50 protein-coding genes (2 of these 50 only partly in view) are annotated in these 57,671 nt (G+C 37.7%); 29 read left to right on the top strand and 21 right to left on the bottom strand.

Annotation, left to right across the window (positions count from 1 at the left end; genetic code table 11):
* The 4 genes from H1R81_RS05245 to H1R81_RS05230 form a co-directional block, all read left to right on the top strand.
* A protein-coding gene (locus tag H1R81_RS05245) for a MerR family transcriptional regulator (protein WP_181839611.1) crosses the window boundary here: on the top strand, positions 1–226 show its end. 548 nt of this gene lie to the left of the window's left edge; 226 of the gene's 774 nt are visible here — the last part of the coding sequence; its start codon lies off the left edge, out of view; its stop codon occupies positions 224–226.
* A 273-nt stretch (positions 227–499) separates the two neighbouring features.
* Complete coding sequence (locus tag H1R81_RS05240) at positions 500–913, top strand: VOC family protein (protein ID WP_181839610.1); 414 nt, start codon at positions 500–502, stop codon at positions 911–913.
* An 85-nt stretch (positions 914–998) separates the two neighbouring features.
* The gene (locus tag H1R81_RS05235; protein WP_181839609.1) at positions 999–1,391 is read left to right on the top strand and encodes a DoxX family protein; all 393 of its coding nucleotides are present in this window, start codon (positions 999–1,001) and stop codon (positions 1,389–1,391) included.
* Positions 1,369–1,782: a transcriptional regulator gene (locus tag H1R81_RS05230; RefSeq protein ID WP_181839608.1), complete on the top strand. Its 414-nt coding sequence runs from the start codon at positions 1,369–1,371 to the stop codon at positions 1,780–1,782. Before H1R81_RS05235 ends, H1R81_RS05230 begins: the two co-directional genes overlap by 23 nt.
* A gap of 77 nt (positions 1,783–1,859) precedes the next feature.
* Here the strand turns inward: H1R81_RS05230 and alaS are convergent, their stop codons facing one another.
* The 4 genes from alaS to H1R81_RS05210 all read right to left on the bottom strand — a co-directional run bounded on the left by alaS (position 1,860) and on the right by H1R81_RS05210 (position 8,264).
* Positions 1,860–4,505, bottom strand: coding sequence for an alanine--tRNA ligase (gene alaS / locus H1R81_RS05225; protein ID WP_181839607.1), 2,646 nt, complete (start codon positions 4,503–4,505; stop codon positions 1,860–1,862).
* 241 nt (positions 4,506–4,746) lie between these two features.
* A complete protein-coding gene (locus H1R81_RS05220) occupies positions 4,747–6,279 on the bottom strand; it encodes a 4-hydroxyphenylacetate 3-hydroxylase family protein (protein WP_181839606.1) in 1,533 nt (510 codons plus the stop codon).
* A gap of 5 nt (positions 6,280–6,284) precedes the next feature.
* Positions 6,285–7,184, bottom strand: coding sequence for an alpha/beta fold hydrolase (locus tag H1R81_RS05215; protein WP_181839605.1), 900 nt, complete (start codon positions 7,182–7,184; stop codon positions 6,285–6,287).
* Positions 7,185–7,475: 291 nt separating this feature from the next.
* Entirely contained in the window at positions 7,476–8,264 is a 789-nt protein-coding gene (locus H1R81_RS05210) for an enoyl-CoA hydratase/isomerase family protein (protein ID WP_229251049.1), read from the bottom strand.
* A 131-nt stretch (positions 8,265–8,395) separates the two neighbouring features.
* Here H1R81_RS05210 and H1R81_RS05205 point away from each other — a divergent pair, with 131 nt between their 5' ends.
* Together H1R81_RS05205 and H1R81_RS05200 are read left to right on the top strand one after the other, a co-directional pair.
* Positions 8,396–9,859 (top strand): leucine-rich repeat domain-containing protein, encoded by a 1,464-nt coding sequence (locus H1R81_RS05205; protein ID WP_181839604.1) that lies wholly within the window; start codon positions 8,396–8,398, stop codon positions 9,857–9,859.
* Complete coding sequence (locus tag H1R81_RS05200; protein ID WP_181839603.1) at positions 9,859–10,164, top strand: helix-turn-helix domain-containing protein; 306 nt, start codon at positions 9,859–9,861, stop codon at positions 10,162–10,164. Before H1R81_RS05205 ends, H1R81_RS05200 begins: the two co-directional genes overlap by 1 nt.
* Here H1R81_RS05200 and rlmB read toward each other — a convergent pair.
* Positions 10,161–11,015, bottom strand: a complete 855-nt coding sequence (rlmB, locus tag H1R81_RS05195; RefSeq protein WP_181839602.1) for a 23S rRNA (guanosine(2251)-2'-O)-methyltransferase RlmB — start codon at positions 11,013–11,015, stop codon at positions 10,161–10,163. The two genes, H1R81_RS05200 and rlmB, sit on opposite strands and share 4 nt — an antisense overlap.
* Entirely contained in the window at positions 10,988–12,262 is a 1,275-nt protein-coding gene (locus H1R81_RS05190; RefSeq protein WP_181839601.1) for a GWxTD domain-containing protein, read from the bottom strand. Before H1R81_RS05190 ends, rlmB begins: the two co-directional genes overlap by 28 nt.
* 54 nt (positions 12,263–12,316) lie before the next feature.
* Between H1R81_RS05190 and H1R81_RS05185 the strand changes: the two genes are divergently transcribed.
* The 4 genes from H1R81_RS05185 to H1R81_RS05170 all read left to right on the top strand — a co-directional run bounded on the left by H1R81_RS05185 (position 12,317) and on the right by H1R81_RS05170 (position 14,803).
* Positions 12,317–12,460 carry a hypothetical protein gene (locus H1R81_RS05185; protein WP_181839600.1) on the top strand — a complete coding sequence of 48 codons (144 nt, stop codon included), beginning with the start codon at positions 12,317–12,319 and terminating at the stop codon, positions 12,458–12,460.
* 133 nt (positions 12,461–12,593) lie between these two features.
* Positions 12,594–12,887: a LytTR family DNA-binding domain-containing protein gene (locus tag H1R81_RS05180; protein ID WP_181839599.1), complete on the top strand. Its 294-nt coding sequence runs from the start codon at positions 12,594–12,596 to the stop codon at positions 12,885–12,887.
* Between the two features lie 105 nt (positions 12,888–12,992).
* On the top strand, positions 12,993–13,409 hold the full coding sequence (locus H1R81_RS05175; protein WP_181839598.1) for a GNAT family N-acetyltransferase: 417 nt from the start codon (positions 12,993–12,995) through the stop codon (positions 13,407–13,409).
* Between the two features lie 107 nt (positions 13,410–13,516).
* A complete protein-coding gene (locus H1R81_RS05170) occupies positions 13,517–14,803 on the top strand; it encodes a Gfo/Idh/MocA family protein (RefSeq protein ID WP_181839597.1) in 1,287 nt (428 codons plus the stop codon).
* 46 nt (positions 14,804–14,849) lie between these two features.
* Here the strand turns inward: H1R81_RS05170 and H1R81_RS05165 are convergent, their stop codons facing one another.
* On the bottom strand, positions 14,850–16,427 hold the full coding sequence (locus H1R81_RS05165) for a DUF5723 family protein (protein WP_181839596.1): 1,578 nt from the start codon (positions 16,425–16,427) through the stop codon (positions 14,850–14,852).
* A 167-nt stretch (positions 16,428–16,594) separates the two neighbouring features.
* Here H1R81_RS05165 and H1R81_RS05160 point away from each other — a divergent pair, with 167 nt between their 5' ends.
* The 3 genes from H1R81_RS05160 (at position 16,595) to H1R81_RS05150 (ending at position 22,604) form a co-directional block, all read left to right on the top strand.
* Complete coding sequence (locus H1R81_RS05160; RefSeq protein WP_181839595.1) at positions 16,595–18,025, top strand: circularly permuted type 2 ATP-grasp protein; 1,431 nt, start codon at positions 16,595–16,597, stop codon at positions 18,023–18,025.
* Positions 18,026–18,164: 139 nt separating this feature from the next.
* Positions 18,165–18,719: a DUF6580 family putative transport protein gene (locus H1R81_RS05155; protein ID WP_181839594.1), complete on the top strand. Its 555-nt coding sequence runs from the start codon at positions 18,165–18,167 to the stop codon at positions 18,717–18,719.
* A 141-nt stretch (positions 18,720–18,860) separates the two neighbouring features.
* Positions 18,861–22,604 carry a transglutaminase domain-containing protein gene (locus H1R81_RS05150; RefSeq protein ID WP_181839593.1) on the top strand — a complete coding sequence of 1,248 codons (3,744 nt, stop codon included), beginning with the start codon at positions 18,861–18,863 and terminating at the stop codon, positions 22,602–22,604.
* A 70-nt stretch (positions 22,605–22,674) separates the two neighbouring features.
* On the opposite strand, the gene H1R81_RS27295 is transcribed toward H1R81_RS05150, so the two are convergent.
* Together H1R81_RS27295 and metH are read right to left on the bottom strand one after the other, a co-directional pair.
* Entirely contained in the window at positions 22,675–23,520 is an 846-nt protein-coding gene (locus H1R81_RS27295) for an SEC-C metal-binding domain-containing protein (RefSeq protein WP_220275170.1), read from the bottom strand.
* Between the two features lie 99 nt (positions 23,521–23,619).
* The gene (gene metH, locus H1R81_RS05140) at positions 23,620–27,462 is read right to left on the bottom strand and encodes a methionine synthase (RefSeq protein WP_181839592.1); all 3,843 of its coding nucleotides are present in this window, start codon (positions 27,460–27,462) and stop codon (positions 23,620–23,622) included.
* A gap of 203 nt (positions 27,463–27,665) precedes the next feature.
* Here metH and H1R81_RS05135 point away from each other — a divergent pair, with 203 nt between their 5' ends.
* Complete coding sequence (locus H1R81_RS05135) at positions 27,666–28,127, top strand: Lrp/AsnC family transcriptional regulator (RefSeq protein WP_181839591.1); 462 nt, start codon at positions 27,666–27,668, stop codon at positions 28,125–28,127.
* Positions 28,128–28,207: 80 nt separating this feature from the next.
* Here the strand turns inward: H1R81_RS05135 and H1R81_RS05130 are convergent, their stop codons facing one another.
* From H1R81_RS05130 to H1R81_RS05105, 6 genes are all read right to left on the bottom strand, one after another.
* Positions 28,208–29,635 (bottom strand): amidohydrolase, encoded by a 1,428-nt coding sequence (locus H1R81_RS05130; protein ID WP_181839590.1) that lies wholly within the window; start codon positions 29,633–29,635, stop codon positions 28,208–28,210.
* A gap of 130 nt (positions 29,636–29,765) precedes the next feature.
* Positions 29,766–30,686, bottom strand: coding sequence for an alpha/beta fold hydrolase (locus H1R81_RS05125; RefSeq protein ID WP_181839589.1), 921 nt, complete (start codon positions 30,684–30,686; stop codon positions 29,766–29,768).
* Positions 30,687–30,768: 82 nt separating this feature from the next.
* A complete protein-coding gene (gene dprA, locus H1R81_RS05120) occupies positions 30,769–31,878 on the bottom strand; it encodes a DNA-processing protein DprA (RefSeq protein WP_181839588.1) in 1,110 nt (369 codons plus the stop codon).
* 54 nt (positions 31,879–31,932) lie between these two features.
* On the bottom strand, positions 31,933–33,036 hold the full coding sequence (locus tag H1R81_RS05115) for an endonuclease/exonuclease/phosphatase family protein (protein WP_181839587.1): 1,104 nt from the start codon (positions 33,034–33,036) through the stop codon (positions 31,933–31,935).
* Positions 33,037–33,626: 590 nt separating this feature from the next.
* The gene (locus H1R81_RS05110; protein ID WP_181839586.1) at positions 33,627–33,827 is read right to left on the bottom strand and encodes a helix-turn-helix transcriptional regulator; all 201 of its coding nucleotides are present in this window, start codon (positions 33,825–33,827) and stop codon (positions 33,627–33,629) included.
* A 4-nt stretch (positions 33,828–33,831) separates the two neighbouring features.
* Positions 33,832–34,344, bottom strand: coding sequence for a hypothetical protein (locus H1R81_RS05105; RefSeq protein ID WP_181839585.1), 513 nt, complete (start codon positions 34,342–34,344; stop codon positions 33,832–33,834).
* A 174-nt stretch (positions 34,345–34,518) separates the two neighbouring features.
* Between H1R81_RS05105 and H1R81_RS05100 the strand changes: the two genes are divergently transcribed.
* Positions 34,519–34,890: a group III truncated hemoglobin gene (locus H1R81_RS05100; RefSeq protein WP_181839584.1), complete on the top strand. Its 372-nt coding sequence runs from the start codon at positions 34,519–34,521 to the stop codon at positions 34,888–34,890.
* On the opposite strand, the gene H1R81_RS05095 is transcribed toward H1R81_RS05100, so the two are convergent.
* Both H1R81_RS05095 and dacB read right to left on the bottom strand, forming a co-directional pair.
* Positions 34,887–35,684 carry an alpha/beta fold hydrolase gene (locus tag H1R81_RS05095; RefSeq protein WP_181839583.1) on the bottom strand — a complete coding sequence of 266 codons (798 nt, stop codon included), beginning with the start codon at positions 35,682–35,684 and terminating at the stop codon, positions 34,887–34,889. The two genes, H1R81_RS05100 and H1R81_RS05095, sit on opposite strands and share 4 nt — an antisense overlap.
* Positions 35,685–36,001: 317 nt before the next feature.
* Positions 36,002–37,444, bottom strand: a complete 1,443-nt coding sequence (dacB, locus tag H1R81_RS05090; protein WP_181839582.1) for a D-alanyl-D-alanine carboxypeptidase/D-alanyl-D-alanine-endopeptidase — start codon at positions 37,442–37,444, stop codon at positions 36,002–36,004.
* 153 nt (positions 37,445–37,597) lie between these two features.
* On the opposite strand from dacB, the gene H1R81_RS05085 reads away from it, so the two are divergent.
* From H1R81_RS05085 to H1R81_RS05025, 13 genes are all read left to right on the top strand, one after another.
* Entirely contained in the window at positions 37,598–39,019 is a 1,422-nt protein-coding gene (locus H1R81_RS05085) for an MBL fold metallo-hydrolase RNA specificity domain-containing protein (protein WP_181839581.1), read from the top strand.
* 25 nt (positions 39,020–39,044) lie between these two features.
* Positions 39,045–40,001, top strand: a complete 957-nt coding sequence (locus H1R81_RS05080; protein ID WP_181839580.1) for an acetyl-CoA carboxylase carboxyltransferase subunit alpha — start codon at positions 39,045–39,047, stop codon at positions 39,999–40,001.
* A gap of 178 nt (positions 40,002–40,179) precedes the next feature.
* Positions 40,180–40,650 carry a hypothetical protein gene (locus H1R81_RS05075; RefSeq protein WP_181839579.1) on the top strand — a complete coding sequence of 157 codons (471 nt, stop codon included), beginning with the start codon at positions 40,180–40,182 and terminating at the stop codon, positions 40,648–40,650.
* Positions 40,651–40,845: 195 nt separating this feature from the next.
* Positions 40,846–41,466 carry an HAD family phosphatase gene (locus H1R81_RS05070; protein ID WP_181839578.1) on the top strand — a complete coding sequence of 207 codons (621 nt, stop codon included), beginning with the start codon at positions 40,846–40,848 and terminating at the stop codon, positions 41,464–41,466.
* Positions 41,467–41,499: 33 nt separating this feature from the next.
* Entirely contained in the window at positions 41,500–42,636 is a 1,137-nt protein-coding gene (locus tag H1R81_RS05065; protein WP_181839577.1) for a site-2 protease family protein, read from the top strand.
* Entirely contained in the window at positions 42,629–43,195 is a 567-nt protein-coding gene (locus tag H1R81_RS05060; protein ID WP_181839576.1) for a 1-acyl-sn-glycerol-3-phosphate acyltransferase, read from the top strand. The genes H1R81_RS05065 and H1R81_RS05060 overlap by 8 nt, the downstream gene beginning before the upstream one ends.
* A gap of 33 nt (positions 43,196–43,228) precedes the next feature.
* Positions 43,229–44,398: a PLP-dependent aspartate aminotransferase family protein gene (locus H1R81_RS05055; protein ID WP_181839575.1), complete on the top strand. Its 1,170-nt coding sequence runs from the start codon at positions 43,229–43,231 to the stop codon at positions 44,396–44,398.
* An 8-nt stretch (positions 44,399–44,406) separates the two neighbouring features.
* Entirely contained in the window at positions 44,407–44,778 is a 372-nt protein-coding gene (locus H1R81_RS05050) for a hypothetical protein (protein WP_181839574.1), read from the top strand.
* A 35-nt stretch (positions 44,779–44,813) separates the two neighbouring features.
* Positions 44,814–45,110: a cell division protein ZapA gene (gene zapA, locus H1R81_RS05045; protein ID WP_181839573.1), complete on the top strand. Its 297-nt coding sequence runs from the start codon at positions 44,814–44,816 to the stop codon at positions 45,108–45,110.
* Positions 45,111–45,265: 155 nt separating this feature from the next.
* Positions 45,266–46,831 (top strand): ribonuclease Y, encoded by a 1,566-nt coding sequence (gene rny / locus H1R81_RS05040; protein ID WP_181839572.1) that lies wholly within the window; start codon positions 45,266–45,268, stop codon positions 46,829–46,831.
* A 178-nt stretch (positions 46,832–47,009) separates the two neighbouring features.
* On the top strand, positions 47,010–47,774 hold the full coding sequence (gene map, locus H1R81_RS05035; protein WP_181839571.1) for a type I methionyl aminopeptidase: 765 nt from the start codon (positions 47,010–47,012) through the stop codon (positions 47,772–47,774).
* 84 nt (positions 47,775–47,858) lie between these two features.
* Positions 47,859–48,896, top strand: coding sequence for an aldo/keto reductase (locus H1R81_RS05030; protein WP_181839570.1), 1,038 nt, complete (start codon positions 47,859–47,861; stop codon positions 48,894–48,896).
* Between the two features lie 80 nt (positions 48,897–48,976).
* The gene (locus H1R81_RS05025) at positions 48,977–49,369 is read left to right on the top strand and encodes a DUF1398 domain-containing protein (RefSeq protein WP_181839569.1); all 393 of its coding nucleotides are present in this window, start codon (positions 48,977–48,979) and stop codon (positions 49,367–49,369) included.
* 66 nt (positions 49,370–49,435) lie between these two features.
* Here the strand turns inward: H1R81_RS05025 and infB are convergent, their stop codons facing one another.
* From infB to rimP, 3 genes are all read right to left on the bottom strand, one after another.
* Positions 49,436–52,708, bottom strand: coding sequence for a translation initiation factor IF-2 (gene infB, locus H1R81_RS05020; protein WP_181839568.1), 3,273 nt, complete (start codon positions 52,706–52,708; stop codon positions 49,436–49,438).
* A 116-nt stretch (positions 52,709–52,824) separates the two neighbouring features.
* Complete coding sequence (gene nusA / locus H1R81_RS05015) at positions 52,825–54,069, bottom strand: transcription termination factor NusA (protein ID WP_181839567.1); 1,245 nt, start codon at positions 54,067–54,069, stop codon at positions 52,825–52,827.
* A 91-nt stretch (positions 54,070–54,160) separates the two neighbouring features.
* Positions 54,161–54,637 carry a ribosome maturation factor RimP gene (rimP, locus tag H1R81_RS05010; protein WP_181839566.1) on the bottom strand — a complete coding sequence of 159 codons (477 nt, stop codon included), beginning with the start codon at positions 54,635–54,637 and terminating at the stop codon, positions 54,161–54,163.
* 333 nt (positions 54,638–54,970) lie between these two features.
* Between rimP and H1R81_RS05005 the strand changes: the two genes are divergently transcribed.
* A complete protein-coding gene (locus H1R81_RS05005) occupies positions 54,971–56,290 on the top strand; it encodes a hypothetical protein (protein ID WP_181839565.1) in 1,320 nt (439 codons plus the stop codon).
* Positions 56,291–56,337: 47 nt separating this feature from the next.
* Here the strand turns inward: H1R81_RS05005 and H1R81_RS05000 are convergent, their stop codons facing one another.
* Positions 56,338–57,671: the 3' portion of an LruC domain-containing protein gene (locus H1R81_RS05000; protein WP_181839564.1), read on the bottom strand. 739 nt of this gene lie beyond the right edge of the window; 1,334 of the gene's 2,073 nt are visible here — the last part of the coding sequence; its start codon lies off the right edge, out of view; its stop codon occupies positions 56,338–56,340.

Raw genomic sequence — 57,671 nt, 5'->3', positions numbered from 1 at the left:
AACAAGTAAGCAAACACAGAAATTGATTGCTAAGCATTACGAAATTATCAGAATTTTCTGGGGTACATCAGATTTAAGCGATAAGCAAGCGGAGGCTTATAAAGGTTTAGGACAACTATATGTAAACGATGAACGGTTTACCATCCTTGATGGCCAGCCACAACCGGAATATGCCTTATTCCTGAGCAAAGCAATGACTTATTTTGCTGATAATCATCTGAAATAGTCTTAATTAAAGGAGAATACTTTTTTATTGGTATTCTCCTTATTATCTAAAATTTCTTTATTTAAAGGCTGATTTCAGCCGTTTTATTCTCCTGAATTCTTCAATTTTAAGTGCCTTAAGTAAAGCCAAATAACTTGTCGTAAATAGCCCTTTTATTGGCGTGTTTACCCTCCGTTTATCTCGTTTCTTCGCCGTAAATTTGTATTGTAATCAACGAGCAAATAGGACTCAATGATTACACAGTTTTTTATACACATATAAACAATCAACACAATGGCAACTAAAATTTTTGTAAACCTACCAGTAAAAGACCTTCAAAAATCAATTGATTTTTTTACAAAACTGGGTTATTCTTTCAATCCACAATTTACTGACGAAAATGCTACCTGTATGATTATTGAAGAAGGCAGCATTTATGCCATGCTTCTGACTCATACACACTTTAAATCATTTGTTGATAAAGATATTACCGACACAAGCAAATCAAATGAGGTAATACTATCACTTGAAATGCCAAGCAAAGAAGCAGTTAATGAAATGGTTAAAAAGGCGATTGATGCAGGTGGAACTAAATACAGAGACCTGACCGATATGGGCTGGATGTATCAGGATAGTTATGCTGATTTAGACGGGCATAAATGGGAGGTTTTCTGGATGGATCCTAACGGTTTTCCACAAGATGCTTAAAGATATTATAAACACAATCTTAGAATCATAATAACCATTACAATAGTTTATAAACACATACTTTTAATTTCTAAATACTATTATCATGAAAAAGAACAAAATCATTTTTTGGGTAGCTACTACCATAATTTTTATATGGGAAGGTGTAATGCCGGCCTTAACCTCACAAACTGAACTCGCAAAAGAGGGCATCAGCCACCTGGGTTATCCTGCCTATTTTGGAGTGATGTTGACAGTTTATAAAGTCTTGGGTTCGTTAGCTATTATACTACCAATGGTTCCGGCAAAAATCAAAGAATGGGCATATGCAGGGCTTAGCTTTACTTTGCTTTCAGCATTCATCAGCCATTGGGCGATAGACGGCTTTAATGCGCAGACCCCGTTTCCGCTTTTTATTTTAGCCATCCTGATAGTTTCATATGTGTATTACAATAAACTTAAAGAGCCTGTAACACATGGAAAAGTATCATTTGCCTGACGATATTTCAGCTATGTATATAACCGCCAGTTCGTTTCCTGATGGAGTGCTGGCGGCACATCAAAAAATGCATAGTCTTGTACCAAGAGAAGATTCACCTGAAAGAAAATACTTCGGTATTTCTTTCCCGATTGATGGCACAATTGTTTATAAGGCCGCGGCCGAAGAATTAATCAAAGGCGAAGCGGCGCAATTAGGTTTGAAGACTTACCTGATAAAAAAAGGTGAGTATATCAGCATTGATATTCATGAGTTTATGAAGAATATTTCAGCTATCGGAGATGCGTTTAATGAACTTCTGGAAAATCCACGTATAGACCCAAACGGTGCTTGTGTAGAGTGGTATATGAATGATAGTGATCTAAAATGCCTGGTTCGGTTAGCTGATTGAAACAGACCCAAGATTAAATACCACACACCCATACAAAATGATGAAACAAAAAAGGCGAACAGATGTTCGCCTTCATTTTATACTAAACTTTTTCCTTTTTCTATTGCTTTATCTAACCCACTTAAATCGCTTCCACCAGCGGTTGCAAAGTATGGCTGCCCACCTCCGCCGCCTTTCATTTCTCTGGCTAATTCTTTTACGATATTACCCGCGTGGAGATTTTTATCTTTCATAACCCCTTCATCAATGATTACGGCCAATTGTGGTTTGCCTCCTATTTCTGCACCCAACACACCATAGAAATTGCTCACCTGATTTCTTAACTCAAAAGCCAGTTGTTTTAAGGCATCTGCAGATGGTACAGTAACTTTTGCAGTTAATACATTGATACCATTGGTAGCTTCCACCTTATCAAGCAATTGCTTTTTTAAGTCCTGTAGTTTCTCATTTTCCAATACCTCTACTTTTTTCTGTAAAGCCGCTTTATCTGCAAGCAGGTTTTCGATAGCTTTTACCAGATCTGCAGGGTTTTTCAGTAATGAAGCTATTTCATCTTTTACTCTTAAATCTTCCTTGATTTTCTCAATGGCTTTTTCACCTGTTAAGGCTTCTACCCTGCGTACACCTGCTGCTACCGAACCTTCTGAAACAAACTTGAATATACCTATCTGACCAGTTGATGGCACGTGCGTACCACCACATAATTCAACCGAGAATTGTGGGTCAAAAATAACCACCCGAACGAAGTCTCCATATTTTTCGCCAAATGTTGCAGTTGCACCTAAAGCAATGGCATCGTTAATAGGCATATTTACTTTAGTTTCCAATGCGATATTCTGACGGATCTTCTCATTCACAATAGCTTCAATTTTTGCCAGTTCTTCATCAGTTACTTTCGCAAAGTGAGAGAAGTCAAAACGCGTTACGCTATCATCCTGATAAGAGCCTTTTTGCACGATATGATCGCCCAATACCTGACGCATAGCTGCCAGCATTAAGTGTGTAGCGGTGTGATTAGCCATGATTTTACCATGACGTGCCGCATCTACGTGTGCTACTACTGTTTTGGCATCATTCAGTAATTCTTCTAAATTTTTATCTCTTGAAATATGGATAAACAAATCGTTTTCTTTTTTGGTATCGGCAATATTAATGGCATGATTTCCAATTACGATTGTTCCGGTATCACCAACCTGACCACCCATTTCAGCATAGAAAGGTGTACGGTCTAATACGATATGATATTCTTCTCCTGCTTTGGTTTTCACCTTACGGTATTTTTCAATCTGCGCCTCTACTGAGAGCTGTTCATAACCAACAAACTCAAAGTCCTGACCTTCATTCAATTCCACCCAGTCAGTGGCCTCTTTAGCAGAATCTTTCTTTGAAAGGTCTTTTTGTACTTGCAAGGCTTTATTATATCCTTCTACATCAACAGTAAGCCCATTTTCCTTAGCGATAAGAGCTGTTAAATCTTGTGGAAAACCATATGTATCGCTCAACTCAAATACTTGTTCACCAGCTATCACTTTTCCATTGGTACTACTCATGATCACATCAAGGCGTTTCAAACCTGTTTCCAGGGTACGCAAGAATGTTTTTTCTTCTTCTTCAATTACTTTACCTACAAACTCTTGTTGTGATTTCAGTTCAGGAAAAACATCAGCAAACTGTTCAGCCAATACTGGCACCAGTTTATTCATGAATGGCTCTTTAAACCCTAAATATGAATAACCATATCTTACGGCACGACGAAGAATACGGCGGATAACGTATCCGGCCTTATTGTTAGATGGCAATTGTCCATCAGCAATGGTAAAGGCTACTGCACGAATATGGTCGGCAATTACACGCATAGCTACATCTACATATGAATCAGATGAAAGTGTACCATTCTCGCCATATTTCTTGCCAGACATTTCTTCCAACACGGTAATTGTATTCTGGAAAATATCAGTGTCGTAGTTCGACTGTTTGCCTTGAATAGCCATACATAGGCGCTCAAAGCCCATACCTGTATCTACGTGTTTGGCAGGCAATAAAACCAATGATTTATCGGCTTTACGCTCAAACTGCATAAATACATTATTCCAGATTTCAATTACTTGCGGATGGTCATTATTGACTAACTCTTTGCCGCTCTTATGGTCTACTTCTTCCTGGCTACGTAAATCTATATGGATTTCTGAACATGGACCACATGGGCCTGTATCGCCCATTTCCCAGAAATTATCTTTTTTATTACCTAAAATAATACGGTTTTCATCCCCTATCAATTCTTTCCAAATGTCGAATGCTTCCTGATCAAATGGCACATTATCTTCTTTGCTACCCTCAAAAACTGATACGTAGATTCTATCTTTAGGCAATTTATATACTTCTGTCAATAATTCCCACGACCATGCCAAAGCCTCTTTTTTGAAATAATCACCAAAAGACCAGTTGCCCAACATCTCGAACATGGTATGGTGATAGGTATCAAACCCTACATCTTCAAGATCATTATGTTTACCACTAACCCGAAGACATTTCTGAGTATCCGCAATACGCTTGGCGGGAGGTGTACCATTGCCTAAGAAAAAATCCTTAAACTGCGCCATACCCGAGTTGTTGAACATAAGGGTTGGGTCATTTTTTGCCACCAATGGAGCCGAAGGTACTATCAAGTGTCCTTTACTGCGGAAAAAGTCTAAAAAAGCCTTACGAATTTCGTGCGAAGTCATATAAGTAATGAATTAGTGAATTAGTGAATTAGTGAATTAGTGATTAAAGGACGGTCGTCAATTTTCAAAAATTCATTAATCCATTTCTGAGGCGGTCGTTTACACCTACAACCTCTTTTTCGATAAATATTTTGCTTTATTTATTGAGGGTGCAAATTTAGTCTAAATTATAGATTATTTGAAGTGTTCTTTTAATAAAAAGAGGTTTGAAAATTTAAATGAAGATGTTTGCGGCTAATGACTAAACATTGGTGTCAAATACACGACCGAAATATTCACTGATTTCTGTTAACAGAATATTCTTTTGTCGCTTTTTAATACCTGCCAATTCTTTGGCTAACTGTTTTTTAAAATCTAATTGCATTTGTCGTGCTATCTGTATTCGTTGCGCTTGTGGGCTACCCGCACCATGCATACTTTCGGTAAGATACCCAACAGCATTTCTGCCTAAAGTCATATTTTCAATCAAACGCAAGATTCTCATTCGATGCTCTGTTGAAACATCAGCTCTTCCTTTCAGGTATTTCTCTAAAAGATGGCCTACTGCTTCGCTTCTGAAGTCCTGTTCTGATGGCAGCGTAACCATCAAACCACCTGCTAAATCCTGTGCCAGACGACTGATTTCATAAGGTAATTTTGTTACATGGTGCTTACATACATTAGCCAACATATCATCTGCCAGATAAACTCCTGACGATGTAGGTTTTGATTGATAGGATGCGGCTATTCCGGTAGCGTAAATAGTCTCGTTCAGATGAGTCATTTCTACCAGTTTATCTTTAATATGACTAACTTTATCAACTCCATTATATTCGGCAATAGTAGCGGCCGCACCAATCAGCACATCTCCTACTCCACTTTTACAAACATAACTCCGGCGATGATAGCAGGTAAAACGCTCAACTAACATCGAAGCAAACTCATACTCGCCATCCATAAAAATTAACTCGTTAGGTACGAACACATTTTCAAAAATCACCAAAGCCTCTTGTCCTCCATACTGTGCATTGCCTTCATCAATGTTTCCTGCTTCCATACTTCTTGTGTCGCAGGATTGTCGCCCATAAATATAGGTAATACCTTCTGCTTCAACCGGAATAGCCCCTACAATGGCATAGTCTTTATCATTTTCTGTCAACCGCATAGTTGGCATAACCAAAAGCCAATGAGAGTTCAGACACCCCGTCTGATGCGCCTTTGCGCCAGTTATATAAACACCTTCTGCCGTTCGTTTAGTAATATGCACAAATAAATCCGGATCCACCTGCTGATGCGGAGCAAGGCTTCTGTCTCCTTTTACATCGGTCATTGCCCCACCAATCACGAAATTGTGATTTTGGGTATAAGCAATAAATTCTTTAAAACGAGCATGATAAGCGGTATTATATTTTGTATCAATTTCAAAAGTGGTTGAATACAGCGCATTAAAAGCATCCATGCCTACACATCTTTGAAAACAAGTGCCAGTCAATTGCCCTAACCGCCGTTGCATTTTATTCTGTAAAACCACATCTTCTCTCGATTGTGCTATATGCAAGAAACGATTTACGCGGTTGCCCGTAAAAGGAGAAATAGCGGTAGCCAATTCCGGTTCTCTTAAAGCCAGCTCAAAAGTTTCTGCCACAGCATTAATAGAAGGGCGAATCATTGGGTGATCAACAATATTTTCCACTAACTCTCCAAAAAGATATACCTTCAAGGCTCGTCTACTAAGACTCTCAATATATTCTTCGGCAGAACTAATGCCTTTTATTTCAATATCATTGATTTCCATAACTTTTAAAAAGAATTGGTTTTTAAATGCCCGATAATTTCAGGCATAACTATTTCTAAAACAGGCTTGGGCAATTGGTGTCCCATACCATTAACCCACTGCATTTTTGCTTTAGGTATTTTAGGCGCATAAATCTTTGCATGAACGGGCGGAATCAAAGGGTCTTCTGTGCCATGAATGACCAAAGTCGGAGCTTTGATTTTAGGCAACTCATGTAAGCGTGAACCTGAAGCTGCAATACTGCAAAATTGCTGGAATCTGGCTCTCGGATTCTGCCCCTTTCTTTGTTCTATTCCTTCTGTAAATATGGTTCGTAAATGTTTATGATTGAACGGAAAAGTCTTACCATTTAATCTTCTATAAGTAGCCACATAACTTTCAATGGTTATAGCAGGAAAAGCCAGTTTACTTTTGATTGTAAAATTTCTCAGAAAAAAAGGAATCAGCCTTACAAACGGCTTACCTTTAAAAAAAGGTACTGCCTGTGGATTAAGCATAAAACCAGAAGACATAATTGAAACCAGGCAAAGCACTCTTTCTGCATGAGAAATGGCAATACGCTGTGCAATCATTCCTCCCATCGAAACGCCAATAACGTGCGCCTGAGCAATTGACAAATAATCTAATAATCCTATACTATCTTTTGCCATATCCTCTAAAGTATAGGGTCTTCTTCTATGCCACGTATCATTCAACCAGGTTGATAAGCCAATATCCCGGTTATCGAATCTGATAACATAGTAACCTGCTTCTACTAAAGGCTCTATAAAATCATTGGTAAACATAATACTCTGGGCATCAAGTCCCATAATCAATAGAATTGCCTGATTATGCTTCTGCCCGAAAGTCTCAAAGTAAATTTCAATATTATTACAGGGGGCTTTGCCTGTTAAAGTTGGTTTCATGGTTTTTGTAACAGCGAAACGAGTATTGAGATATTTCTTTTTGAAATGTTATTCGCATAGACTTGTGTTGTTACTTTTTTTATCTGAAAAAAATAACCAAAAAAGCAGGCATCATTTAAACTCGGACAATTATAAATCCGATAAACCTCTTCTTTATTTCATTATTATTCCACCGATTTTTAATTGTAGACGAGCCGTCTGCCTCCAAAGGGGATGATGTTTTAAGTTTACAATTTTTGGTTGTTATATCTGATTTTATCTGAATAGACCCCTCTTTTCAAAATCAATCATCTACTTATTCTTCTCAAAATTCTTTAAAAATTCGGATCTATCAGTAATTTCCGTAAGGAATGATTGTTCAATGGCTAATCCTTCTTCTAATGTTTTTGAAAAACCTTCGTTATACAGGTGTTTCATGGCGGCTATTGTCTGCGCTGAGTTTTGCAAAATCTCATTGGCCAATTCAAAAGCAGTTTCTTCCAGTTTCTCTAAGGGTACTGCCCTGTTTACCAAGCCTATTTGTTCTGCCTCCTTGCCTGTAATGGGTTTAGCTGTAAAAGATAATTCTTTGGCTTTGAGAATACCTACCAGTTTTGGTAATCGCTGAGTCATTCCCCATTTAGGCAGGATTCCCCATTTGGTATGAGTATCTCCTATTCTGGCATCTTCTGCCGCTAAAATCAAATCAAAAAACATCATTAATTCAGTTGCGCCTGTATAGCAATGCCCGTGTACCAACACAATTCCTGGTTGAGGCATAGTGCGTAAAATATGGGCAATATCATTACCATCCCGCAAAATATCAGAAGCTCTGAACTGACCACCTTGTATGCCTTCATTCAAAGCTTTTAAATCAACCCCAGCAGAAAAGGCTCTGCCCGCTCCTTTTACTATTAATACTTTTATATCTGTTCGATTAGATATTTCTGTTAACGTTTGTTTTAATTCCGTTATCATTAAAGGTGTGAGTGCATTTAACGAGGCAGGCCTGTTAAGTGTAATAATAGCGATTGAACCTTTCTCTTCAATAATTATATCCTGATACTCCATACTATCTGATTTATAAACAAATGTAAGCAATTTTATTATGCATGCTTAAGGCTCTGAATGAAAATAAATTAGCTGAAAAATACCATTAAAAAAAATCCTTCCTACAAATAAAATATACAACTAAAAAATTAGTTATGTTTTTAAACTTAAAAGCTAAAACTATGAAATACCTATTTTGTCTGTTCTTATTTATTTCCATTTGCTCTTATGGGCAACAAAAAGTGTATCGGGCTAAAGATTTCGAAAAGGAGGTATTTCCGCCAAAAATTATTAAAGAAGGTAAAAGTACTATACATGAGTCTACAAATCCATATAGACCTTTAAGTGATGCTCTTTTAGATATTGAGAAGAATAAAACTGTTATATTGGAAGTAGAGACAAAAAAAATCTATACTGATTTTTACAGCTTCGCTAATAAACGCAATGTAAAGTTTTACCAACTCAATGAAGCTAAATCTTTTCCTGTTGAATTATTGGTTCAACCTGATGGAACAATTGATTACTTTGTTTATGGGTATCAGGGGCAAATTGTGATTAATAATAATAGACCCCCTATATTTAATGACTCTCTCAATGCAGAAAACAAACAAAAATTTCATGCTATTGTTGAAGAGTTTTGCAAGATTTATCGCTTGCCTAACACCTTAAGCAAAGAGAAATTTAGCATAACTTTTTTAATGACTTTGGGTAATCAACCTAAAAAGCCAAGTAAAATGTTTATTTATAATCTGGAAATGGCTGAGGCATGCGACAAACCGGATACGGTAAAAACATTGATGCTGAATGGCTTACACTTAGAGACTTTTCCAATGATTGTATTTAAGTTTAAAAATCTTGAAAAACTGGATTTATCGAATAATTATATTGAGAAAATACCGAAGTCTGTATCTAAAATAAAGAATCTGAAGTTTTTAAGCCTGAGCAGTAATCCGATCAATAATAACAAGGTAAAATTCGCCAGAAATAACCAACTGAAAGACCTAAATCTGCAATATACAGGAATACCTATGCTGCCAAGGGGCTTGTCGAAAAACCGTAAGTTAGAAGTATTATTTTTAGGAAACAATCGTTTTAAAGGCTTCAGAAAGCGTGATTTTAAAAAGATGGATAATCTGAAAGCCTTGAATTTGTATAATGCGAATCTTTCAGAACTACCTCTTAATGTAACGAAACTACCGGGCTTAGAAGAATTAGACCTTTATTACAATAATTTAAAGCAATTGCCGAATGAGATTTGTAATATGCCAAAACTGAAAACTCTGGCTGTGTCCAATAATGAGCTATGGAATCTTCCTGCAAACATCGCAAAAATCAAAACTTTAGAAACGCTTTATGCTCATCATAACCGATTGAATGACCTGCCCACTTTGCCTGATTTAAAGCTATTGCATATTAGTTATAATATATTCAGGACAATTCCTGACATGGTATTTGAATTAAATAACCTTGTTGAAATAGATATGAGCAAAAATCAGATTATGGAAGTTCCTATTCAACTGAGAAAGTTTGAAAAACTACAAAGAGTTTTTTTTGAAGGCAATGATTTTAACTTAATTGCGGAGAAGAAAGAGGAATTAGCTAAATTGGTGACAGATTTAGAGAAAAAAGACATTTTAGTACGTTGATGAAGCTTTTTTATACGACAAATGAAGTTGCCGAAATTTTAGGTGTTACCGCCTCAAAAATCCGGTTTTATGAAAAAAAATTCAGACTCAGGTTTGAACGTAACGGTCGTGACCGTAAAATCACCAAAAAAGATATTGATAGACTTCGGGAGATTATAGAAGTAAAAAATGCTGGTACGCTTACTTTGAAGGGTACAGAAAGGAAGATTAATAAAAAGACCGACCTCAATAAAAGTAAAAACGCGCTGAAAACCAGATTACTGACAATCAGAGCGTTTTTACAAGAGGCCTTGAAGGAGATTTAAATTCTTTGCCTTACGGCTTCATATAATATTACGCCAGTAGCAACCGAAACATTTAAAGAGCCAATTTTACCAAGCATCGGGATTTTAGTCGAATGATCAGCTTGTTCTAAAAGATTTTCAGAGATACCATCTTCTTCTGAACCCATAAGGATAGCCGTCGGAACGGTGAAATCTATACTGTATAATGCATCAGTAGCTTTTTCAGTACAAGCAACAATCTGAATGCCCGATTGCTGCAATTCTTCTAATACCTGTGAGAGGCTATTTTCACGGCAGACGGGCATGAAATTTAACGCCCCTGAAGAAGTTTTCATCGCATCAGCATTAATCTGGGCTGCACCTCTTGAAGCAACAATGATGGCATGAACACCCGAACACTCCGCTGTTCGGGCTATGGCTCCGAAATTACGAACATCTGTAATTCTATCTAAAACCAATAGCAGAGGTACTTCTCCTTTCTCGAAAATATCAGCTACCACATTTGAAGTTTTGGCGTAATTAACAGCAGATACAAAAGCGATAACCCCCTGGTGGTTTTTCATCGTGATCCGGTTCAGCTTTTCGAGAGGTACTCGTTGAACAGGCAAATCACGCTCTTTGGCAAGTTTCTCTACTTCGGCATGACCGAACTCACGTTGAATTAATATTTTTTCAATTTCTTTGGTGCCTTTCAGGGTTTCTAATACCGATTGCACACCAAAAACTATATCTGGTTTAGATGTTTTTTCAAAATTAGGTTTTGCAAAAAACTTTTGCTTTTTCTTGAAATCCGGGCGAGGACCGTCTCCACGGGGGCCTTCTTTGCGGTCACCTGACTCGGAATTTACTCCATAACGTTTCCTGTTCTCCATGCTTCTACGAACGGATACCAATATGCCTGATATTCGGGATACCGAACCAGTTCATAATAGTTATCTGTAAACTGATTTGGTTTTTTATTAAATGTAAAAATAATTTCTGAAAAATTCTGGCTTTGTGCATACATCCACACTTCCCTATCCCTGCTTCTCTGCACTTTGTTTGGCGGCCCTAATATTATATAGACCATACCCTTATCTGTCTTCCAGCCTTCTTTAAAACATGTAAACAATCTGTTGGCCTCTTCAATTCTTCTATAATAAGTCTTAATGATTTTCTTGGCCAAAGCCTGATTTCCACCTGTAACTGCTAAAAAATATCTATCAAGTGCCTGTTTGGCATCCGGGTTTTCGTTTACGGTTCGAGTTTCCTGGCTTGTACTCATATAAATAAGAGGCTTTACCAACTTCTCGGGCATGGTAAACTTAGGGAAACGATTATCCACAATCATAAACCCAAACCCGTTTCTACTATTGAGAGTATCCTCCACTGCAAAATATAAGCCTTCATTTGATAATTGTATTGGCGTGCCAGATTGCACTTTCACTATCTCTTCCACATTCAACGATTTCACTGGTCTCAGTGACGTAGCCATAGGAGATTGCGCAGGGTCAAAATCGTTACTATAACGGATAAGGAATAAATCTTTGACGTGGTTATCAATGCTACGTATCTGGAAAGTATCCTTTTTATTAATATAATTTCTGAAAAGCGGGCGTGAAAAATCAGTAGTGTAAAGCCCGAACCTGTCGCTCAACCGAACTGCTGAAAAATCAATTACCAGATCATTATTTGATTTTTTACTGGTTGCCAGTTCAAATATTTCTGTCAGTAATAGAGCTTTACTAACATTTTTTGGTCTTTGCACATCAAATGTAACCTCCACTTTATCATCTCTTACCAGAAAGTTCTGTTCCGAGAAGTCCACTCTATTAAAAGCAAGCCTGTCTCTTACACCGTAATCTGACTGCAACAACCAACTTAAGCGAAAAGCCTCTTTCATTTGCTGCAAGGCCTTATCTCTGCTTAAGTTTTCAACATCCAATTCCATGAAAATCTTGGCAGTAGAAGAATCTTTTACAATGTATCGGCTCTTAATAGCCACTACTAATGGTTTTGCTGCTACTTCAGGATTGTTTACAGCAGTTTTTATCTCTCGAGGAGCTTTTGTATTCGTTTTTTTATTGGTAGCACACCCTGTGAGACCCAATATTAAAGCATATAAAAGTATTTTTCTCATTATACCCGATTCTTGTTCCAAATGTAGAAATTTCTTTGTTAATAATAATAATTAATGAAGAAAAACAAAATCAGAACGAGAGACAAAGAAATTTTATTGCGATTTGTGGAAAGTATTCTGAAAGAATTATATGCCATTCTGGTTGGCAAAGTGAATGCTTTTCATTATTCCCTTTTTCTCCTATTCCATTCAAGTTAATTTAGAAAAGAGAAAACTATAAAAATCATTAAGAAATCCACTTGTATTTTTTGAAAAACAAAAAATACCCTCAAAAGGGTATTGTCGCCTCATGGATGGGCTTCGTAATTTTAGCTTTGAAAATTGACAAGTCATGAATACTGCCAAACAAATTGTTCCAAATGAAATCGTATATCTTGAAGCGGATCAGAATTATAGTATTCTATATCTGAATAATGGCCGTAAGAGTCTTTCTGCGTTTACCCTCAAGCATTACCACAACAAAGTTGAGATTAATCATTTTCTTCGAATTCATCGTTCCTTTTTGCTGAATCCTAATCATATTTGTAATATTTATAAAGTAGGTCGTGTTACTTTTATTGAAATGAGTAATGGTAAAGAAATACCGGTTTCGAGAAGAAAAAAAACCTTAGTAGAAAACTTATAGGAACTCAATATCAAATTTCAAAAATCCTCTCAATTCTGCGCTACCATCTTTGGTTTATCTTCTGCATTTCAATACTTTTGTCATTCTACAACAAGACAAATTTTTATGGAATTAACTATTCAATATGCACAAGAAAAAGACCTTGACTGGCAGGAATTTACTGCTACACTCGTAGCTTCTACTTTAGGAGAAAGGCGACCGGTTGGTGACCTGGAAAGAATGAAGGCAATGGTTGAAAACTCTAATCTGATAATTACCGCGAGAATTGATAATAAATTAGTGGGTGTAGCAAGGTCAGTTACTGACTGGGTTTTCTGCACCTATTTATCTGACTTATTTGTCGATGAAGGCTATCAGAAATCAGGTATTGGCAGGGAATTGATCCGCCATACTAAAATTGCAAGCCCACAGGCCAAATTAATTCTTCTTTCTGCCCCTAAAGCCATTAATTATTATCCACGTATTGGTATGGCTCATCATACTCATGCTTATACCTTAGATGACCCAAACGATTTAGTATAAGCAAGAATAAATAAATCTTTTATGATGATGAAAACAAACGGGTTTCCATCTTATATTTGGTAATCTATTCAATCTAAATTTTCATATCCTATTTCAACCTTATTACTATGACCACCCGAAGAAATTTTATTAAAACAACCGGAACCCTGGCGGCTTTCTCCATTGTGCCAAGGAATGTTCTGGGTAGAGGATTTTTAGCACCAAGTGATGTTGTGAATGTAGGTTTTATTGGTTTAGGCAGGCAAGCCAGAGGGCTCCAGGGTCGCTTCCTCGAAACCAAGGAGATTAATTTATTAGCGGCTTGTGATGTAGATAAAACCAAAACTGACAGTTTCACTAAAGATTTGTTTGTAAAAAATGCCAAACAGTTTTTAGGTGAAGAAAAAACACCACCACAAGTTTATGAAAACTATCTTGAGCTTTTAGACAGAAAGGATATTGATGCGGTAGTGATTGCTACACCTGACCACTGGCATGCATCAATTGCTATCAGAGCCGCTGAAAAAGGGAAAGATATTTACTTAGAGAAGCCACTGACATTTACTGTAACCGAGGGCAGAGCATTAGTAAATGCTGTAAGAAAAAACAACCGGGTTTTACAAACGGGTAGCATGCAACGCTCTGCAGATGGTTTCAGAAGAGCCTGTGAACTGGTTAGAAATGGCTATATCGGAGAGATTTCAGAAGTTAGAGTAACCATAGGAGGCCCGCCAAAACCTGTGGATTTTCAGCCTGAGCCTGTTCCAACTACTATGAACTGGGATTTATGGATAGGCCCTAATCAGCCTCACCCTTATCATCATTTCTTAGCTCCTCGTTTAGAAGATACTTTCTGGGGCAAGTGGCGTTATTACAAAGGCTTTGGTGGAGGTGATGTAACAGATTGGGGCGCACATATGTTTGATATTGCACAATGGGGATTAGGTATGGACGAGAGCGGCCCTGTCGAATTATATCCACCAACATTTCCCGAAGCTGAACAAGGTATGGTTTTCAGATATGCCAATGGTATAAAAATGATTCACCACGATTTCGGCAAGGGTAATGCTGTGCAGTTCAGAGGTAAAGATGGGATTATTGAGGTAAGTCGTTCATTTCTGAATGTACCTGATAAACTGAAAGATGTACAACTAAAAGCAAGTGATATTAAATTAGCCTCTCCGGTTGGGGGAAATCATTACAAAGACTTTTTAAATTCGATACGCACCAGACAAAAACCTATATGTGATGTAGAAATCGGACATCGTACCTGTACTGTCTGTAATATTGCAAATATAGGTTATGAAATTCGTCGTCCATTGAAATGGAATCCTCAGACAGAGAAGTTTGATGATAGCGAAGCTAATAAAATGCTAAGTAGAAAAATGCGGGAGCCTTTTGGCGTGAAAGTATAAAGTAATCAAACACAAATGTCCGTCCAGAAAACGGGCATTTGTGTTATCAGCCTCTGTTCCACCTTCTGCGTTGTTTTCTTTTCTTTAAAATATCTCTGATACCTTGTCCCCAGCCAGTCCTGGTTTCTGAATAACAGGCATTAGGCGATTCGGGTAACTTCCTGTAAATAGGCACAAAAAGTCCGAAATATGCATTCAACCCTTTTGGATTACCAATGTTTAAAAGTCCCGGCAAATTATCAGTACCTATAAACAGAGGTCCTGCTCTTCCGGCAAGACCAACCGCTAAATTCCGGTAACCGTTTTGTAAGGAAACCGGCAAAGAAACCTCAAGCCATTTTGATTCCCAACGGGGAGCAATAGCTATCAACGAAGGCTGATTCATTCCGATAGATTTCGTTTCTCTGACACTCTGAATCCAGGTGGCATTTAGAAATATTTTTTCTGAAAATGCGTAATCGAACGTTGTGGCAATTACAGTAGGTAAAGGTGCGTTGAACTGATGTCTGTAATTAATATCAGACCAACCAAAAGCACTATTCATCTGGTCATAGAGTCTATCAGGTGAATCTATTTTATTAAATGTTCCTGGCGGAATCAGAACACCTGATTCCACAACATCGGTTTGCATCACAAAAGGATCGCTTTTATAGCGTATCTGACCAAAATCCAATAAGGCCATACTGATTTTATACAGATATTTATTCTTCGTTCCATCCATTGTCCAGCGATCTTTCAGTCTTATATCATATTTGCTATAATCCGGACGGTATTCATACACAATCCCGATATCTAAACCATATCCATAACCCGCCGGAGCATTGCCAAACAGCCAGTTTGGGCTAAGCCCTGCAATTTGCATGGCACCACTTTTTGTCATACCAAATGTTCCTACGGCATTTTCAAAAAAAAGAGTCTGTTTCGTTGGTCGGGTGGCAATCTGATCGATAGTATAATCAACATCATCTGCTATATAATGAATATTTAATAAGGCATTTACTCGTTTCAATGTTATGCCTGCCTTCAAAAAATGTTCATCCTGCTCTCTGATCACCTTTCCTATTGTAATCCCCATTTCTGCGTAGCCATTCAGATTCGCTGAAAAATGGTTGTCATTCTGCGGAATACCATAAATGCCTGGAATTATGGTTCCATTTACAAAAGAACGAGCCACGGGGGTTGTGGTGTTGTTTAAGTTAGTAATCAACCTAAACCTTGTGGTAAGACCAATAGCCATTTTAGCTTTTTCAAGAGTAAACATCAAGGAAGGCCCCCTCACATCTGTTCCCAGAAAAGCCGTTGAGTTGGTATTTTCAAGTGATTCTTTTGTATAGGTATTCCTATATAAAATGCTTCCTCTTGCGTTTCTATGTTTATTCGAAACCGTATTGGTTACAAGCCCTAAAATAGAATAAGGTGCTCCCCATGAAGCATAATTATTGATTACGTCAATGTTGGCTCCTGCAAGGTTAAAAAAAATCTTGTATCGGGAATCGGCCACATTTGCAGGGTTAGTATATATACCATAGGTACCTGCATAATTGCTTGGAGAAATACCAAGCCATTGCTGTGAAAAGGTCTGAAAATGAATAAATATCAATAAAAAGCAAAAGGATACCCTCATCTATAATAGGATTATTATTTCCTGGTTTTGAGATTCAAACAATAGCAATACGTTTAAAGAACGACAAAAATAATTATTTCTATACAAAAACCGATATAAGATTTTGAATTAATCATTGCTTATAATATTTTAGTACATTAGTTTATCCTAAAACCAAAGAAACTTATATGACCTACGACTTCAAACACTACCAGACTGAAAACTTCTTTGACGAAATGCTTACTGCTGAAACTGCTGCCCGTGTCGGTAATCATTTTTTAAAAGAGCGGATTGAAAAGCTCTCTATTAGTGAATTATTGAATAAACAACGTGCCGCCGAACGTGCTATGATTTCGGCAGGGATCACATTTAACGTGTATTCAGAAGAAGGCGGGACAGAAAGAATTATTCCCGTTGATATTATTCCGAGAGTGATTGACTCTTCAGAGTGGAACCGGCTGGAGAAAGGGTTGATTCAACGAATCACTGCATTAAACCTTTTTTTACAAGACATTTATAATCAACAGAAGATATTAAAAGACAAAGTCATTCCTCGAGAAATCATTGAATCAAGCAAGGGGTTTCTGAAGGAATGTAAAGGCTTAACTCCCCCAAAAAAAATCTGGATTCATATTACAGGCACAGACCTGATTCGTGGAAACGACGGAGCTTTCAGAGTTTTAGAAGACAATTTGCGTTGTCCGTCAGGCGTATCTTATATGCTCGAAAACCGCGAACTATCTAAACAGACTTTCCCTGATGTGCTTTCGCAATCGAGTGTCCGGTCAATTTCAGAGTATCCTGCCAAGTTATTGGAGGTATTACGCTATATTTCAGGCCGCCCTGACCCCACCGTGGTTGTCCTGACCCCCGGCATCTATAACTCTGCCTATTTTGAGCATTCATATCTGGCTCAGCAAATGGGAGTTGAGTTGGTTGATTATAGAGATTTAGTTGTTTCAGGAGACTATGTAAAAATGCGTACCACCAAAGGCTTCAAAACAGTGGATGTAATTTATAGAAGAATCGATGATACATTTATGGATCCCCTCACTTTTAATCCTCATTCACTCATTGGTATCCCTGGCCTGTTTGATGTATATCGAAAGGGGAATATTGCTTTGGCGAATGCCCCTGGTACTGGTGTAGCCGATGATAAAGTAGTTTATGCCTATGTGCCAAGAATTGTAAAATACTATTTAGGGGAAGAAGCAATTATACCCAATGTAGATACTTATATCTGTGGTGAAGAAGATTCAATGAAATATGTAATAGAAAACATAGCTGATTTAGTAGTAAAAGAAGCCAATGAGGCAGGTGGCTATGGTATGCTGATTGGTCCTAAAGCCACAAAAAAAGAGCACGATCTGTTCAAGAAAAGAATCAAGGCCAACCCACGTAATTATATTGCCCAACCGACTATCTCGTTATCACGAAGTCCATGTGTTTTAGAAGAAGGGCTGGAAGGTCGCCATGTAGACTTACGCCCTTACATTCTCTACGGCAATGGTATTCATGTAACTCCGGGCGGGCTTACGCGCGTGGCATTACGAAAAGGTTCGTTAGTCGTAAATTCATCACAGGGTGGAGGCAGTAAAGACACCTGGGTATTGTACTGAGGTTTCCGAAAACCTTATTAACTGAGACCAAAAGAGATCATTTATTTTTGTTTGTACAATTTGCTTCGTATTTTTGTCGTAATTTCTGCCGATAACTCAGAACGAACTATCGGCCAGTTACTGACAACTTGATTTTTATATGAATATAACCCGTTATTCGACATTAGCCACAATCATAGTATTGGCAGCTTTGTCAAGATTTTTTCCGCACCCACTTAATTTTACGCCAATTGCAGCTATTGCATTGTTTGGAGGTGCATATTTCAACAATCGCTGGCTTGCATTTATTGTGCCTTTAACTGCTATGCTCATCAGCGATACCATGCACGAGTTAATGACTGGCTATGGCTTTCACTCAGGTATGCCTGTAGTCTATGGTTCGTTTGCTTTAGTAACGTTGTTAGGAATTTTATCCTTACAAAAAGTAACTGCCTTGAGAGTAACTGGCGCAGCCATTGCCAGTTCTTTGATTTTCTTTTTAATTACCAATTTTGCCTTTTTATATCCGGAAGCGGCCGTTCCAAATCCTTCTCTGGGGAACTACCCTCATAACTGGACAGGTATCATTGCTTCGTATGAAGCAGGCTTGCCATTTCTAAAAAATCAGATTCTTGGTGATTTATTTTATTCTGGCATATTATTTGGCGGCTTCTACTTACTACAGCGCCGCTTTGAAGTATTGAGAGTTGCATAAGGTTTTCAACTTATCCGAATATATAAAAAGAGGTTTTTCTCAGGAAAAGCCTCTTTTTCAATGTATAAGCTGATATTGACATTCTATTTACTCCTAAAGCTGCTGTTCAATTAATTGTTAACTTTAAATGTGACTACCTCCGTGAAAAAAAACAACTATTTCCTTCTATTATTATTCTGTTTATCAAGTACTTCATTTTTATTCGCACAAAATAACTACCAGAAAGGCTGGGAGTATCTCAATAATGCTGACGTCGATAATGCTATCAATTCTTTTGAAAAAGCATTAAAAGATAAAAATTCAAAAGCAAAGGCGCAACTTACCTTAACTATGCTTTACGATGCTTTGGGTAAGCCTGAAGAAGCATCGTTGTTATTTAATGATTTTTTTGACAATTCGCCTGATCCGAATGATGAGCTATTTGCCTTATGGTTTGAAAACGGAGTCGTTGGCCAACCAGGCAAACATAAGCCTTATCAACTGGGTCTGATGAAGAAAATTGAAAAGGATTCTCGTTCAAAAGGCAAATTCGATGAAATAATTAAATATAGACTTACATCACATTACACCTACGCTAATGATATCGACAAATTTAAGGAGTATGATAAAATCATAACTTCAATTCGAAACTGGGCATTAGTAGGGCCATTTGACAATGTAATGAACAGTGGCTTTAACAAAGATTTTGGCGTACTTCAAAATCCAAAAGAAGGTAAATCTTTTCAATCAAGATATGGAGCCGATATTCAATGGTTTTCTCCCGAAAATAATTCTTTGAGCGGGTATTATTATAAATCTTACAACTTTTATAGTACCAACTCAATTATTTATGCACAATCGTTTGTAGAATCAACAGATGAGCAGGATGTACTAATGAAATTCGGTTATTCAGGCTCGTTAAAAGTATGGTTAAATGATTCATTGGCTTATGCGGAGCCTGAAAGGAGAAATGCAGAGATTGATTATTTTCAAATAAAATGCCACCTCAACAAAGGCTATAATCGTATTCTGGTACAGTTGGGTGAATACGAAGAAGATTACCCCAGTTTTTTTCTGAGGTTTACTGATTTAACACACAAAAACCTTAACCTGCCAGCCAAAACAAATTATCAGGAGTATCAGAATAATAAAGGCAGCTTTACCCGAATACCATTTTTTGCGGTTGAAGGTCTCCAGAAAAAGACTGATAAAAACGATATTCTTTATCATCTGCTATTAGCAAAAGCCTATATGAGAGCTTATGAAGTGTATGCTGCCGAAGAAATTTTAAGTCAGCTATACGTTTCTTATCCCAAAAACTATCTTTTGCTCAGACAATTAATTTCATTTTACCGGGATTCAGGAAATTCAACAGAGCAAAATAAAACATACCAGATTTATAAAGAACTATACCCGCAGGACTTCGATATACTTGCTAATGAAATAAAAGATGCAACTGACCAGACTGACAAAAGCAAAGTCAAAGAGTTTATCAGTTTATTCAAAGCAAAATACCCTTATGCCGATTTGAATATTGGCCTCGGAGACATTATTATGCTTGCTTTAGATGAAAATATTGATAAGGCAATAAATAAACTCGACGAGTTAATAAGTAAATATCCTGAGAGCAGTGAGTTGATTTTGCTTAAATATAATCTTCAGAAATCGCTTACCCCTGACCCCAAAAAGATTAATGAAATATTAGAAAACTACTTAAAGAACAACAATAATTATGTTATTGCTGAAACTTTAAGAGAAAACTATGTTTCACAAGGCAGAATAGACGATGCAATAACGAATTTAGAATATATTAAAAAATTTGTGAATGACCCCTCTCTGAATAAAAAAGTAATCAATTTACTTTCGCGTAAAAGAGATTATGATGGAGCTATCAAAGTAGCCTTAACTTTAATGAAAAATAATCCATCAGATTACGAAAATATCGCAGATTTAGGGACATTACACAGAATGAAGAATGATAAAGAAAATGCAATAAGCTATTTTAAAGAAGCTTTGCGTTATTTTCCTTTTTCATTTGCTTATCATGAGCGTATAAGAGAATTGAACGGGCAAAAAGCTGTATTTGATCTGGCAACAGGGATTACACCAAACGAACTTATCAAAAATTACGAAAAAGAGTTTGTGCCCAAAATCAAGCATTCTTATGACATTGTTGCAGATAAAAAGTCATTTATTATATTGAAGACTAAAGCAACTGGCTATAGATGGTCTTATATCATAAAAATCAATCAGGAAAGTGCTATAGAAGAGTGGCAGAAAATTAAGTTAGGCGCAGAATCTAACATGGAAATACAAGTGATTGAAGCTAAAACTATCAAGAAGAATGGTAATAAAATAGATGCTGAGCGTAATGGCGAGGAAGCCGTTTTTACCAATCTTGAGATTGGTGATTATATTTACGTTGATTACATACAAAAACAAGTAAGTGGCAGTAAATCGTCTATGTTTGTTTATGATGCTTTTTTTCTTAATTCTTATACCCCTGTTTATACGAGAGAATATTCCATTTTTGCTGAAGAAGGCGTTATTCTAAGAGATACAGTAATTAATGGAGCCTATAGGCCTGAAATAGAACAGATAGATGATTTCAGAGTAAGAAAATGGAAATTAAATTCTCCGGATGTGCTAAAAGAAGAGGCTGTGGCTCTTCCTTTCAGCGATATCGGAACATCAGTCCATCTTAATTTAGGACATACCTGGTACGATATAGCTCAATGGTATAGCGATTTATCTGAAAAACAGGCACAACCCGATTTCACCATTCGCTCAATTGTCAAAAGTTTGTTTGACGGCAAAAAATATACTGATGAACAAAAAGCCAGAATAATTTATGACTTTGTTTGTAAAAATATTCAGTATAGTTCTATTGATTTCCGTCAGGGAAGCTATATCCCTCAAAAAGCCTCTACTGTATATCATACCCGCCTGGGCGATTGTAAAGATGTTTCAACCCTCTATGCTTCTATTGCCCGTGAAGCAGGTCTTGATGTAAACCTTGTGTTAATTAATACCAGAGACAACGGGCAAAAAGATGTGGTTTTACCTTCCTTGAATTTCAATCACTGCATTGTAAAAGTTAATTTAAAAAATGGCAGTAAGTTTTTGGAGTTAACAGATACAGATTTACCATTCGGACATTTATATTACACGCACAATGGTGCGTCTATATTAGTGATTCCAAACGGAAATATTCCTAAAACTATTAGTTTAAGTACCCTTCAGCTTAACAAGAATTATATAAACACGATTATCAGGAAAGGAGAGATTGATGTAAAAGCTAATAATAGTGTTAATATAAAAACCTATGTAATCAGAACTGGGAATCAGGCTGGCAGCACTTGTAAGGCATACTACTATGAAGATGAAGAAAAAAGGAAAGAAGGTTTAAAGAAAGAACTGGCCGGAGGTTTTAGTTCTACACTAAAACTTAATAGTCTGACTTTTGAAAAACTGGAGCCAAGAATTGATTCAGCAATTTATATTTATGACTATACCGTAGAAAATGAAATCAAAAAAGTAGGTTCATTTAAAACATTAAAAATTCCTTTTTCTGATTTAATCGCAAAGCTTGACATTTTTGATGAAAGCCAAAGAACTTTTGATTTTGATTATAATTATTATGAGCCCACAGACTTTTACGAAGAAACGTTTACGATTAGTCTCGATAACCCGCTCAAATTTCTCGAAGTTCCTGAAAATATACATCTGAGCTTTAAAGGAAATATATACGATTTAGCTTTCACTAAAGTTGATGATCAACACCTGAAATTGAAAAGAAGTTATACTGCAGAAAGAAAGAATATACGTGCCCAAGATTTCGATGAATTCAGGACTTTTATTACCAAAATAGTGGAAGCTGAAAATACTACTTTAGTTCTGAAATGATTAATAATTGCAAGTGTGGCAACAACATTGTCACACTTGTTTTAGGATCGAATCAAATTCCACAAAAAAACTATGCTCCACAGCATTTTTTATATTTCTTACCACTACCACAAGGGCAAAGGTCATTTCTGCCAATAGTATCCGATGCTATTACTGGTGAATTTAGCGAGGGTGAGATTTTATTTCTCTTCAAAAAATTACTAAAAAACACTGTCATTCTTTTATGGCGGCTGCTCAATGTTTGTCTGAACTTTTCTGCCTGGGTATATCTTATTTCTCTTATAATTTTGGTAACAGGCATTTTTTTATCATCCAGCTGACCCATTGAAACTTCATGCGTTCTGTAATCATACCATAACTCTAAAGAGGGGTCTTCTTCGTAGCTAAAAGAAAATAATAACAAAACGCTCGTACAACTACAAGAAGGTTTCACACAATAAAAATCACTAATCCAATACTTTTTACCTTCTATTTCAACATTAAAATCAAATGACCAAGGCAGAACCTCAAAGTAAGAAACCATCTGAGACTCCTGGAGCACTTTTTTGTAGTTTTCGAAATGTGCCTCTATTTTATCAGCATCAGCCACTTCAGATGCCATTCCTTTCAGGTCTTTGAAAAATGCATTTAACTCACCCCATTGCTCGTCAGATATTTCATTTTCAAGCGATTTCAGATAGGTATCGTTTCCGCTATCTATTGCTTCAGATTCGGTGTACTTTAAGACCTGATTATTTACAACATCCAGGGCGTAGAGGTGTTCATCAGCAGCAAAATAAATATTTCCGCAAGTACAGGTTAACTCCATACAAGGCTGTAATTCATTCGATTTCAGTATTTTTCCGGAAAACTCTCCTTCTCCTATCTCAATATTTATAAAAGCCTCTTTTGGATTTTTGATTTGGTATGTAAACATGATTTGTTGTTTTTCTGAAACACAAAATTATGGCAAAAATGGGTAAGAAAAAAGGCAACCGTTAAGAGTTGCCGTTCTAATTTTAAGTTCTATTCATTCTCAATCATAATTCAAAACCGGGCTCAACCACTTCTCCACATTCTCCACACTCATATCTTTACGCTCTGCATAATCTATTACCTGGTCTTTGCTTATTTTTCCTATAGTGAAGTATTTGCTTTCAGGGTGAGAGAAATACCAGCCACTTACTGAACTTGCCGGATACATTGCAAAACTTTCTGTGAGTTCGATACCTATTTTCTCTGCTTCCAGTAAATCAAACAGAGCACGTTTTTCAGTATGGTCAGGACAGGCAGGATAACCCGGTGCCGGGCGAATACCTTTGTATCTTTCCGAAATCAAATCGTCATTACTGAAGTTTTCGTCTGCATCATATCCCCAGTAATCCTTACGCACCTTTTCATGCATTAATTCAGTAAATGCTTCTGCCAGCCGGTCGGCAATGGCTTTAAGCATAATTGAGTTATAGTCGTCATGGTCTTTTTCGTATTGCTCTAAAAGGGCTTCAATACCTATTCCGGCAGTTACGGCAAAAGCACCTATATAGTCTTCCTTATGTGAGTTTACTGGCGCAATAAAGTCGGATAAACATAGATTGGGCAGATTTTGTGCCTTCTGATTTTGCTGACGTAAATGGTGCAGAGTAGCCAGAGAAGTAGTATTCTCCACCAATTCACCAGTTTCTGCAACGGCTGTATTACTCAATACCCTGTAACCTTTACCTTTCAGACTTCCTTGCCCTGCCAAATCGTAGTGATATTCTTCAAAATTATGCAACACAATATCGTCACCTTCAGAATTGGCCGGATAAAACCCGATGACCGCTTTTGCTTGTAAAGATTTATCCGCAATGATTTTCTTCAACATTTTCTGTGCATCATCGTACAATTTTCTTGCTTCAGCACCCACTACTTCATCGCTGAAAATCTTAGGATATTTGCCATGTAATTGCCATGTCTGAAAGAAAGGAGTCCAATCAATATATTTAGCAATTTCTGCCAGATCATAGTTTTCAAATACTTTCGTTCCTAAAAACCTGGGTTTGACTGGTTGAAAGTTTGCCCAATCTATCGGCACATGATTTTCACGGGCCTTTTCTATGGTAATGAAGTTTTTATCCTTCTGGCGGCTGGCGTGTTCCACTCTCAGGTTGGCGTACTGGTGTTTGATTTCATCATAAATCTCCTGATGGGTCTGTTCATTCTGCATCAATCGCCCTGCCACCGGAACGCTCTTGGAGGCATCCAATACGTGGATGACTGGGCCAGAATAATGCGGGTCAATTTTCACCGCCGTATGAATGCGGGAAGTTGTAGCACCGCCAATCAATAAGGGCATTTTAAAGCCCTGACGTTCCATTTCCTTTGCCACACCCACCATCTCATCTAAACTTGGGGTAATTAGCCCAGAAAGTCCGATAATGTCCACATTATGCTTTTTAGCCTCTGCCAAAATCTTGTCAGTTGGCACCATCACTCCTAAATCAATTATCTCGTAGTTATTACAACCCAATACTACACCAACTATGTTCTTGCCAATATCATGAACGTCACCTTTTACGGTTGCCATCAATATCTTTCCGGCACTTGAGCTTTCTCCACTTTCTTTTTCTGCTTCAATAAATGGTAACAAATAAGCTACCGCTTTTTTCATCACACGCGCCGATTTCACTACCTGAGGCAAGAACATTTTACCGGCTCCAAACAAATCACCCACTACATTCATGCCATCCATTAATGGCCCTTCTATAACATGAAGTGGTTTTTCTGCCTGTTGACGAGCCTCTTCTACATCAATGTCGATATATTCAGTCAAACCTTTTACAAGCGCATGTTCCAGACGTTTATTCACTGGCAACTCTCGCCAAGAATTATCAACCACCTGCTCTTTACCTTTTGATTTTACTGTATCTGCAAATGTAACCAATCGCTCGGTTGCATCAGAGCGGCGATTCAAAAGTACATCTTCACACAATTCGAGCATATCCTTCGGAATATCGTCGTAAACGCCCAACTGACCCGCGTTTACAATTCCCATATCCATGCCAGCTTTGATTGCATAATATAAGAAAACTGTGTGCATAGCTTCACGCACAGGCTCATTACCTCTGAAACTGAATGAAATATTTGAAACCCCACCCGATACTTTGGCATAAGGCAGATTCTCTTTAATCCAGCGGGTGGCATTAATAAAATCTACTGCATAGTTGTTGTGCTCTTCAATACCTGTAGCAACCGTCAGGATATTCGGATCGAAAATAATGTCCTGTGGAGGAAAATTCACCTCATTCACTAATATATCATACGCTCTTTTACAGATTTCAATCCGTCGTTCATACGAATCTGCCTGTCCGGTTTCATCAAAAGCCATCACTACAGCCGAAGCACCATAGCGCTTTACCTTTTCGGCTGATTCCTTGAATTTAGCCTCACCTTCTTTCAAAGAAATAGAGTTCACAATTGATTTTCCCTGCACACATTTTAACCCGGCTTCAATCACTTCCCATTTTGATGAGTCAATCATTATCGGCAATCGGGCAATATCCGGTTCTGCCATCAATAGATTCAGGAATGTTTTCATGGCTTCTACCCCATCAATCATACCTTCATCTAAATTCACATCTATTACCTGCGCTCCACCCTCAACCTGCTCACGGGCAACAGAAATGGCCTCATCATATTTTCCTTCACGAATCAACCTGGCAAATTTCTTTGAACCCGTCACATTACAACGCTCGCCAATATTTACATAGTTGGTTTCTTTGGTAATCTTCAACGGCTCTAAACCTGATAGTTTCTGAATCGGTTCAAAATCAGGAATTTCTCTTGGTTTGTATTTTTTTGCCACTTCTGCAATAGCATGAATATGTGCCGGAGTTGTTCCGCAACAACCGCCTATAATATTCATAAAACCGTTTTGAAGGAAATCTTCAACAATTACAGCCATTTCCTCCGGCGACTGGTCGTATTCTCCCATTTCATTAGGTAACCCTGCATTCGGGTGAGCTGATACTAAAAATGGTGCTTCATGTGCAAGAGTCTGTACATAAGGACGCATTAAATCAGCACCTAAAGCGCAGTTCAGACCGATGGATAGTAATTCTATATGAGAAACAGAGGTCAGAAATGCTTCTGTGGTTTGACCAGACAAAGTTCTTCCCGATGCATCTGTAATCGTACCTGATACCATTACGGGTATTTTCGTATTTTTTCCGGCTAAGGCAGCAGTTTCATTATTTTGTTTAGGAATTGAATGGCTTTTTAGTGGTCGAATCGTACCCTTTCTTTTGTCCGATTCATACAAATCTATGGCAAAAAGTGCCGCTTTGGCATTCAATGTATCAAAGATAGTCTCTACCAATAACACATCTGCCCCACCATCAACTAAACCCTGTATTTGTTCATAATAAGCATCAACCAATTCATCGAAAGTTATGGCACGGAAACCAGGATCATTTACATCAGGCGATAAAGATAATGTGCGGTTTGTTGGCCCTATTGAGCCTGCGACAAAACGAGGTTTATCAGGATTTTTAGCAGTAAACTCATCGGCTACCTCACGGGCAATTCTGGCTGACTCATAATTTAATTCATACACGTAGTCTTCCATATGATAATCAGCCATTGCGATAGATGTCCCCGAAAAGGTATTGGTTTCAGCTATGTCAGCTCCGGCTTCAAAATATTTTGCGTGGATTTCTTTGATCACATCAGGGCGGGTAATTGACAGCATATCATTATTGCCCTTTACTTCATACGGAAAATCACTGAATTTTTCACCACGATAATCTGCATCGGTCAATTTATATTGCTGAATCAATGAACCCATAGCTCCATCAAGAACCAGAATCCTGTTTTTTAGTATTTCTCGAATGTCCGTCACTTTAATCTTTCTTTTAAGTTTGGTAACACAATTTTGCCGACTGTATCGAATAACAACAAAATTTATCTCACAAAAATACTATTTAAAGATTGATTTTTTGAAATAATTTAATAAAATAGATAAAATATCTAAACAACATGAAATACTTATGAGTTTTATTTTTAAATTTGAAAGAAATATCTGCTAAAAACGACATTTTATCTATGCAAAAATTAGATACAACAGACAGAGAGATTTTAAAATACCTGCAGGAAAATGCTCACCTGACAACTAAAGAATTAGCCTCTCGTCTGAATCTTTCGCCGACCCCAGTATATGAGCGTGTACGCCGTCTTGAAAATGATGGAGTGATTAAAAAATATGTAGCAGTAATTGACCGTGAGAAAATTGGCAAAGACCTGATGGTATTCTGTAATATCCGGTTGAAAGAACACGCACAGGAAGCAGGCCGAAAGTTTGTAGAAGAGATTGTGAAACTTACTGAAGTAATTGAATGCCACAATATTTCAGGTGAATATGATTTTATGATAAAGGTAGTGGTTGACGATATGCGTGAGTATCAGAGTTTTTTAATGAACAAATTAGCTTCGCTTGAAAATATCGGCAGCACTCATAGTATTTTTGTCATGAGTGAGATTAAAAATGAAACAAAGTTTGAGGTGTAATTTTTAAAGAAAGAAATAAGGGGAATAGCAAATGAAGTAGTCTTATTTCCTGCATTTTTATATCCTTTCCCCTTATTCTATTATTTTCTATAATCTAAAGCTGGTTTTCTATCTCCTACTAACGAAATATACTTAAAATCTCCTCCTCTTGCTTTCTGAAATTCTTCCTTCGCTTTTTTGACTGTCTCTGGGCTTTCTAATAGTTGTACTGCCGTGAGTGCTAAAGTTTTAGCCGCTATCATCATACCTTTACGACCAATGCTCATACCGCCAGCAGCAACTGCCTGCCAGCTATGCGCCGGAGTACCCGGAACCCACGTTGCCACACTTAAACCTACAGTAGGTACAGCCCAGCTCACATCCCCAACATCGGTTGACCCACCTGCTCCGGTTTTTTCAACGTCTAAAGGTTTTATGCCTGTGGCATCTTCGTATCTCAGGTAATTTAGCCCTAAATTTTTTGATAGTCTTTCCGCAAAGGCTCTTTCTTCAGGTGTATAATTCAACCCTCCCACCTTAACCAGATTATCCTGCATCACCTGGGTAAGCGTTTCGTTGGCTAATAGTTCGTATGTTCCTCCTGTTAGCTCCCATTCCACTCTTGTATCAGTGCCTAAAGCAGCGCCCTTAGCCGCTTTTTCAATACGTGACCAGACATCAATAACTATATCACGTCGTGGGTTACGGGCATAATAATAGACTTCTGCAAAATCCGGTACAACGTTAGGAGCTTTCCCACCATTGGTAATAACATAATGAATACGTGAATCTGAAGGGATATGTTCACGTAACATATTAACCATGTTGTTCATGGCTTCTACCCCATCTAATGCCGAACGCCCTTTTTCTGGAGAGGCTGAGGCATGAGCAGAAATCCCATAAAATCTGAATTTTCCTGATTTGTTAGCCAGAGAAGTACCGAAACTGGCAGTATTAAACGAGCTGGGATGCCAATGCAAAACAGCATCAACATCATTAAATAACCCTGCCCGAACCATATAGACCTTCCCCGAGCCACCTTCTTCTGCCGGACAGCCATAAAAGCGTATCGTACCTTTAATATTATTAGCTTTCATATACTCTTTTACGGCAATTGCTGCCGCCGCCGACGCTGTACCAAACAAATGATGCCCACAGGCATGGCCAGCCATAGTTCCAATTGATTTTTGATCGGCAGTAGAATCCTGCGAAAATCCGGGTAACGCATCATACTCCCCCAAAATACCAATAACGGGCTTACCCTCTCCATATGATGCCACAAAAGCCGTTGGAATTTCGGCAACTCCTTTCTGAATAGTAAAGCCCTCCTTAGTTAAAGTTTCCTGCAATAGTGCCGAACTCCTGGTTTCCTGATAGCCTACTTCTGCAAAATTCCAGATTTGCTTAGCTATTGCTCCGTAAAACATTTCTTTTTTAGAAATATTTTTGAGCATCTGTGCCTTTTTATCCTGAGCTAATAAGAGATTATTAATAAGTAGAAATACAAAGAGTAATGATAGGTGTTTCATATTGATTGATAAAACGGGTAATATATATTCAGTTTAGTATCAGTTTAAATATAGACCTAAAAAAAGAAAGATTCAAACAATTATAAAACATTGCCTGAATCTTTATAAAAATTAAATTAATTATACCAGATTAATTGGCTGACGCCTGTTGCTGTATAGTTTCTTTCAGATCCTCAACACCACAGATTTCTTTCTTTACCAGGTCAGGTCTTGAGCTTGATATAAGATGCCCTGTATCAGGAATAAATATAAATCGGGTGCTTTTATTGCCCTGAAGCATTTTTTGTGCAAATGAAAAATTGGTTGTATCTACAATCCAGTCCTGCCCACCACACATCACTGTGACTTCTGATTGTATTTTTGGCCATTCTTTTTTCAGTTTTTTTAATTCAGCCACATGAGCATATTTTTCATCAGTTGCGGTATTCATACGTTCTGGTAAAAACCACCTTACCAGAAAAAATTTCCCGTATTTTGAAAACCACCAGAATTTTTCAGTATCCGGGTCTATGGCTGGCGACAATAATATCACCTTTTTTACCAGATCAGGATACATTGCTGCTATCTCTGCGGCAACGGGTGCACCATACGAGCGCCCAACAATGATAGCCTTTTTACCTGAGTGATTACTCTTCAATGCCATAATTATGGCTTGTGCTTGCTCCACAAGAGAATATACGCGTTTCTTAGGTTTTTTCTGAGATTTGCCATAACCGGGTCTGTCAACAGAAATCAAATGAAACTGATGCTGTAAAGCACTATCATCAAGCATATTCAGATAGCCATCCCATGCTCCGGGAGCACCATGAATAAAAAGTACAGGTTGAGCGGTATCTGCTCCGAAAGTAACATAATGCAACTTAAGGGAGTCATTTTCAACCATATGATATAAAGGCTTGGCTAATCGGTCTCGGTAATGCTCTTTAATTTCTGATTCAGTCATTATCCATCTGCTGAAACAAGAGCCAAGAAGAATACTCAGGGCCACAAAAGCTACAAATCTTTTTGATTGGCCATTAAGTTTTTTGATTCGGTTCACTATAAAATTCATTAATTACATTTTCAAAGGCTTACTATATTAACGTAATACAGAGCCTAATCGTTTGCTCAAGTCTTTTAAAAATTATTAATTTTCATAATTTCAATCCAAATTTTTTACCTGCCATTGCTTTCACAATACCCTGAAATTCAAGATTTAATAGTAAAGAAGCTAACCTGTTAACCGGAATCTGCGTCTGCCAGCTCAGGTTGTCGATCTGCGTTTCTCCATGTATTCTTAAATACGCAATTACCTGCCCTTCTTCCTGAGTAAATTGGGTTAAATCAATTTCTTGTTCTATGGGAGTCGTTTTGGTTATCCCTGTACCATCTATACTCCAGTTCATTGTCTCAATAATGTCACTTGTTTGAGTGAAAATATTCGCCTTATTTTCTTTAATTAATTTATGACACCCTGCTGAATACTTATTATCAAGACTACCAGGAACAGCAAATACTTCATGATGGTAATTATTCGCGAAATCTGCCGTTATCAATGCCCCGCCTTTTTCTGCTGATTCCACTACTATGTTTACATCACTTATTCCGGCAATAATTCTATTGCGCGCAATAAACAGATTTCGGATAGGTTTCATTCCGAAAGGATTTTCTGATAATACCCCCCCTTTATCAAGCATCTGTTCAACATATTTTTTGTGCGCTGCCGGATAAACAACATCGATACCACTCGCCATCACCCCAATGGTTGGTATTCCTTGGTCTATAGCTGCCTTATGAGCAATTATATCTATCCCATAAGCCAGACCGCTTATAATACTTACTTTATAGGGTTTAAGTTGCTCAACTATATCTTCTGTTACTTTTCTTCCATATTCAGTCGCTTGTCTTGTGCCTACAATTCCTACTGTTCGAAGTGCGCTTAAATCTCCATTCCCTTTGAAATAAAGAATAGCTGGAGCATCATATAGACTCTTTAAACGGGAAGGATAATCTCTATCGATTGAAAAACATAGCTTTACCTGTTGTTTTTCAGACTCCTTCCATATGTTCTCGGCTTTTGTCAGCAAGGTTTTATCTTTTAAACTATCAATAATCTGTTTTCCAACTCCGGGCGTTTTTAATAGTTTGTCTGTTCTGGCCTTAAAAACATTTTCTGCAGAGCCCATCGTATTAATTAATTGACGGAACATAATACTACCCACACCGTCCACCAGAGTTAAAGCAAGCTGATAATGTTTTTCCATGTAAAGTAGAGATAGAGAAGTATGAGATTTTGGCCGATAAAGCAGAAAGATGTTTTATTTCTTCAGAATATACTCTCCCCAAATAGGATAATGATCCGAATACGGGATTTCAGAAAAAGTTTTGAAACGTTTTAATTCAAAATATCTGCTATCATAAAACTGATTATCAATTCTAAGAAAGCCGGGTGAGCGGTGGTAGGTAAAACCAAAGCCTCTGCCTTCCTCTTCGAACGCATTTTTCAAGTATTTTCTGGTTCTGCCATAGGTATAGCCATATGGTACCTCATTGAAATCGCCGGCCAATATGATCGGATACGGACTATTTTTTATCCAGAGTTCTAATTCAATCATCTGAATTATCCTATCATTAAAACCCTCTTTTAATTGATGATAGATTGTTTTAGCTTCTTTTTTTGCTTTTTCTTTGTCGTCTCCTGCATCAAAAACCCGATTAACCCTGACACCCATTGATTTCAGTTGTAGGTTTATTACCCTGATAGTATCTTTCCCGACTACAATATCTGCCGATAATAATCCATTATGGTTCACAGACCAATGCTTTTCTTCTTTTCTCACTATAGGGTATTTTGAGAAAATAGCTAATCCTATAGACCCTTGTCCTTTATCATTACCCGGAGTAGAATGCACATAGGTATAATAGGGATGAGTATTCCTGAACTTCTGAATCATTCTGTATTGAGGAATGTAATCAACATTGAATAGCTCTTGCACACATTTAATATCAGCATCTAAATTAACCGCATTTTTAATCAGCTTAATTGGATTTACCGTATCACGCTTTAGGCTATAACTTTCAATATCACACCACATCAGGTTATAACTTAATACAGAGATACCCTTTCGGTTATCTTCGTCATCTATAGTATGCCATGTAAATGTTCGGAGTATAAGCGGAAATCCGATTAATAATATCATAACAGAAATAAAGGCTCTCCTCGATCTTCTGAAGGTCCATAGGAGAATAAAAAAGACATTTCCAGCGAAAGCGAGAGGTAAAGATAACATCAGGAATCCTCCAAGCCAGTGCTTCACACTTACTGAATAGCTTAACTGATATACTAATAAAGTATATAGTGCCAGAATCATATTCAGAAAGAATAAGAATCGCTTCAAGAAAAGTCTGATGAACTCCATCATTCAATTGTAAACCTAAAAAAGACAAGAGTATAGCCCTTATGTTGCCCGTATAGGTAGTTTTGCTTTTTCGTGATATATTAACTATTCAAACAAGTTCCTAAAAATAGTTGCTTCTTATGAAAACGAAAAACGATAGATTGAATTAAATATTGAATTAAAAAAAATATTGAGATTTTAAGCAATATTATATTACTATTTCAATAAATAATAATAATATTTTCATTTCAATTTATTCCTTATATTATTTTTCTTATTTGTCAATTAATTATAAAACCCCCTGGCAAATATTCCATCATAAAATAATCTTATTTCTTCGGTTTGGTTATCCTGATTATCTATAAAAAATCCAAATCAACCTCATAATGTTTGAAAAAATTAAATTGTACTTTAATTAACTCCAGACTATCAGGCGATATAACTACGATAGCCTGCTAAAATAATACCACGTTAAATAATATTTAAATCAGCTTCTGATTAAAACAAAAAACCCTTATTAATAAATAAGGGCTTTGCACGAGCTTTTTCAAAATGTATGCATGGAAAAAACCTTTAAAAGAAATGGTAGTAGATTTCAAAAGAAGGTCTTTACATCAGTCGTTTTCATCTAATTCAAAAATTTCTTCAACTGCTTTTCCAAAAATCCTTGCAATTTTCATTGCTAATACTGCCGAAGGCACATACTTATTGCTTTCAATGGCATTAATAGTCTGGCGGCTGACGTTTATACGCTCTGCTAAATCGGCTTGAGTAATGTCGAGTATAGCACGCTCGATTCTGATCCGGTTTCTCATAGCTTTAGTTGTTTTGTAGTTTCCCGTTTGCCTCGAACGATGGCTTGATAAATAGAATATAATGGAATCTGATAATAAAGAATAGTAATGGCGTGAACATATTATACACAATAACACTAAAAAAGGCCATACCATGTATAAAAATTATAGCAAGCACCAACAAGCCGAAATTAAGGTAGATAGCCCATTGTAAAGATTCAAGACGGATTTTAGAAACGTATTCATCTTCAATTTTAACTTTTGAAAAAGCCGCTAAAAGTAAACCGATGATTGTTCCTATAGCGGCTATTTCATCCGTAAAGTTCAGAATAGATACTTCATCTTTCACATGCCCGAAGCCTGTTCCGCTCGAACTACCAAAAGTATCCGAAAAAACATACTTAAATGGAAGCTCCACCGTGAGAAAATCAAAAGAGAAATCGCCGATTAACACAAATAAGCCCAAAATTAAAGATGGGACAGCCAATAGCCAGCCAATTAGCTTGTAACGATGTGAAAATAAGAATCTTGGTTCCATAATTTTGTAATGTTTAAATTTTGTAAAGTATAACGCAACAAATGTAAAATAAACTTTACATTTTGACAAACTTATTTGATATTATTTTTTTCAAATACCTTTCTAATGCCGAATATGATTTTCATCAGCTTTTGATTGGCCATTATTGCGTACCTTTGCAAAAATTTCCGTGTAATGAACGATATTCAGAATAGAGCAGACGTAGAGCTTTTAGTAAATGATTTTTACGAAAAAGTACATAAAGATTTTGACCTTGCCCCGGTATTTGTTATGCCCGAAGAAGAATGGGAAAGGCATATTACAAGGGTAGTAAATTTCTGGGAAAACTGGCTTTTCCAGACGGGAAGTTATAATGGTGGAATGATGTGGGTTCACCTGCAGGCTAATCAAAAGCATGGACTTACAACTGAACGATTCGAACGCTGGCTGGCACTGTGGTTTATGACAACAGATACACTATTTAGTGGCCCAAAGGCTGAATTTGTTAAAAACAAAGCCTTGGAAATCGGGCAGATTATGAATGCAAAAATGAATAGCAGCACCTAACTATTCAAAAACTTTTCAATCTCCCGGTTATAGATTTCAGGTTCTTCTATGGAAGACGTATGCCCGCCACCTTCAAAGACAACCAGTTTTGAGTTTTTAATAAGCGCATGAATTTTCTGCGCTTTTTCGGGTTTAGTAGCTATATCCTGGTCGCCTACCATTACAAGAGTCGGGCAATTGACATGATGAATTTCATCAGCAATACCTTTTCTGTAAATTACGCCATCTACTGCTCTGCAAATTCCTTTTCTGTTATTCAAATTAAGTTGATGTATCCAGTATTTTTTTTCTATTAACCGCTTGGGGTCATTCAGGAATTTCTGCCCGAACATAATCTGCATTACTTTACCAATCACCGGCCAGAAACCAATATAGTTCACTATATTATTCAGCATTTTATACTTAGGCACATTTTCAGAGGGTTCAGGGTCGGCAGTTGTTTCAAGCAGTATCAACTTTTTGATTAATTCAGGTTTTCTGGCTGCTAAGCGCATACCGACGAAACCACCCATTGAAAGACCTGCAAAAATTACGGGTTTGCCTACTAATTTTTCTATTAGTACAGCGGCATCCTCGTAGAGAGTATCCATATCGTAGCCATTGGCTGAGACTTCCGTTTTGCCTTGTCCACGATGGTCATAGGTAATAATTCTGTATCGGTCTTTAAAATAGGCTACTTGTTTATGAAACATACGGCCACTCCATAAAAGACCATGCGAGAAGATAATAGTATCTTGGCCGCTTCCGGTTTCTTCGTAATGGTAGTTTACTCCGTTGATTAGGAGGGTTGGCATAGTGGTTTAGGGGGGGGTAATGAATAATAGCGTGGTTTTAAATTATTCCAAAACTAATCCCATTTTTATAGTCCCGGGTTGTTACTTTTTTTAGCTGAAAAAAAGTAACCCAAAAAACAGCCATCATTTAAACTCACACAATTAAAAATCTGAAAGTTTTTATCTCATTGTAAAACACTATCTCGATTTTTAATTGTGCTCAAACAAGAAATGATGTTTTAGGGTTATGATTTTTAGTTGTGATTTTCTCTTACCACAAAAATACAGCTTTAGTCAAAATCAAATTCCTTTCTTCGATTTAGGAAATCGTTATACACTTATATCTCGACCATCAACTTAATCATTTCTTCTAAATATCTCCTTACTTTGCGGTCGGCACCGTCAGCATAGCGGTTAATAATAAAAGCAAACGACATCAATTCTCCATCGCGGGAAGTATAATAACCTGAAAAAGCCCTTGTATTGGCAATAGAACCGCTCTTGGCTCTTACATTACCCACTGCCTTTGAGCCTTTTGCTAAATTTTGTACCGTGCCTGTTATACCAACCACAGGTATAGAAGCGTAGAAATCATTAAATGCGCTATCATGTCGCATGGTAAATAAAATATCTACTAAATTATTAGCTGTTAGTACCCCTGAAGGTGATAAACCACTCCCGTCTCTTATCATAAATCCTTGTAAATCAACCCCCTTTCCAGACCATAGAAATTTCTCTGCTTTAACCCCTGCTTCAAAACTTGCGTCTTTTGATAAACTGTATCCAACCGTTTTCAGAAAAGCATCTGCATAAAGATTGATGCTCTGAAAATTGCAATGTTGTGCCAGAGTAGAAATAGTCGGAGAGTCATAACTCAGAATAAGGTTTCTTATGGATGGGCTTTTCTGAAATTTTGCCTTGTAAAGTGGATAACTCAATGCTTCGTTACTTATTTCTCCTCGTAATTCCTGAAATTTTCTTTGCACATGAAAAGCTAAAAAATAAGCGGGGTCAGGTATAGAACCTTTTACTACAAAATCCGATGGTCCTATCGGCACTGTTCCTTCCGACATGATTGTATTACTGAAAGGCGTATTATAAACTATAACATTATCGCCAGAGCCCCTTTCAGCAGTTGTTACTCTATTTATATACGAAATATTAGGAATCTGTGGAGCAAGCCTTGAAACCAGCGCTTCTTCACCCAACGATTTGCCAGGTTTAAAATGAATCTCATAAAGGTTTTCATTGATATTTAAACCACTTATTCCGGCTCCATAATAATTTCCAATATCGCCCCATACCCACGAATTAGCCAGGGTATTGTCAGGAAAAGCACTGCCATCACCAATAATTGATCCCTCTATTTTTTTGATGCCAAAATCTTTGATTTTCCGGGCAAAAAGATTGACAATCTGCTGAAAATCTAATCCTACTCTTGACGAACCCAATGAAGGGTCGCCTGTACCCCTGATATAAATATTGCCTTTCAAAACACTATCGGCAATAGTACCATCATATTCTATAAAAGTCTGATATTTATAGTCAGGCCCTAAGACTGATAAAGCAGAAGCCGTTGAAACGAGTTTAAGTGTAGAAGCAGAGTTGACAGATTTACGGGCATTGAACTGAATTTTATAAGCTCCTGTCTGGGTTGAACGAATTGAAGCGGCCACTACTCCGGTCTGGATTTCGTTATCATTCTGTATGCTATCCAGGAGTTGCTGAAACTTTTCGAGAGGAGTATTTAGTTGTAATAAGACAAATAAAAGTAACTTCATAGAAACAAGAATGAGTTAAAGGAGGAGGCCTCAGATTAAACGAATTTAAAAAAAATGCTTAGTAAAAAAAAGATTTCTTTCCTTAATTTGTGCTTGAATATGAAGCAAAACCTATTTTGTTTAATATTTTTAATATTTTGATAGCATTTTCGTATGAAAATAACTTTTTGGGGTGCAGCAAGACAGGTATCAGGTAGTATGGTACTACTTGAGTTTGATGATGAGTATAAAGTTTTGATTGATTGCGGCACTGATTTAGAGAGAGAAAATAACCCCGAAAAACCTAAGTTCGAATATGGCATTTTCCCATTTGATCCTTCATTAATCAATCTGGTTATTCTTACTCATGCACATATCGACCACTCAGGTCAGATTCCTAATTTGTATAAAGAGGGTTTTGAAGGGCAGGTTTTATGTACAAAGGCTACTATGGATTTAAGCGAATTACTTTTGCTTGACTCAGCATCGCTAAACCAGCGGAAGTTCAAACTGATCCATGATAGCAAAAAAAGATCAAAGAAAAGAAAAGACGTTGATTCAAGGGAATTGTATCTGGAAAGACAGGTAAAAGAAGCATTAGATAATTTTGTACCGATTGCTTTCGACCAGCGTTTTAAGTTTAAAGATGATGGTTACCTTACTTTTATTCCGGCAGGGCATTTGTTAGGTGCTGCTCATGTATATATTGAGTTCTGGGAAGACGGCAAGAAAAAAACATTAGGTTTTTCAGGAGATATTGGTCGAAAAAACTATCCTCTGCTGATAGACCCTCAACCTTTACCTCCTGTCGATTATCTGATTACAGAAACAACCTATGGCGACCGCCATCATATCGATCAGGAAGAGGCTGAAAGTATTTTAGCCGGAATTATCCAGAAAGCCTGCATTGATGTGCCTGGTAGGCTCATTATTCCGTCTTTTAGTGTTGGCCGTACACAAGCCATGCTTTATACGCTCAATAAATTATATACCGAGCGTGGCTTCACCCCTATCAAGGTTTTTACAGATAGCCCTTTAGCAAAAGCAAGTTCAAGGGTCTATGAAAAAAGTGTGAAACTACTTAATAAACACGCCAGAACGTTTCATGAAGAAAATGAATCTTTGTTTGATTTCGAGAATCTGATATATTTGGAGTCGAATCAGGCAAGTAAGGCTGTCTCTAACCATGCAGAACCGTGCATTATTATTTCTGCTTCAGGTATGGTACAAGGGGGTAGAATTGAACACCATATTGAAGCCAATATCAGTAATCCTTATGCCACAATATTAATGGTGGGCTATGCCAGCGAAGGTACTTTAGGTTGGAAATTACTGAATGGTGAACGAAAAGAATTAAGCATTCGGGGGCAGAAATTTCCTGTAAATGCTACTATTCTGAGAATCGACGTATTCAGCGGTCATGGTGATTTCAAAGATTTGACTAATTTCGTGGCCTCACAAGAGATAGATAAAATAAAAAAGGTTTTTCTGGTACATGGCGAGTACCCAACCATGCAGAATTTTAAAATTACACTTGAACAATTAGGGTATCAACAAATTGAGATACCGGATAAAGGGCAAACTTACCAAATTTAACAAAGCCCATAAAGCAAATTCGTTTATGAGAACTCTTCTTGATTTTGAAAAACCCATTGCCGAGCTCGAAGCAAAGCTTGATGATATGCAAAGACTGGCCGATGAAAACAATGTTGATGTGAGGGAAGCAGTAAGAAGTCTTTCAGAAAACATTCTGAACCTGAAAAAAGAAACGTTTTCAAACCTGACACGCTGGCAAAGAGTGCAATTGTCGCGCCACCCTGACCGCCCATATACATTAGACTATATAGAAAAAATATGTCAGGAGTTTCATGAACTACATGGCGACCGCACAGTAAGAGACGATCCGGCTATTGTTGGTGGTTTTGCTGATATTGATGGAAAAACAATCATGCTGATTGGTCAGCAAAAGGGACGTAAAACCAAAGAAAGACAATATAGAAACTTTGGTATGCCAAACCCGGAAGGATATAGAAAAGCCCTGAGATTAATGAAGATGGCTGAAAAATTCAATAAGCCAATCGTAACCTTAATCGATACCCCGGGTGCATTTCCGGGTCTGGAAGCCGAAGAACGTGGACAGGCAGAGGCGATTGCAAGAAACCTGCGTGAAATGTGCGTATTGAAAGTGCCTGTTATCTGTATTATTATCGGTGAAGGCGCTTCAGGTGGCGCACTGGGTATTGCTATTGGTGACAGAGTATTAATGCTGGAAAACTCATGGTATTCGGTAATTTCCCCAGAAAACTGTTCTACTATCTTATGGCGTAGCTGGGATTACAAGGAACAAGCAGCTGAGGCCTTAAAGCCAACAGCAACAGATATGTTGAACAATAAGCTGATTGACGGTATTATCGAAGAACCTTTGGGAGGTGCACATCTTGATTGGGATGATATGTCTGAACGCTTAAAAACAAGAATCCTATCAGAAATCGAAGAATTGGAAAAATTATCTTCGCAAGACAGAATTGATGCCCGCATTGAGAAATTCTGCTCAATGGGATTCTTTGAGGAAGCATAAGAATGATTGAATAATATATTGAAAGCGAGTAATGGCTTACGCCATTACTCGCTTTTTTGTTTAAGATATAATAGTTTGAGCCTTAAAATAAGATTTGATGTTAGCTTTGCTTGTTTTAGCTCAATAATCAATAAATTAGTATTTGAAATTTGCTTTGACACACCAATCCTTCTATTTCATGAAAAAGTTCTTATTTACACTAACAATTTTTTGTTTTTTTCTTAGCTGCAAAAGGACACTTGAATGCTGCGTTTTAGTAGATACATTTGTTGATATATCAGTTTTAGAGAAATCTACCAATAAAGATCTACTAAATCCAGGTCTCGAAAACCATTATGATATAAAAAAAGTAACCTTAGAATTTTCGGACTTTCCTAATCAAAGGACTGGTATTGATGCTATACAAATGAATCAGCCCCTGTTTTTCCGGAATAGTAACAGATATTACTTAAGAATTTTCCCTACTACTTATGAGCCTGTGAAAGAAATTCATACGGTAACTATTTACTGGAACGAAACCAGTAAAGATAAAATAACCTTTCATTTAAATCTTGCAGGCGGAAATATGCTTACTGAAAAGATATTTGTCAATGATGAATTAAAATGGGATACGTCAAAAGGATATAGAGAAACAACAATTCTTAAATAAAACTTTCTTTACCCCTCCAGAATCTGATTATTTGATTTATTAGCATCTGTTTAACAGCTTAATAAGATTGCAATAATTAATTATCCATCATATTTTTTAATTTCTGCCCTACCCATTACAAAATATTTCGAAAGCGTCAGACGTTTATCAACAGTTTGACACTTTTTTATTGCTCCATCTCTACCATAAATCTGTATGAAAGTAAAAGCCGTTATTTTTGACTTCGGAAACGTAATCATCAACATCGACATCCCTCGTACCTTCCAGGCATTCGCCAGCCTTACTGGCAAAAGACAAGCGATTATTGAAAAACTTGTCCTTGAAAATCAATTATTCAGACGTTATGAAACCGGTCAATTTACTGATATTGAATTCAGAGAAATTGTCAGGCAAACCGTTGGATTTCCTCTTAGCGATCATGAAGTAGACAAAGCATGGAACTCTCTATTGCTGGATATTCCACCGGAAAGGATTGATTTATTAAAAGAAATCCGTAAAAAGTACCCTATCTATTTACTCAGCAATACCAATAATATTCACATTGAGGCATCAAACTCTTATCTAAAAAAAACTTTTGGCTATAGACATCTTGATGAATTATTCGACCAGTTATTTCTTTCCTATGAAATAGGTATGTGGAAACCCGATACCGAAATCTATCAATATGTATTAAATGAAATCAATCTACAACCACACGAAGTATTATTTTTAGACGATAATCACCACAATATCCAATCAGCTAACGCCTTAGGAATGCAAACCATCTTGGTTGAACCGCCAACTTGTATCACTGAATATTGTAAAACGATTTTTTAAGTCGTTTCTTTGTATCACAATTTTTCATAGCAGATGAATCAAAACAGAACATTACTTATACAAATTACCTTATTTGTCGTCACACTTTTCACAACAACAATCACAGGAGCAGAATGGATTTTTGGTAATTCTTTCTTTTTTGGACCGAATCCAATGGGCTGGCATGAATTGGTTGAGGGTTTCCAGTACTCACTTCCTTTCTTGGGTGTTTTAACTATCCATGAATTCGGGCATTATTTTATTGCCAGAAAACACAAAACAGATGTAACCTTACCTTTTTATATTCCACTTTGGTTAGGTGGTTTGAGTGCTACTTTTGGCACTTTAGGCGCATTTATCCGTATCAAAGAGCGCATACAATCAAGAGTTAAGTATTTTGATATTGGCATTGCCGGGCCTTTGGCTGGTTTTGTGGCCGCTTTGGTTGTACTCTGGTATGGATTTACGCATCTGCCAAGTCTTGACTATGTTTTTAATCTGTTTCCACAACTGAATCAGTATGGCAACGAGTACGGAAAGTTTCTGGAAACTACCACCGAATACACTTCTATCAAATTAGGAGATAGCTTATTATTTAAGTTTTTTGAAGACTATATAGCTGTTGGTGAACTGCCTCATCCCTATCTATATACTAATTATCCAATCATCTTTGCCGGATACTTATCACTCTTCTTTACTGCCTTAAATCTCTTCCCGATTGGTCAGTTAGATGGTGGTCATATTCTCTATAGTTTGATTGGCGACAGGGCCTTTAACATCGCCTCCCCTATCCTGTTTACTACATTTGTATTTTATGCAGGTTTAGGATTATTTAAAGTTGATGAGTTCTTTATGCCCGATACAGACATAATCTGGAAATTCGCCCTTTATGTGGGCTTTATATATCTTTGTTTTTCAAGAATTTCTGAAAATCTGATGACAAATTTGCTGATAACATTAAGTGTTATTGCGATTCAGTTAATAATCACGTATTTTTACCCCACAGTTGAGGGGTACTCAGGATTCTTAGCTTTTGGCTTAATGATTGGCCGTTTTTTAGGAATTTATCATCCTCCCACCTACGACAAGCAACCCCTCTCTTTAGAAAGACAAATTTTGGGGTGGCTTGCGCTGTTGATTTTTATTCTGTGCTTTACACCAAAGCCATTTATTATTATACAAAATGCTTAGCTGGCTATCAAAATCTATTTTCAGATTAGTAGGTTGGAAAACAATTGACCATCTCCCACCTGACCTGAAAAAAGGAATTTTTGCAGTAGCACCTCATGCAACCTGGTACGATTTCCTGGTTGGTGTAGGTGCTCGTTCTGATTTAGAGAAATCAATCAAGTATTTAGGTAAAGCCGAACTGTTTCGCCCGCCTTTTGGTTGGTTATTCAAGGCTTTGGGTGGTACCCCTGTGATTCGTTCGCATAGTACCAACTTTGTTCAACAGGTAGCTGAGACTTTCGACAGACACGAAAAACTTTTAGTCGCTATTGCTCCAGAAGGCACACGTAAAAACGTAGAAAGATTAAAAACCGGCTTTTATTATATGGCGCATGCCGCCAGAATTCCGATTATTATGGTGGGTTTCGATTACCCAAGAAAAACAGTATTTGTCGAAAAGCCATTTTATACCAGTGGAGATTTTGAAGCTGATATGAAAAAATATTTTATCCCTTTTTACCAGCAGATTGGGGGTGTAAAAAAAAATTGGTTAGCCAATTATGAAAAGGGGGAGTTTTAATTTATAGACCAATATAGCAGGCAGAATAGTGCAATGAAGAAACAAACGCAATCAATAAGAATCCAGACCAAACGTTCACAATACAGAGAACATTCTACACCATTATTTCTGACAAGCAGTTTCTGTTTTGAAGACGCAGCTCAGGGCAAAGCAATTTTCGACGAAACACTTGAAGGCAATCTTTATTCACGTTTTTCAAACCCATCCGTACAAGAGTTTATTGATAAAGTTTGTATGCTTGAAAACTGCGAAGAGGGCCTGGCAACCGCTACTGGTATGGCAGCTGTATTTGCAGGCTTTGCCGCACATCTCAAATCAGGTGACCACGTAGTTTCGTCAAGAGCTTTATTTGGTTCAGCACATCAGATTCTTACACAGATATTATCTAAATGGGGCATCACTCATACCTATTTAGACGCAACCGCCCCCGAAACCGAATGGGAAGCGGCTGTCCAGCCAAATACGAAAATGATATACCTGGAAACCCCATCGAATCCGGGTTTGGAATTGGTTGATATGGCGATGGTTGGGCGTATTGCTAAAAAACATAACCTGATTTATTATGTTGATAATTGCTTTGCTACTCCGGTTATCCATACACCTACTGATTATGGTGCAAACCTGATTGTCCATTCGGCAACGAAATTTATGGACGGACAAGGCCGTGTTTTAGGCGGAATTATCACAGGGACAAAAGAATTGATAGCTCCTGTTCGCTTCTTTTGCAGGCATACAGGCCCATCAATGTCTCCTTTTAATGCCTGGGTATTATCAAAGAGTCTGGAAACCCTTGAACTCAGAATGGAAAGGCATTGCGAGAATGCAATGAAGTTGGCAAAAGCACTGGAGAAAATGGAAGGCATTGTGAATGTAAAATACCCACATTTACCCTCTCATCCGCAATATGAATTAGCTAAAAAACAAATGAAAGCCGGCGGTGCCATGGTAACGTTTGAACTGGAGGGTGGTTTTGAGCGTGTAAACCGTTTCACTCAAAAGCTAAAAATTGTATCTATCTCCTCAAATCTGGGAGATTCACGTACGATTATCACTAATCCTAATACGACCACACATAGCAAATTGCCAAAAGAAGACAAAGCAAAATTGGGCATCACCGAAGGGCTAATCCGCGTTTCGGTAGGTTTAGAAGATATAACCGATTTAATTGCCGACTTTAAACAGGCTGCCAAAAAGAGTATATAAAAAGTGCTATGACTGTTGAACAACAATATATTGCAGAGATAGTTAAAGCTGAAAACATCAGAACCTTCACAGTTTTCAATAAACTGACCAATACCCTTTTGTTTGAGAAATCGCAGGCACAGGAAGAAATCCTGCTATTGAAAAGTCAGATAAATACACTCAATAAAATCATTAAGGATAAGGACGAGGAGATAAAAAAATTAAAAATAAAGCAAAAAAATCAAGATTTTATTGAAAAAAAACAAGAAATTAAAAAAGAAAGTGTTAAAATTGTAGCTAATAAAGTACGACAGTCTGAAGAAAAGGCTCAATTGAAGAAACTAATAGAAGAATTAATACAAGAGATTGATGTGTGCGTTGAGTTGCTGAACGAAGAATAGTTTAACCTAATACAGCCCTTGAAGGTGAATCAACAATGGCAGATAGTGAAAAAATAGAAATCAATTTAAGGGTACTGCAAAGAGTAGTTACACTTAAGATTCAGCCGGAGTTAGAACCTTATTTCCGTAATGCGGCTACCTTTGTTAACCAACGCCTTAATTTTTATATGAAAAAAAATGCGGAAGGTGACATGGATTTTTTGGATTTTCTGATTATTGTTGCCATTGAAGGTGTAGTGGAAAACCAAAAAAATCAGGATAAATATCTTTTGCTGCAACAAGACCTTGATAAAAGGTTAGAAGACCTCAGCAACCGCCTTACGCTCAATTAAAATATTCTACGTTTCTTCAGTATAGCCATTCTGCTTTTTGTCAATCAAATCGTTTTTGATAGAGTTTTGTTCGGGCTGTTGTCCTACTATAGCCAAACTCTGTAGTACAAAAATGGTTTTTGTTTCATTCTTAATTATTTAAAACATATAAATTGATGTCAGAAATTATGACTATGCTCTTCACAGACCTGTTAGCTTTGGTAATAGGGTTCTTTGTTGGTAGAGCATTCATTAAAAAAACTTTCCAAAGCAAAGAGGCAGAAGCCGAAGTACGTGCCAATGAATTACTAAAAAATGCCCAGCAAACAGCCGAAAACGTTAAAAAAGACAAAATTTTAGAAGCCAAAGAACATTTTTTAAAGTTGAAAGCTGAATTTGATGAAGACGCTAACAAACGTAAAAGTTTCATCATTCAGAATGAGCAGAAAGTAAAACAAATGCAGCAACAGGCTGCTCAGATGTTAGAGCAAAACAAGCGTAGAGAAACCGAATTAGATACTTTACAAAACAAGCTCAACGAACAGATTGAGGCAGCAAACAAGCGTAAAGAAGAAGCCGACCGGATGCTTGGTCAACAGGTTGAACAATTGGAAAAAATTGCCAATCTTACAGCCGATCAGGCCAAACAACAACTAATTGATGCTTTAAAAGGCGAGGCGGAAACAAAAGCCTCTTCTTATATCAAACAGACTATTGAAGAAGCTAAATTATCGGCAACAAAAGAATCGAAAAAAATTATCATCGAAACTATTCAACGCACCGCTTCCGAACAGGCCATTGAAAACTGTGTATCTGTATTTAATATCGAAAGCGATGAGGTAAAAGGTAAAATCATTGGTCGTGAAGGGCGTAATATCCGTGCACTGGAGGCCGCAACAGGAGTTGAAGTAATTGTAGATGATACCCCAGAAGCCATTGTAATTTCAAGTTTTGACCCGGTACGTCGTGAAATTGCTCGCCTGTCTTTGCATCGTTTAGTGCAGGACGGTCGTATCCACCCTGCCCGAATTGAAGAGGTTGTAGGCAAAACCAAAAAGGATATAGAAAACGAAATCGTTGAAATAGGCGAGCGTACTGTCATCGATTTAGGTATTCACGGCTTGCATCCTGAATTGATCAGAATGATCGGCAGAATGCGGTTCCGTTCATCTTATGGACAAAACTTGCTGCAACACTCCCGCGAAGTAGCAAAAATGTGTGCTACAATGGCAGCCGAATTAGGCCTGAACGCAAAATTAGCCAAACGTGCAGGTTTATTGCACGATATTGGTAAGGTATGGCACGAAGAGCAGGAATTGCCTCATGCCTTGTTAGGGATGGAATTGGCGAAGAAATATAAAGAACATCCAGAGGTAATCAATGCGATTGGTGCTCACCATGACGAAATTGAAATGACTTCAATGATTTCTCCAATTGTACAGGTTTGTGATGCTATTTCAGGTTCTCGCCCGGGTGCGCGCCGTGAAATGATGGAGTCTTATGTACAACGTCTTCGTGATTTGGAAGACCTGGCACTATCATTCAATGGCGTTGAAAAATGTTATGCGATTCAAGCCGGGCGTGAATTGCGTGTGATTGTAGACTCTGAAAACGTAAATGACGAAATTGCAAGCAAAATGTCGTTTGATATTTCACAACGTATAGAAAAAGAAATGCAGTATCCAGGACAAATCAAGGTCACTGTTATTCGTGAGATGCGTAGTGTAGCTTATGCAAAATAAGACTATTTTTAATGAATTAAGCCTCTTTCCTGTTATTTTGGGAAGAGGCTTTTTTAGGTCTTTCCTGACTGATGAAAATAGTTGTAACGGACAATAACTCCAAATTTCATTTATCTGAAATTCAGATGAATCATAAAGCTTATACGTTTGTTCCTATAAAAAGCATAAAATACAAACCATGTCAATTACCAAAGAAGCAGAATTAGAGGGAATGAAAAAAGTAAGTGAAGCAGTGGCCCTTACTTTGAAAGCCATGTGTAATTATGCCAGGCCTGGTATGACAACCAAGGAATTAGACGATTATGGCGTAAAAATTTTGAATGATTCAGGAGCTAAACCCGCTCCTTCTCTTACTTATGGCTTTCCGGGGGCTACATGTATCAGTGTTAATAGTGAAGTAGCGCATGGGATTCCGTCAGAAAAGACTATTCTACAAGCAGGTGATTTAATCAATATTGACGTATCAGCAGAATTAGGTGGTTATTGGGCAGATAACGGAAGCTCATTTGTCCTGGGTGATGATACTAATGGGCATCAGCCATTAGTTGATGCCTCTAAACGTATTCTCAAGAAAGCTATCAGCCAGATTAAAGGTGGTGTAAAAATAGCTGATATTGGTAAGCTAATTGAAACAGAGGCTAAAAAATCAGGCTATAAGGTTATCAGGAATCTAACCGGGCATGGAATAGGCAAAAGTCTGCACGAAGAGCCGCACGAAATTGCCAACTTTTTTGATAGATTCAATACCACAAGATTTAGAAAAAACTCTGTAGTGGCTGTAGAAACCTTTATTTCAACACACTCAACTATAGCTGAGACACAAAGTGATGGTTGGACACTAACCGGTAATAAAGGTGGCTACGTAGCACAACATGAACATACTATTGTAGTAACAGCCGATAAGCCTATCATTCTGACTGAAATGAATAAGATATGGTCTTGAACAATGATTTAGCAGATTAATCAGCTAAATCATTGTTCAGACAAAAATCACTCAATCACGCATTCATTAAATCACTTATCAAATATGGAATACAGACAATTGGGAGCATCAGGTTTAAAAGTTTCGGTATTAAGTTTCGGTACAGCTACTTTTGGTGGCGGCACTGAATTTTTCAAAGCCTGGGGAAGTACACAGGTAGAAGAAGCTACCCGACTGGTGGATTTGTGTCTTGACTCAGGTATTAATTTATTTGATACAGCCGATGTTTATTCGCAAGGGCTATCTGAAGAAATCTTAGGTAAGGCTATTGCCGGAAAAAGAAACCAGTTATTGATTTCAACCAAAGCTACTTTTACCTTCGGCAAAGGGCCAAACAATCAGGGATCATCTCGTTTTCACTTGTTAAAACAGGTTGAAGGCAGTTTGAAGCGTCTGAATACTGATTATATCGACATATTCCATATGCACGGTTTTGATGGTATAACTCCTGTAGAAGAAACTTTGCGAACGCTTGACGATCTGGTACAAAGTGGCAAAATAAGATATCTGGCGGCTTCTAATTTCTCAGGCTGGCACTTGATGAAATCCTTAGCTATTTCTGAAAAATATGGTTGGAATCGCTATGTAGCACATCAGGTATATTATGCTTTAACCAACCGTGATTATGAATGGGAACTCATGCCTTTGGGTCTCGACCAGAAAGTCGGAGCCATTGTGTGGTCGCCGTTGGCAGCAGGTCTATTAGGCGGCAAATATAAACGTAATCAACCAAAACCTACCGATACCCGTACAGCACAAGGCGGAAGCCCTGTCCCTTCTGCTGCTATCAATGAAGAAGTGCTGTACAATGTAGTTGACGTTTTAGAAGAAATTGCTGTAGAAACGGGAAAAACCGTTGCACAGATAGCGATTAATTGGGTACTACAAAGACCAACGGTATCAAGTATTATTATTGGTGCTCGAAATGAAAAGCAATTGAAAGAAAACTTTGAAGCCATCGGCTGGAATCTGACAACAGAGCAAATCAAAAGACTGGATAAAGCAAGTGAAACACCCCCGGTTTATCCATACTGGCATCAACGACAGAATCTGACTTTGAATCCCCCACCTAAATTTTACTGAGTACCGGAAATAAACGTTTTTTTACAATTTCAGGATAAAGGTATTGCCGACCTTTGTTGAAATTTTAAACCACCAGAAAAATGTTTACACTCAATCAAATCAAAGAGGCACACGCAAAAGTAAAAAGCGGGGCTGATTTCCCGAAGTACATTCAAGAATTAGCCCAATTAGGAATTTTAAAATATACAACCTATGTCAGTGATGGGCATACTGAATTTATTGGTACAGATAACTATTCACTTACTTCCGACGCCAGATATGAGGTTTTATTTATTGCGAATGAAAGTAACCCAGATCAGTTCCTGCAATATATAAAAAATCACCAACAAGGAAAATCAGATTATTATACCTTGTCTAAACAGGCGGCCGAAACCGGGACTGATAAATGGGTAACAGATATAATAAATATGACCTGCACTTATTATGACAAAAAAGGTAATGAAATATTAGTAGAGACAATACCGGGCGTATAAGATATATAAACAAATAGAAAAGGCTTCCCAAATAAATTGAGAAGCCTTTTACTTTATAACGATAACTTAAAGTGTACGTTTTACCTCTTTAATTTCATAACTTTCGATAGTGTCTCCTATCTCAATGTCGTTGAAACCTTTGATACTCAAACCACACTCAAAATTAGTTCTTACTTCGTTCACATCATCTTTGAAGCGTTTAAGTGCAGAGATTTCTCCTTCATGCACTACAATACCTTCTCTGATAACACGTACTTTATTATTACGCTTGAAGCTGCCATCTGTCACATAACAACCGGCAATAGTACCCACCTTGCTGATTTTAAATACCTCTCTTACTTCAATTGTACCTACTATAGTTTCTTCCTCTTTCGGTGCCAATAAGCCTTCCATTGCATCTCTGATTTCGTTAATGGCATCATAGATGATCGAATAAAGTCTTATTTCAATTTCCTCCTGGTCGGCTATTCTTCTGGCACTGTTTGAAGGGCGTACCTGGAAGCCTATAATGATGGCATCAGCAGTGGATGCAAGATTAACATCAGATTCAGAGATTTGTCCTACACCTTTATGAATAATACTTACTTGTACTTCATCAGTAGAAAGTTTCAGTAATGAGTCAGATAAAGCCTCCACAGACCCGTCCACATCTCCTTTCACAATTACATTTAACTGATGGAAAGTTCCAATCGCCTTACGACGGCCAATTTCCTCTAAAGTAATGTGTTTTCTGGCCCTTAAGCTTTGCTCGCGGATAATCTGCTCCCGTTTATTGGCAATTTCACGGGCTTCTCGCTCACTTTCCATGATATTGAACTTATCACCTGCCTGTGGCGCACCTGGTAAACCTAAAATCTGAACCGGAGTTGATGGGCCGGCTTCTTTAATTCTGTTTCCTAAATCATCAATCATTGCTCTCACACGGCCAAAGTATGGCCCTGCAAGAATAATATCTCCGACTTTTAAAGTACCGTTCTGTACCAGAATAGTAGCCACATATCCACGACCCTTATCCAAAGAAGCTTCAATTACAGTACCTACTGCCGAGCGGTCAGAATTAGATTTAAGGTCAAGCAATTCGGCTTCTAATAATACTTTGTCGAGTAGTTCAGCTATACCAGTACCTTTTTTGGCAGAAACCTCTTGCTCCTGATACTTTCCGCCCCAGCTTTCAACAAGGATATTTTCTTTCGATAAATCTTCTCTGATTTTAGCCGGATTTGCGCCAGGCTTATCAATTTTGTTAATGGCAAACACAATAGGTACACCTGCATTTTGTGCGTGGTTAATTGCCTCCCGTGTTTGAGGCATCACGCTGTCATCAGCCGCTACAACTACAATTACGACGTCTGTAACTTTTGCCCCTCTCGCACGCATGGCCGTAAAAGCTTCGTGACCGGGAGTATCAAGGAAAGTAATCTTTTTACCTTTATTCGGCCCATCCTTCATTTCTACTGAATAAGCTCCGATGTGCTGGGTGATACCCCCTGCCTCACCAGCCGCAACACGTGCGCGACGAATATAGTCAAGCAATGATGTTTTACCGTGGTCAACGTGACCCATGATAGTAACAATCGGTGCTCTTGGTTCAGTATCTTCTACGTCATCATCTTTATCTACGGCATCAGTCTGAACTTCATCTTCAGCTGAGATAAATTGAACATCGTATTCAAAATCAAGGGCAATCATCTGAATTACTTCAGCATCAAGACGCTGATTAATAGATATGAACATACCCATTTTCATGGCGGCTGAGATTACCTGAGTAACCGAGACATCCATCATTGAAGCAAGTTCAGCAGCAGAGATAAACTCTGTTACTTTCAGTATGTTGCTATCCTCCTGCTCTTGCAAAACACGTTGCTCTTCCTGATCAGCACGCATCTTACGTTTATCCTTGCGGTATTTCGCTCCAAAGTCTGGACCTTTGGTTTGCATACGAGCCATCGTTTGCTTGATTTGCTCTTTTACCTCAGTTTGAGATACTTCCTCACGACGCTCTTTTTTCTTCTTCGGATCTACTTTCTTATTGCCAGTAGCCCCGCCTCCGGTAGTTGCAGGATTCTTAGGTTTAACCGATGCCCCCTCATTGCTATTTACCTTTTCTACTCTCTTCACACGCTTGCGTTTACGCTTACGTTTAGCATCTTCGGCGTTAGAGTTTGAGGTACCTTTTTTCTCAACCGGTAGTTCAATTTTACCTAATACCTTCAAACCTTGCAGTTTTTCACCTCTGGCCTGAATCAATTCAGGTTCATCCTCCTCTTCCTCTACAGGCGGTGGGGTAGGTTTTTTGAATGCCGGATTCTGTGGTCTTTGCTCATAGGTAGGTTTGGTATTCTGATAACCTCCCTGACCTTGCTGCCCCTGTTGCGGTGGCCTTGGTGGCCTGTTCTGGTCTCCGCCTCTATTATCTCTATTAGCAAAGTCTCTGTTACCCTGGCCTTGACTCGGGTTATTGGGATTATTATTAGGTCTGTTCTGGTTATTCCAGTTGTTATTATTAGGTCTATTCTGATCTCTATTACCCTGGCCTTGGTTATTTCTGTCTCGGTTTTGAGAAAAATCTCTATTCGGTTGATTATTATCACGATTCGGGCGATTATCGCGATTCTGATAATTATCTCTGTTACCCTGATTATCTCTATTCTGGGGATATTCTCTATTACCTTGGTTATCTCTGTTCTGTTGGAACTGTGGTTTAGGGAGTTCAACAGTTTTTGGTTGCTCTGCTACTGGTTTAATCTCCTCTTTTGGAGTTTCAGCAACAGGTTTTACTACTTCAGCTGGTTTTTCAGATTTAGGTTCTGCTTTCTCTTCAGCCTTGGGTAGTTCTACTGGTTTAGCAGGTTCAACTACAGGTTTCGGAGTTTCTTCAACCTTCGGTTTCTCCACTACTACAGGTTCAGTTTTAGGTGGTTCGGGTGTTGGTGTCGATGGTGTAGAGGTTTTTTTATCTAAATCTATTTTCCCTAAAATAGTGGGACCCTGCAATTTCTGCTCAGCACGAATCACCTCCACAGGCTTCTCTGGGGTTATCTCAGGGATTTTCTCTACCTTCTTCTCTTCGACTTTTGGTTGGTCTCTAAAATAAAGAATATCCATATCACCCGACGAAGACTTTTGTTCTTCTGCAGGTTTTACAGCCGCACTCTCTTCCAGCAACGAAGAATTGTTAAATTCCTTTGACAGGATATTTAATTGCTCAAAATTAAGTTTAGCATTTGGATTGGTATCAATACGATGGCCCTTTCCGGCAAGTTTCTCTACGATGGTAGTAATACCAACGCTTAGTTTCTTAGCCGCCTGGCTTAGTCGCATTTCTTTTGATTCTATCATAAAGTAAATTAAAAATCTGTTGTTTATTTTGAGTTGCCGGATTTATTAGAAAGAATTAAAAAACCTTCACCATTATAGATAACACCAATTAAGCGTCTCCTGTTCCCTGAGTTTTTTTATTCAAATTCTTTACTCAAAATTTCTAATACTTCGGCAATGGTTTCTTCTTCAAGTTCGGTACGACGCGCAATATCTTCTACTGACAACGCCAGTACAGATTTTGCGGTGTCAAGACCAATCTTGCGGAACTCGTCAAGAATCCAGTCCTCAATTTCGTCAGAGAATTCTGATAGGTCAACATCTTCTTCCTCTTCTTCTCCTTCAAGGTCACGGAATACATCAAGTTCCATATTTACTAACTTCCCAGCCAGTTTAATATTCATGCCTCCTTTACCAATAGCTAATGACACCTGATCTGGTTTCAGATAAACTGCTACACGTTTCTTGTCATTATCAACCTGGATATTACTGATTTTTGCAGGGCTCAACGCTCTCGAAATCAATAAGTTCAGGTTATCAGTCCATTGGATGACATCAATATTCTCATTCTCTAATTCACGCACAATGGTGTGAATACGAGAACCTTTCATGCCCACACATGCGCCTACCGGATCAATACGGTCGTCATACGACTCAACGGCCACTTTGGCTCTTTCACCCGGTTCACGTACAATTTTACGTACAGAGATAAGTCCATCAAGAATTTCAGGAATTTCCTGTTCAAATAAACGCTCCAGGAATACAGGCGAAGTACGGGACAACGTAATACGTGGAGTACCGTTATTCATTTCTACTTTATGAACAACAGCCTTGATACTTGTGCCTTTTCTTGGGCGGTCTTTCGGAATCTGTTCAGATTTTGGCAGCACCAATTCGTTGCTTTCGCCATCTAAACAAACTAATTCTTTACCTAAAATCTGATAAACCTCTACGATGATTAACTCCCCTACCAAATCTTTGTATTTGGCATATAACATCTCTTTCTCTAAATCTTTAATCTTCTGGATCAAGGTCTGGCGTGCAGTTTGCACCACACGACGGCCAAAATCTTCTAATTTTACTTCATCAGCTACTTCTTCACCAATTTCAAAGTCAGGCTGAATCTTCTGAGCTTCTGACAACATGATTTTATCAGGATCCCAAATATCTTCAGAGTTGTCATCTACGATTTCGCGTGTACGCCACATTTCAAGGTCGCCGCTATCGGCATTGATGATAACATCGAAATTGTGGTCAGTACCAAATTTTTTACGAATCATTGTCCGGAATACGTCCTCTAACACCTTTATCATGGTTGGACGATCAATATTCTTTTCACGGGCAAATTCTGAAAACGATGCAATTAACTCTCCGCTGTGCATATTCTATTCATGAGTTAGCGATTTTGTTGATTTAGTGAATGATTCGCTTCATTCATCAAAACTCATTAAATCAAATTCCTTAATTATAATTTTATTTAAATGAAATAATTACTTGTGCTTCTTTAATGTTTTCAAGTGAAATGGTTATAGGTTCGATGGGCTCATTTTTGGCTTTTCCTGTGCGTTTTTTGTCTTCAATCAAAGTAATTTCGTGGTTAGCAAGACCCTCCAATTTACCTTTGACCTCCTTCCCATCTTTTAATACTACTTTTAGACTCCTGCCTATGTTCTTCCGATACATTCTTTCGCTTTTTAAAGGAAAATCGATACCCGGCGACGAAACTTCCAAAGTATATTTGTCAGGCATTATTTCATCTAATTCTTTGCCCAGTTTCCGACTGATTTCGGTACATTCATCGATTGTGATACCTTCATCAGAGTCTAACAAGACTGTAACTTTACTATTTACTCTTGACAAAGACACTTTAACATCCACTATGAAATACTTATCGTCTTCGAGTAGTGGTTGCAGAAGTTCTTCGATTTTTTGTTTGTGTTCTATGTTCATATTTCCACTATGCCGAAACCCTTCAAACAGAGGAGTTTCCTTACTATACAAAGAAAAAAGGAGGGCTTCGCTCCTCCTTTTTCACAATTCTTAGGCAAAGATAGGAATATTTTTCCTTTTTTACAAATTTGATTGAGAAATAAAAGGACTTATAGTCTTGCTCATTCAAATATTTCTTAACCTGAGAATATCCTTACACACGCGCAAAAAACACTGGTCTGATTTGATTTGGTATCATTACATTTATTTTTTGAATATTTTTTAATTTATTTGCACCGCCTGTTTCACTTCAGGTATATCATCTCATCTCTTTTTTTACCTGATTTATTAATTATGAAAAAAGTCTTCCTTTCTCTTTTAATTCTTTGCGTTATTGCTTGTAAAGAAAGCACTACACAAACTGAAAACGCTCAAGCCAAACTTAACCAGTTAGCCGAAAAATATATCCGATTGGGTTTAACTATCGGGCAATATGACAGCGATTTTGTTGATGCCTATTATGGCCCTGATTCACTGAAACCTAAAACTCAACCTAAGGCCATGTTCCCTAAAGATAGTTTATTGGCAGCTGTCAATGGTTTGATTGGCCAATTGATTGAATTTAATCAAACAGTAAGCGATGATACTTTAGCCAGAAGAGCTAAGTGGATGTCAGGTCAGTTGATAGCGTTTGGTAGAAGAATCAATATTTATACCGGAAAGTTTCAGGCATTTGATGAGGAATCGAAAGATTTATTCGGTGTTGCGGCTCCCTCTTATCCTGAAAGTCATTATCAGGCATTGGTGGCTCAATTAGATAGCTTGCTGCCAGGCCCTGGAAGTCTTAATAGCCGCTTTGAGAAACTGGCAAATCAGTTTATCATTCCAAAGGCTAAAGTCGACACGGTTTTTAAAACCGCTATCGCAGAAGCACGTAAACGTACTCTGGCACATTATCAGTTACCTGCCAACGAAAACTTTACGCTGGAATATGTGACTGGGAAACCGTGGTCGGGTTATAACTGGTATCAGGGGAATTATCAGAGCAAGATTCAGATAAGCATAGATATGCCAATTTTCATTGAGCGTGCTATTGATTTGGCCTGCCATGAGGGTTATCCTGGTCATCATGTTTATAATATGTTGCTTGAGAAGAATTTATATCATGATAAGGGCTGGACAGAAATTTCATTATATCCATTATTCAGTCCACAATCATTAATTGCTGAAGGTAGTGCTAATTACGGGATTGAAATTGCCTTCCCCGGAACTCAAAAAAACAAATTTGTAAAAGAAGTTTTATTGCCTTTAGCCGGCTTGAATACAACAAACACAGATTTATATTTTCAGGCGTTGGCTTTGAAAAGTAAATTAGCCTATGCTCGTAATGAAGTGGCAAGGGGTATTATCAATAATACCATGAACGAGAGTGAAGTAACAAAATGGTTAACAAACTATGGTCTACGCGAGAAAACCTTAGCAAGTAAAGACATCAATTTTATCAAAAAATACCGTACTTATGTAATTAATTACAATTTCGGACAAGACATAGTGAAAGATTATATTGAATCAAATGGAGGAACCTCAGATAATGAAGCGAAACGTTGGGAGTTATTTGAATGGCTATTAAGTAATCAGGTACGCCCGACAGACCTTATTAAACCTACTAAATGAGATTATTGAAAAAGGCTATCAAGTATTATGATAGCCTTTTTCAGTAATTATTTTTTCTTTCCTTTAAAAACCTTACTTTCATTGATAAACAATAGGTTTAGGAGATACCAATCTGCAAAGTTTAATCCTCCACTTTCTGCCCAGTCGCCAAATTTCAGATAAGTATCTACTACTGCCTCTCTTTCGGCCGGATATTGAAAATCAGAAGAAAAATCAATGGCCCAGGGTAACCCTTTTGCAGTTTTATAATAGGTGCCTTTTGCAGGCACGGAGCGGTCATGTCCGGTTCCTAACAATGCTGCGTCTGCCTTACTCGTCGGTGCCTTATTCGGCAAGTGAATTTCTTTCCCTCTTTCATCGTTTTTAAATATAAAAGGATTATAAGGAGCTGAGCCAAGAGTATTTTTATCGATAGGCTTCGTAAAAACAATTTTCATATTAAGCGTATCAGCAGGTGCAATTATTTCAGCCCCCTGCTCAGTATTTACAAAGCCATTGGCTGATTTCACACACTTGAAAGCATTATCAAAAGCAATAATTGTAGCATATTTCTGGTCGGCCTCTGCACCATTGGCTAAAGTTTTGATCTTCCCTTCAGTAAGAAAAGTTCCGGTTACTGATTTTATTAGTGAAGATTCAACTGGTAGTTCAAAACCCCAACCGCTTATAAACGATGCTCCAATTGCCTTTACATAAGCTTTAGCTTTAATTTCAACAACCTGATTACTGGCATTCAGAACTTCTTCAAACTGATAGTTTATTACCAGATCGTTCATATCATAATCACCCTGAAAGGGCCATAAATCTTCAAACGCCAAAGAACTATAACCGTTTTTATCAGGTGTAAAATTGCTTACAGTTTTTGTGGCATCATTAGGATACTGGTCTTCACTATCTTCAATTCCATCTTTATCTGCGTCATCTTTACTGTCTACCAGTGGAATATAATCAGCATCAATCCCACTAACCGGATTAGAACTTGCAAAGAAAATCGCATCGTTGAAATCATTATCACAGTCAAACGGCTTGTTCTGACGGTTTACATCTTCAAATGCTAATACCATTCTTTTGGTCTCAAGATCGTTCAGGACAATCAGGTGGCGTTGCACATCTTTTGAGGTTTCAGTATTAAGTGCATCATGGCTATAATGGGCATAATTCCCTTTTGTTACTGATTTATTGTCATAAGCATCGGCAATTAAAACAAAACCTATCGCTGTTCCGGCCGCAAACCTCCCTATTTTTACCTTATCGCCGGATACTAATCCGCCACCACTTCCTTTATAAGATACATTAGGAAATACAATTGTAATTTTAGAAATATCTGAAGGCTCAGATGGCGGAGTTTTTGGATTAAAAGTATAAAACCCCAACGTATTTA

The sequence above is a fragment of the Emticicia sp. BO119 genome (assembly GCF_013912375.1).
In the GTDB taxonomy this organism is placed as follows: domain Bacteria; phylum Bacteroidota; class Bacteroidia; order Cytophagales; family Spirosomataceae; genus Emticicia.
This window is presented reverse-complemented; position numbering and strand designations above follow the sequence as displayed.

Excerpts from the sequence above, each read along its gene's own strand:
- H1R81_RS05190 (WP_181839601.1), bottom strand. The coding sequence starts at position 12,262 with ATGAGAAAAATACTTTTATATGCTTTAATATTGGGTCTCACAGGGTGT.
- H1R81_RS05125 (WP_181839589.1), bottom strand. The coding sequence starts at position 30,686 with ATGAATTTTATAGTGAACCGAATCAAAAAACTTAATGGCCAATCAAAA.
- H1R81_RS05080 (WP_181839580.1), top strand. The coding sequence starts at position 39,045 with ATGAGAACTCTTCTTGATTTTGAAAAACCCATTGCCGAGCTCGAAGCA.
- H1R81_RS05100 (WP_181839584.1), top strand. The coding sequence starts at position 34,519 with ATGAACGATATTCAGAATAGAGCAGACGTAGAGCTTTTAGTAAATGAT.
- H1R81_RS05030 (WP_181839570.1), top strand. The coding sequence starts at position 47,859 with ATGGAATACAGACAATTGGGAGCATCAGGTTTAAAAGTTTCGGTATTA.
- H1R81_RS05230 (WP_181839608.1), top strand. The coding sequence starts at position 1,369 with ATGGAAAAGTATCATTTGCCTGACGATATTTCAGCTATGTATATAACC.
- H1R81_RS05165 (WP_181839596.1), bottom strand. The coding sequence starts at position 16,427 with ATGAGGGTATCCTTTTGCTTTTTATTGATATTTATTCATTTTCAGACC.
- H1R81_RS05075 (WP_181839579.1), top strand. The coding sequence starts at position 40,180 with ATGAAAAAGTTCTTATTTACACTAACAATTTTTTGTTTTTTTCTTAGC.
- H1R81_RS05110 (WP_181839586.1), bottom strand. The coding sequence starts at position 33,827 with ATGAGAAACCGGATCAGAATCGAGCGTGCTATACTCGACATTACTCAA.
- H1R81_RS05200 (WP_181839603.1), top strand. The coding sequence starts at position 9,859 with ATGAAGCTTTTTTATACGACAAATGAAGTTGCCGAAATTTTAGGTGTT.
- H1R81_RS05185 (WP_181839600.1), top strand. The coding sequence starts at position 12,317 with ATGAAGAAAAACAAAATCAGAACGAGAGACAAAGAAATTTTATTGCGA.
- H1R81_RS05220 (WP_181839606.1), bottom strand. The coding sequence starts at position 6,279 with ATGGAAATCAATGATATTGAAATAAAAGGCATTAGTTCTGCCGAAGAA.
- H1R81_RS05115 (WP_181839587.1), bottom strand. The coding sequence starts at position 33,036 with ATGATGGAGTTCATCAGACTTTTCTTGAAGCGATTCTTATTCTTTCTG.
- rimP (WP_181839566.1), bottom strand. The coding sequence starts at position 54,637 with ATGAACATAGAACACAAACAAAAAATCGAAGAACTTCTGCAACCACTA.
- rny (WP_181839572.1), top strand. The coding sequence starts at position 45,266 with ATGTCAGAAATTATGACTATGCTCTTCACAGACCTGTTAGCTTTGGTA.
- infB (WP_181839568.1), bottom strand. The coding sequence starts at position 52,708 with ATGATAGAATCAAAAGAAATGCGACTAAGCCAGGCGGCTAAGAAACTA.
- H1R81_RS05025 (WP_181839569.1), top strand. The coding sequence starts at position 48,977 with ATGTTTACACTCAATCAAATCAAAGAGGCACACGCAAAAGTAAAAAGC.
- H1R81_RS05055 (WP_181839575.1), top strand. The coding sequence starts at position 43,229 with ATGAAGAAACAAACGCAATCAATAAGAATCCAGACCAAACGTTCACAA.
- H1R81_RS05175 (WP_181839598.1), top strand. The coding sequence starts at position 12,993 with ATGGAATTAACTATTCAATATGCACAAGAAAAAGACCTTGACTGGCAG.
- H1R81_RS05235 (WP_181839609.1), top strand. The coding sequence starts at position 999 with ATGAAAAAGAACAAAATCATTTTTTGGGTAGCTACTACCATAATTTTT.
- H1R81_RS05130 (WP_181839590.1), bottom strand. The coding sequence starts at position 29,635 with ATGAAACACCTATCATTACTCTTTGTATTTCTACTTATTAATAATCTC.
- dacB (WP_181839582.1), bottom strand. The coding sequence starts at position 37,444 with ATGAAGTTACTTTTATTTGTCTTATTACAACTAAATACTCCTCTCGAA.
- H1R81_RS05060 (WP_181839576.1), top strand. The coding sequence starts at position 42,629 with ATGCTTAGCTGGCTATCAAAATCTATTTTCAGATTAGTAGGTTGGAAA.
- dprA (WP_181839588.1), bottom strand. The coding sequence starts at position 31,878 with ATGGAAAAACATTATCAGCTTGCTTTAACTCTGGTGGACGGTGTGGGT.
- rlmB (WP_181839602.1), bottom strand. The coding sequence starts at position 11,015 with ATGGAGAACAGGAAACGTTATGGAGTAAATTCCGAGTCAGGTGACCGC.
- alaS (WP_181839607.1), bottom strand. The coding sequence starts at position 4,505 with ATGACTTCGCACGAAATTCGTAAGGCTTTTTTAGACTTTTTCCGCAGT.
- zapA (WP_181839573.1), top strand. The coding sequence starts at position 44,814 with ATGGCAGATAGTGAAAAAATAGAAATCAATTTAAGGGTACTGCAAAGA.
- map (WP_181839571.1), top strand. The coding sequence starts at position 47,010 with ATGTCAATTACCAAAGAAGCAGAATTAGAGGGAATGAAAAAAGTAAGT.
- H1R81_RS05160 (WP_181839595.1), top strand. The coding sequence starts at position 16,595 with ATGACCTACGACTTCAAACACTACCAGACTGAAAACTTCTTTGACGAA.
- H1R81_RS05095 (WP_181839583.1), bottom strand. The coding sequence starts at position 35,684 with ATGCCAACCCTCCTAATCAACGGAGTAAACTACCATTACGAAGAAACC.
- H1R81_RS27295 (WP_220275170.1), bottom strand. The coding sequence starts at position 23,520 with ATGTTTACATACCAAATCAAAAATCCAAAAGAGGCTTTTATAAATATT.
- H1R81_RS05105 (WP_181839585.1), bottom strand. The coding sequence starts at position 34,344 with ATGGAACCAAGATTCTTATTTTCACATCGTTACAAGCTAATTGGCTGG.
- H1R81_RS05070 (WP_181839578.1), top strand. The coding sequence starts at position 40,846 with ATGAAAGTAAAAGCCGTTATTTTTGACTTCGGAAACGTAATCATCAAC.
- H1R81_RS05170 (WP_181839597.1), top strand. The coding sequence starts at position 13,517 with ATGACCACCCGAAGAAATTTTATTAAAACAACCGGAACCCTGGCGGCT.
- H1R81_RS05085 (WP_181839581.1), top strand. The coding sequence starts at position 37,598 with ATGAAAATAACTTTTTGGGGTGCAGCAAGACAGGTATCAGGTAGTATG.
- H1R81_RS05205 (WP_181839604.1), top strand. The coding sequence starts at position 8,396 with ATGAAATACCTATTTTGTCTGTTCTTATTTATTTCCATTTGCTCTTAT.
- H1R81_RS05240 (WP_181839610.1), top strand. The coding sequence starts at position 500 with ATGGCAACTAAAATTTTTGTAAACCTACCAGTAAAAGACCTTCAAAAA.
- H1R81_RS05135 (WP_181839591.1), top strand. The coding sequence starts at position 27,666 with ATGCAAAAATTAGATACAACAGACAGAGAGATTTTAAAATACCTGCAG.
- H1R81_RS05180 (WP_181839599.1), top strand. The coding sequence starts at position 12,594 with ATGAATACTGCCAAACAAATTGTTCCAAATGAAATCGTATATCTTGAA.
- H1R81_RS05050 (WP_181839574.1), top strand. The coding sequence starts at position 44,407 with ATGACTGTTGAACAACAATATATTGCAGAGATAGTTAAAGCTGAAAAC.
- H1R81_RS05005 (WP_181839565.1), top strand. The coding sequence starts at position 54,971 with ATGAAAAAAGTCTTCCTTTCTCTTTTAATTCTTTGCGTTATTGCTTGT.
- H1R81_RS05215 (WP_181839605.1), bottom strand. The coding sequence starts at position 7,184 with ATGAAACCAACTTTAACAGGCAAAGCCCCCTGTAATAATATTGAAATT.
- H1R81_RS05065 (WP_181839577.1), top strand. The coding sequence starts at position 41,500 with ATGAATCAAAACAGAACATTACTTATACAAATTACCTTATTTGTCGTC.
- nusA (WP_181839567.1), bottom strand. The coding sequence starts at position 54,069 with ATGCACAGCGGAGAGTTAATTGCATCGTTTTCAGAATTTGCCCGTGAA.
- H1R81_RS05155 (WP_181839594.1), top strand. The coding sequence starts at position 18,165 with ATGAATATAACCCGTTATTCGACATTAGCCACAATCATAGTATTGGCA.